This window comes from Bradyrhizobium sp. SZCCHNR1015 (genome assembly GCF_032489875.1).
Classification (GTDB): domain Bacteria; phylum Pseudomonadota; class Alphaproteobacteria; order Rhizobiales; family Xanthobacteraceae; genus Bradyrhizobium.
Genome location: NZ_JAUEYW010000024.1, coordinates 1 through 57,671, shown reverse-complemented (window position 1 = coordinate 57,671; position 57,671 = coordinate 1). Strand labels below are relative to the sequence as shown.

At 66.0% G+C, this 57,671-nt stretch carries 47 protein-coding genes (1 of these 47 running past the window's edge); 26 read left to right on the top strand and 21 right to left on the bottom strand.

From position 1 onward, the window contains the following. From QX128_RS31060 to QX128_RS31050, 3 genes are all read right to left on the bottom strand, one after another. Positions 1-169 carry the start of a DUF3429 domain-containing protein gene (locus tag QX128_RS31060; RefSeq protein WP_315805242.1) on the bottom strand. Its footprint begins 284 nt before the window's first position, so 169 of the gene's 453 nt are visible here — the first part of the coding sequence; its start codon is at positions 167-169; its stop codon lies beyond the left edge, outside the window. Positions 170-173: 4 nt separating this feature from the next. Then, positions 174-353: a DUF2256 domain-containing protein gene (locus tag QX128_RS31055; RefSeq protein WP_315805241.1), complete on the bottom strand. Its 180-nt coding sequence runs from the start codon at positions 351-353 to the stop codon at positions 174-176. 194 nt (positions 354-547) lie between these two features. Then, complete coding sequence (locus QX128_RS31050; RefSeq protein WP_316239432.1) at positions 548-2,023, bottom strand: amidase; 1,476 nt, start codon at positions 2,021-2,023, stop codon at positions 548-550. 273 nt (positions 2,024-2,296) lie between these two features. Between QX128_RS31050 and QX128_RS31045 the strand changes: the two genes are divergently transcribed. The 4 genes from QX128_RS31045 to QX128_RS31030 are packed head-to-tail and all read left to right on the top strand — an operon-like array spanning position 2,297 to position 8,177. Continuing rightward, positions 2,297-2,716 (top strand): hypothetical protein, encoded by a 420-nt coding sequence (locus tag QX128_RS31045; protein WP_316182826.1) that lies wholly within the window; start codon positions 2,297-2,299, stop codon positions 2,714-2,716. A 58-nt stretch (positions 2,717-2,774) separates the two neighbouring features. Then, on the top strand, positions 2,775-4,043 hold the full coding sequence (gene ihpA / locus QX128_RS31040; protein WP_316182827.1) for a divalent metal ion exporter subunit IhpA: 1,269 nt from the start codon (positions 2,775-2,777) through the stop codon (positions 4,041-4,043). Continuing rightward, complete coding sequence (ihpB, locus tag QX128_RS31035) at positions 4,040-5,017, top strand: divalent metal ion exporter adaptor subunit IhpB (RefSeq protein ID WP_316239431.1); 978 nt, start codon at positions 4,040-4,042, stop codon at positions 5,015-5,017. The genes ihpA and ihpB overlap by 4 nt, the downstream gene beginning before the upstream one ends. After that, positions 5,010-8,177: a CusA/CzcA family heavy metal efflux RND transporter gene (locus tag QX128_RS31030; protein WP_316239430.1), complete on the top strand. Its 3,168-nt coding sequence runs from the start codon at positions 5,010-5,012 to the stop codon at positions 8,175-8,177. The genes ihpB and QX128_RS31030 overlap by 8 nt, the downstream gene beginning before the upstream one ends. 61 nt (positions 8,178-8,238) lie before the next feature. On the opposite strand, the gene QX128_RS31025 is transcribed toward QX128_RS31030, so the two are convergent. Then, the gene (locus QX128_RS31025; protein WP_316182830.1) at positions 8,239-8,805 is read right to left on the bottom strand and encodes a hypothetical protein; all 567 of its coding nucleotides are present in this window, start codon (positions 8,803-8,805) and stop codon (positions 8,239-8,241) included. Between the two features lie 343 nt (positions 8,806-9,148). Between QX128_RS31025 and QX128_RS31020 the strand changes: the two genes are divergently transcribed. Both QX128_RS31020 and QX128_RS31015 read left to right on the top strand, forming a co-directional pair. After that, complete coding sequence (locus QX128_RS31020) at positions 9,149-9,544, top strand: GFA family protein (RefSeq protein WP_316239429.1); 396 nt, start codon at positions 9,149-9,151, stop codon at positions 9,542-9,544. 1,103 nt (positions 9,545-10,647) lie between these two features. Further along, complete coding sequence (locus tag QX128_RS31015; protein ID WP_316239428.1) at positions 10,648-11,904, top strand: aminopeptidase; 1,257 nt, start codon at positions 10,648-10,650, stop codon at positions 11,902-11,904. A 104-nt stretch (positions 11,905-12,008) separates the two neighbouring features. Here QX128_RS31015 and QX128_RS31010 read toward each other — a convergent pair whose 3' ends face one another. Continuing rightward, positions 12,009-12,473, bottom strand: coding sequence for a DUF4399 domain-containing protein (locus QX128_RS31010; RefSeq protein WP_315805232.1), 465 nt, complete (start codon positions 12,471-12,473; stop codon positions 12,009-12,011). 327 nt (positions 12,474-12,800) lie between these two features. Between QX128_RS31010 and QX128_RS31005 the strand changes: the two genes are divergently transcribed. Then, positions 12,801-13,253, top strand: a complete 453-nt coding sequence (locus QX128_RS31005; protein WP_315805231.1) for a cupin domain-containing protein — start codon at positions 12,801-12,803, stop codon at positions 13,251-13,253. Here QX128_RS31005 and QX128_RS31000 read toward each other — a convergent pair. Next, the gene (locus tag QX128_RS31000) at positions 13,250-14,068 is read right to left on the bottom strand and encodes an MBL fold metallo-hydrolase (protein ID WP_316239427.1); all 819 of its coding nucleotides are present in this window, start codon (positions 14,066-14,068) and stop codon (positions 13,250-13,252) included. The two genes, QX128_RS31005 and QX128_RS31000, sit on opposite strands and share 4 nt — an antisense overlap. Before the next feature lie 107 nt (positions 14,069-14,175). On the opposite strand from QX128_RS31000, the gene QX128_RS30995 reads away from it, so the two are divergent. Continuing rightward, positions 14,176-15,081, top strand: coding sequence for an alpha/beta hydrolase (locus QX128_RS30995; protein WP_316239426.1), 906 nt, complete (start codon positions 14,176-14,178; stop codon positions 15,079-15,081). A 5-nt stretch (positions 15,082-15,086) separates the two neighbouring features. Here the strand turns inward: QX128_RS30995 and QX128_RS30990 are convergent, their stop codons facing one another. The 3 genes from QX128_RS30990 to QX128_RS30980 all read right to left on the bottom strand — a co-directional run bounded on the left by QX128_RS30990 (position 15,087) and on the right by QX128_RS30980 (position 18,260). Continuing rightward, positions 15,087-16,613 (bottom strand): permease, encoded by a 1,527-nt coding sequence (locus tag QX128_RS30990; RefSeq protein ID WP_315805228.1) that lies wholly within the window; start codon positions 16,611-16,613, stop codon positions 15,087-15,089. Continuing rightward, positions 16,610-17,359 (bottom strand): ABC transporter ATP-binding protein, encoded by a 750-nt coding sequence (locus tag QX128_RS30985; RefSeq protein WP_316182836.1) that lies wholly within the window; start codon positions 17,357-17,359, stop codon positions 16,610-16,612. Before QX128_RS30985 ends, QX128_RS30990 begins: the two co-directional genes overlap by 4 nt. A 145-nt stretch (positions 17,360-17,504) precedes the next feature. Then, complete coding sequence (locus tag QX128_RS30980; protein ID WP_316239425.1) at positions 17,505-18,260, bottom strand: transglutaminase-like cysteine peptidase; 756 nt, start codon at positions 18,258-18,260, stop codon at positions 17,505-17,507. Positions 18,261-18,866: 606 nt separating this feature from the next. Here QX128_RS30980 and QX128_RS30975 point away from each other — a divergent pair. Together QX128_RS30975 and QX128_RS30970 are read left to right on the top strand one after the other, a co-directional pair. Next, positions 18,867-25,178, top strand: coding sequence for a VCBS domain-containing protein (locus QX128_RS30975; protein ID WP_316239424.1), 6,312 nt, complete (start codon positions 18,867-18,869; stop codon positions 25,176-25,178). Positions 25,179-25,225: 47 nt separating this feature from the next. Next, positions 25,226-27,451, top strand: coding sequence for an adenylate/guanylate cyclase domain-containing protein (locus QX128_RS30970; RefSeq protein ID WP_315805225.1), 2,226 nt, complete (start codon positions 25,226-25,228; stop codon positions 27,449-27,451). A 59-nt stretch (positions 27,452-27,510) separates the two neighbouring features. Here QX128_RS30970 and QX128_RS30965 read toward each other — a convergent pair whose 3' ends face one another. After that, positions 27,511-27,906 carry a hypothetical protein gene (locus QX128_RS30965; protein WP_315805224.1) on the bottom strand — a complete coding sequence of 132 codons (396 nt, stop codon included), beginning with the start codon at positions 27,904-27,906 and terminating at the stop codon, positions 27,511-27,513. Positions 27,907-27,987: 81 nt separating this feature from the next. Between QX128_RS30965 and QX128_RS30960 the strand changes: the two genes are divergently transcribed. Beyond that, positions 27,988-29,007, top strand: a complete 1,020-nt coding sequence (locus QX128_RS30960) for a hypothetical protein (protein WP_315805223.1) — start codon at positions 27,988-27,990, stop codon at positions 29,005-29,007. Between the two features lie 82 nt (positions 29,008-29,089). On the opposite strand, the gene QX128_RS30955 is transcribed toward QX128_RS30960, so the two are convergent. Continuing rightward, complete coding sequence (locus tag QX128_RS30955; RefSeq protein WP_316239423.1) at positions 29,090-30,685, bottom strand: ABC transporter substrate-binding protein; 1,596 nt, start codon at positions 30,683-30,685, stop codon at positions 29,090-29,092. 247 nt (positions 30,686-30,932) lie between these two features. Here QX128_RS30955 and QX128_RS30950 point away from each other — a divergent pair, with 247 nt between their 5' ends. The 10 genes from QX128_RS30950 to QX128_RS30905 all read left to right on the top strand — a co-directional run bounded on the left by QX128_RS30950 (position 30,933) and on the right by QX128_RS30905 (position 42,374). Continuing rightward, positions 30,933-32,552 (top strand): ABC transporter substrate-binding protein, encoded by a 1,620-nt coding sequence (locus QX128_RS30950; protein WP_316239422.1) that lies wholly within the window; start codon positions 30,933-30,935, stop codon positions 32,550-32,552. Positions 32,553-32,722: 170 nt separating this feature from the next. Continuing rightward, entirely contained in the window at positions 32,723-33,676 is a 954-nt protein-coding gene (locus QX128_RS30945) for an ABC transporter permease (RefSeq protein ID WP_315713711.1), read from the top strand. Positions 33,677-33,678: 2 nt separating this feature from the next. Beyond that, the gene (locus QX128_RS30940; RefSeq protein ID WP_316239421.1) at positions 33,679-34,578 is read left to right on the top strand and encodes an ABC transporter permease; all 900 of its coding nucleotides are present in this window, start codon (positions 33,679-33,681) and stop codon (positions 34,576-34,578) included. Positions 34,579-34,801: 223 nt separating this feature from the next. Then, complete coding sequence (locus QX128_RS30935; protein WP_316239420.1) at positions 34,802-35,851, top strand: oligopeptide/dipeptide ABC transporter ATP-binding protein; 1,050 nt, start codon at positions 34,802-34,804, stop codon at positions 35,849-35,851. 29 nt (positions 35,852-35,880) lie between these two features. After that, a complete protein-coding gene (locus tag QX128_RS30930; RefSeq protein ID WP_315805217.1) occupies positions 35,881-36,078 on the top strand; it encodes a hypothetical protein in 198 nt (65 codons plus the stop codon). Further along, the gene (locus tag QX128_RS30925) at positions 36,075-37,487 is read left to right on the top strand and encodes an amidase (protein ID WP_316239419.1); all 1,413 of its coding nucleotides are present in this window, start codon (positions 36,075-36,077) and stop codon (positions 37,485-37,487) included. The genes QX128_RS30930 and QX128_RS30925 overlap by 4 nt, the downstream gene beginning before the upstream one ends. Before the next feature lie 235 nt (positions 37,488-37,722). After that, complete coding sequence (locus tag QX128_RS30920; RefSeq protein ID WP_316239418.1) at positions 37,723-38,706, top strand: ABC transporter ATP-binding protein; 984 nt, start codon at positions 37,723-37,725, stop codon at positions 38,704-38,706. Between the two features lie 124 nt (positions 38,707-38,830). Then, positions 38,831-39,100: a GlsB/YeaQ/YmgE family stress response membrane protein gene (locus tag QX128_RS30915; RefSeq protein ID WP_316182845.1), complete on the top strand. Its 270-nt coding sequence runs from the start codon at positions 38,831-38,833 to the stop codon at positions 39,098-39,100. Between the two features lie 194 nt (positions 39,101-39,294). Beyond that, positions 39,295-41,037, top strand: a complete 1,743-nt coding sequence (locus tag QX128_RS30910) for a type I secretion system permease/ATPase (RefSeq protein WP_316239417.1) — start codon at positions 39,295-39,297, stop codon at positions 41,035-41,037. Beyond that, positions 41,034-42,374 (top strand): HlyD family type I secretion periplasmic adaptor subunit, encoded by a 1,341-nt coding sequence (locus QX128_RS30905; RefSeq protein ID WP_315805212.1) that lies wholly within the window; start codon positions 41,034-41,036, stop codon positions 42,372-42,374. Before QX128_RS30910 ends, QX128_RS30905 begins: the two co-directional genes overlap by 4 nt. A gap of 211 nt (positions 42,375-42,585) precedes the next feature. Here QX128_RS30905 and QX128_RS30900 read toward each other — a convergent pair whose 3' ends face one another. The 3 genes from QX128_RS30900 to QX128_RS30890 form a co-directional block, all read right to left on the bottom strand. Further along, entirely contained in the window at positions 42,586-43,068 is a 483-nt protein-coding gene (locus QX128_RS30900) for a CinA family protein (RefSeq protein ID WP_316239416.1), read from the bottom strand. An 87-nt stretch (positions 43,069-43,155) separates the two neighbouring features. Beyond that, positions 43,156-44,466, bottom strand: a complete 1,311-nt coding sequence (locus QX128_RS30895) for an MFS transporter (RefSeq protein WP_316216675.1) — start codon at positions 44,464-44,466, stop codon at positions 43,156-43,158. A gap of 119 nt (positions 44,467-44,585) precedes the next feature. Beyond that, a complete protein-coding gene (locus QX128_RS30890; RefSeq protein WP_316239415.1) occupies positions 44,586-45,506 on the bottom strand; it encodes a transcriptional regulator GcvA in 921 nt (306 codons plus the stop codon). Positions 45,507-45,620: 114 nt separating this feature from the next. On the opposite strand from QX128_RS30890, the gene QX128_RS30885 reads away from it, so the two are divergent. Further along, entirely contained in the window at positions 45,621-45,824 is a 204-nt protein-coding gene (locus QX128_RS30885; RefSeq protein ID WP_316239414.1) for a DUF1127 domain-containing protein, read from the top strand. Between the two features lie 77 nt (positions 45,825-45,901). After that, positions 45,902-46,522, top strand: coding sequence for a GNAT family N-acetyltransferase (locus tag QX128_RS30880; protein ID WP_316239413.1), 621 nt, complete (start codon positions 45,902-45,904; stop codon positions 46,520-46,522). A 260-nt stretch (positions 46,523-46,782) separates the two neighbouring features. On the opposite strand, the gene QX128_RS30875 is transcribed toward QX128_RS30880, so the two are convergent. Both QX128_RS30875 and QX128_RS30870 read right to left on the bottom strand, forming a co-directional pair. After that, entirely contained in the window at positions 46,783-47,484 is a 702-nt protein-coding gene (locus QX128_RS30875) for an SDR family NAD(P)-dependent oxidoreductase (RefSeq protein ID WP_316239412.1), read from the bottom strand. Positions 47,485-47,579: 95 nt separating this feature from the next. Further along, entirely contained in the window at positions 47,580-48,599 is a 1,020-nt protein-coding gene (locus tag QX128_RS30870) for a glutathione S-transferase family protein (RefSeq protein ID WP_316239411.1), read from the bottom strand. Positions 48,600-48,709: 110 nt separating this feature from the next. On the opposite strand from QX128_RS30870, the gene QX128_RS30865 reads away from it, so the two are divergent. Next, entirely contained in the window at positions 48,710-50,494 is a 1,785-nt protein-coding gene (locus QX128_RS30865; protein WP_316239410.1) for an acyl-CoA dehydrogenase family protein, read from the top strand. A gap of 41 nt (positions 50,495-50,535) precedes the next feature. Beyond that, positions 50,536-51,624, top strand: a complete 1,089-nt coding sequence (locus tag QX128_RS30860; protein WP_316239409.1) for a Zn-dependent alcohol dehydrogenase — start codon at positions 50,536-50,538, stop codon at positions 51,622-51,624. 182 nt (positions 51,625-51,806) lie between these two features. Here QX128_RS30860 and QX128_RS30855 read toward each other — a convergent pair whose 3' ends face one another. The 3 genes from QX128_RS30855 to mbfA form a co-directional block, all read right to left on the bottom strand. Beyond that, positions 51,807-53,276: an amidase gene (locus tag QX128_RS30855; RefSeq protein ID WP_316239408.1), complete on the bottom strand. Its 1,470-nt coding sequence runs from the start codon at positions 53,274-53,276 to the stop codon at positions 51,807-51,809. Between the two features lie 82 nt (positions 53,277-53,358). After that, complete coding sequence (locus QX128_RS30850; protein ID WP_315805201.1) at positions 53,359-53,889, bottom strand: cytochrome b; 531 nt, start codon at positions 53,887-53,889, stop codon at positions 53,359-53,361. A 77-nt stretch (positions 53,890-53,966) separates the two neighbouring features. After that, the gene (gene mbfA / locus QX128_RS30845; protein WP_315805200.1) at positions 53,967-54,938 is read right to left on the bottom strand and encodes an iron exporter MbfA; all 972 of its coding nucleotides are present in this window, start codon (positions 54,936-54,938) and stop codon (positions 53,967-53,969) included. A gap of 201 nt (positions 54,939-55,139) precedes the next feature. Here mbfA and QX128_RS30840 point away from each other — a divergent pair, with 201 nt between their 5' ends. After that, positions 55,140-55,862 (top strand): hypothetical protein, encoded by a 723-nt coding sequence (locus QX128_RS30840; RefSeq protein ID WP_316239407.1) that lies wholly within the window; start codon positions 55,140-55,142, stop codon positions 55,860-55,862. Between the two features lie 82 nt (positions 55,863-55,944). Here the strand turns inward: QX128_RS30840 and QX128_RS30835 are convergent, their stop codons facing one another. Next, complete coding sequence (locus QX128_RS30835) at positions 55,945-56,328, bottom strand: hypothetical protein (protein ID WP_316239406.1); 384 nt, start codon at positions 56,326-56,328, stop codon at positions 55,945-55,947. Positions 56,329-56,423: 95 nt separating this feature from the next. Further along, positions 56,424-57,494: an alpha/beta hydrolase gene (locus QX128_RS30830; protein ID WP_316239445.1), complete on the bottom strand. Its 1,071-nt coding sequence runs from the start codon at positions 57,492-57,494 to the stop codon at positions 56,424-56,426. Positions 57,495-57,671: the final 177 nt, after the last annotated feature.

Here is a 57,671-nt window from a genome sequence, read left to right as displayed (position 1 = left end):
GGATCGCGCCGAGAAAGCTCACGATGACCGCGCCATAGCCGATCTGCGCGCGCAGCGCGGCCTGCCGGATCGGATCGTCACCTGCGATCACCAATGCCGCGAGGCTCGCGAATGGAATCAGCCCGGCAAGGCCGAGAATGCGCATCGGAGCGGGGACGCCGGACATCATGATGCTAGCCTCCTCGGCTCCTGGGCATCGCAGCGGCCGTCCGGCCGCGGTCGGATCGGCAGCGGTCCGAGCAGTATTTCAGCTCGTCCCAATCGCGTGCCCATTTGCGCCGCCACGCAAATGGGCGGCCGCACGCAGCGCATAGTTTGGTCGGCAAGTCCGCCTTGCGCCGCATCTTCGGCATGGCGTCACCACGGGACCGGCGTGCCGCGCCGGGGCAGGGCCGCATCCGCTGCTGCCTTGCCGGAGCGCGTCGCGATCCGTTCGCCCATCATGTTCGTCCTCGCCGACCAGTGCGCGGCGCCGGCTCCGGCCGGCACCATCCACGCTGGGCAACGATCGACGGGCAACGACGGATCAGTGGCCCGTGGTCGCGGCTCAGGCTTTGGTCACATGCACGGCGGGTGTCGCACCGCCGTTCCACTTGCCGTCGATCGCGCGCTCGATCTGGGCTGCGAGCTGCAGCAGCAGGCCGTCGTCGGCCTGCTTGCCGATCGCCTGGATGCCGAGCGGCAGGCCGTGCTCGTTGGTCGCGAGCGGCAGCGAGATCGCGGGGATGCCGCAGAGATTGGCGAGCGGCGTGAACGCGAAGTTGCGCCACAGGTTCTCGAACCAGTCGAGCACGGACGGATTGTCGCTGATGGTCAGATATTCGGTGGTGCCGATCTTCGGCGTCGGCAGCGCGGTGATCGGGGTCAGGATGATGTCCCAGTCCTCGAAGAAGGCACCGAAGGCGCGCGACGTCGTGTTGAACACCGCCTGCATCGCCGCGCGCTCGGCGAAGCTCGTATCGCGACCCGCTTCCCAGATGCGGATGTTGATCGGCTCGATCAGCTCGGCCGGCGGCCGCTCGAGCTTGCGCTGCGCCAGCAGGTTGTTGATGACGATCGCGAAGTTGGAGATGTAGCAGGTCGTCTGCGCGGCGAACGCGGCGCGATAATCGACGTCCGGCAGCGCGTAGCCGACGTGATGGCCGAGGCCTTCCAGGAACTTGCCGACGCGCGCCAGCTCGGCCGCGATGTGCGGCGTGGCGCGGTAGTCGCCCCATTGATGCGACAGCGCGATTTTCAGCTTGCCGGGATCGCGCTTGATCAGCTCGACATACGGCTCCGGCGTGGTCCAGTACGGCATGAACTCACCCGGCGCGCCGCCGCGGCAATGGTCGACGAACGCCGCGGTGTCGCGCACGCTGCGCGACTGGCAGCCCTGGATCGAGACCAGCCCGGAGAGATCCGACAGATGCGGCGCGATCGAGAACACGCCGCGCGAGACCTTCAGGCCGATATTGCCGTTGACGCCGGCGGGAATCCGGATCGAGCCGCCGCCATCGGTCGCATGCGCGATCGGCACGACGCCGGCGGCGACCATCGCCGCGCTGCCGGCCGAGGAGCCGCAGGTCGTGTAGTCCGTGTTCCAGGGATTGCGCGTGACGTAGACGGCCGGGTTCTCCGCCGAGCTGCAGACGCCGAACTCCGGCGTCGTGGTGCGCCCCATCAGGTTGAGGCCGGCCTTGCGCATCTTCCCCGTGAGATGCGTGTCGGCGGCGGGGCGGTTGCCGCGCATGTAGAGCGAGCCCTGCTCCTGCAGCCGCCCGGCCATGGTCGGTCCGAGATCCTTCATCAGGAACGGCAGGCCGGCGAAGGCGCCGTCGGCATTGGCGCCCGCCTTGATGGGATCTTCGACGGCGTCGGCAAAGACCTCGACCACGCCCGACAGCGCGGGATCGACCTTGGCAATGCCTTCAGCCGCCTGCCGCGCCAGCTCCGCCGCCGTCAGTTCGCCATTGCGAACGCGCGCCGCCAGCGCCATGCCATCATGCCGGGCCCACTCGTCCCAGCTCATCGCCAACGTCATCTGTCTTCCGATCCTTCGCGCGGCGCATCGCGTGTTCGATGAGTTCGCGCCCTGCATGTTCCGCGACGCGAACCTTAGTTTGCGAAGGCGGCGAGTCAATCAAGCACGCTGCATGCCGCCAATACGGCGCGCTCATGCGCCACGGCTTGCCGGTGATCGCACGGGTCCACGCGCGTTCCGGAAATCGGCACTCGGGCGCTCCTTCGGCCGATCGCGGCGGATGCACGCTGTGCCGCGCCAGGCGCGCCGTTCCCGGTTCCTCTTGTTACATTGTTGCTGATCGACAACCGCGCCGGCCGCGTGCTATCCGCTGGCCGAACAGGGGGCGCGGTGCGCAGCATTGGCAAACGAGACATCACGAGTCGTCCGCGCATGCTGCGCCGGATCGTGGCTGCCTGCCTGATGCTCGCCTATGTTCTCGCCGGCGCGCTGCACGGCGCCTGTGACATCGACGTCGCCCATCCCTTCGCCGGCAAGCCGGAGATCGCGTCGCTGCTCGACCGGGCGGGCCACACCGATCAGCGCGGCGTCGCCGACCATCATTGCCATGGCTGCTTCTCGGTGGCCGTGCCGCAGCCGCAGTTTGCCGCCGTCCCGGCCGAGGTCGTGGCCGCGACCGGCTGGGCCGTTCCCCTGCTCAGTGCAGGCATCCTTCCCGAGTCCGAGTCTCCGCCGCCAAGACACCTGAGCTGACGCAACGTGCCGGACGGCCGACGCCGTCCATCCTTGCCCGTCCAGACAGGTTCATCTCATGCCATTCCCCGGGATGGCTGCGCGCGCCATCGGCGCCGCGGCCCTGCTCGTTCTGTCCGTGCACGCGTCAGCGGCGCAGACGCTGACCCTCCGCGCGGCGCTGTCGCGCGCGCTCGCCGCCAATCCGCGGCTGTCCGCCGCCGACCGCGACATCGGCATCGCCTCCGGCCAGCGGCTGCAGGCGGGCGCGCTGCTCAATCCCGAGCTGTCCTATGAGCAGGACAATTCATTCGGCTCGGGTCAATATCGCGGCACGCGGTCGGCCGAGACCACCTTGCAGATCAGCCAGGCGTTCGAATGGTTCGGCAAGCGTGACGCGCGCATCGCCGCCGGCCAGGCCGGCGTACGGGTCGCCGAGATCCAGCGCCAGGCGGTGCGGCTGGAAGTGCTGTCGGAGACCGCGATCGCCTTCGTCACCGTGCTCGCCACGCAGCGGCGCATCCAGATCCTCGACGATCAGGTCGCAGCGCTCGATCGCCTGACGCCGCTGCTGCGCCGTCGCGTCGAGGCGGGCGCGTCGTCGCCGGCGGAGACCGGCCGTGCCGAGGTCGCCTCGGCGCTGGTGCGGGCCGATCGCGAGCGCGTCAAGGCGACGCTGTCGAGCGCGCGCCGCGAGCTCGCCGTGCTGATCGGCGACAGCTCGGCGAAGCTTCCGGCCGTCACCGGCCGTTTCGATGCGACCGGCCAGCCGCCGGCGTTCCAAACCGTGATCGCGGCCGTCGATGCCAATCCGCAGCTCGTCCGCTGGACCGCGGTCTACGCCCAGCGTAATGCCGAGCTGCTGCTGGCCCGGCTCAAGCCCTATCCCGATGTCCGCGTCGGCGCCGGCTGGCGCCACTTCAACGACACCCAGGACGATGCGGTCAGGCTCAGCGTCTCCGTGCCGATCCCGGTGTTCGACCAGAACCAGGGCAACATCCTCTCGGCGCAGGAAAGCCTCGCCAAGACCGAAGCCGAGCGCAAGGCCAACCGCAACGCGCTGCTGGTGATCGCCGGCCGCGCCTACGATTCGCTGCAAGGCTCGCTGCGCGAATTGTCCGTGCTGCGCGAGATCGCAATACCGAAGGCGCAGGAGGCCGCCGACGAGATCGCGCAGGGCTACAGCGCCGGCCGCTTCTCCCTGCTCGAAGTGCTGGACGCACAGGCGAGCGTGGCACAGGCGCGGCTGCGCGAGCAGGAGGCGCTGCAGAACATCCATGTCGCCGTGGCGACGATCGAAGGCCTGGTCGGCCGTCCCTTCACCCTGGCACGGGAGACCGCGCGATGAGACCATTCACCATCATCCTGATTGCCGTCCTCGCCGCCGCGGCTGGCGCCGGCGCATCGCGGCTGCTGCTCGGGGCGGAGCCGCATGCCGACGCCACCGTCGGCCATGCCGAGAAGGCCGCGCCGAAGGACCATGTCGAGCAGGACGAGCATGGCGCCGACCGCATCCGCATCAACGACGTGAAGCTCGCCGCCGCCGGCGTCGCGCTCGCCGAAGCGGGCCCTGCGACCTTGTCGGATACGCTGTCGTTCAACGGCGTGCTCAGGGCCAATCAGGAAGCGCTGGTGCAGGTGACGCCGCGCTTTCCCGGCATCGTCCGCGCCATCAGGAAGCGTATCGGCGAAACCGTCGCCAAGGACGAGCTGCTCGCCGCGATCGAGAGCAATCAGAGCCTGACGGCGTATGACCTCAAGGCCCCGATCGGCGGCACCATCATCGACCGCCAGATCTCGCTCGGCGAATACGCCTCCGAGCAGAAGCCGGCCTTCGTGGTCGCGGATCTCTCCACGATCTGGGTCGACCTGTCGATCTACCGCCAGGACCTCAGGCGCGTCCGGCTCGACGACGAGGTGCTGATCGACCCCGATGACGGACGCGGCGTGATCCGCGGCCACGTGTCCTACATCGCGCCCGTCGGCGCCAGCGAAACGCAGACCGCGCTCGCCCGCGTCGTGCTGGCCAATCCCGACGGCCGGCTGCGTCCGGGCCTGTTCGTCACTGCGCGGCTGGTTCTGGCCAAGCGCAGCGTCGCCGTGGCGGTCCGCGCCAGCGCGATCCAGACCCTGGAGAACAAGACTGTCGTGTTCGTGCGCGAGGAGGGCGACAAGATCGAGGCGCGTCCCGTCGCGCTCGGCGAATCGGATCCGACCTATGTCGAAATCCGCGACGGTCTCTCTGCCGGCGAACACTACGTCGCCGAGAACAGCTTTGTGGTGAAAGCGGAGATGGGCAAGGGGGAGGCCGAGCATGATTGACGCGCTCCTCGCCTTCGCCGTGCGCCAGCGCTGGCTGGTGCTGCTCGTCGCGCTCGCCGCGGCCGGCTTCGGCGCCTGGAATTTCACCCGGCTGCCGATCGACGCCGTGCCAGATATCACCAACGTGCAGGTGCAGATCAACACCAAGGCGCCCGGCTACTCGCCGCTCGAGACCGAGCAGCGCATCACCTTCCCGGTCGAGACCGCGATGGGCGGCCTGCCGAAGTTGGACTACACCCGCTCGCTGTCGCGCTATGGGCTGAGCCAGGTCACCGTCGTGTTCCAGGACGGCACCGACATCTATTTCGCCCGCCAACTCGTCAACGAGCGCATCCAGCAGATCAAGGATCAACTGCCGCCGGGCGTCGAGGTGGCGATGGGACCGCTCTCGACCGGGCTCGGCGAGATCTTCATGTATGCGGTCGAAGCCAGGCCCGGCGCCAAGACGCCTGACGGCGCGGACTACTCGCCGACCGATCTGCGCACCATTCAGGACTGGATCATCCGGCCACAACTGCGCGGCGTGCCGGGCGTGATCGAGGTCAACACCATCGGCGGCTTCGAGCGCCAGTTCCACGTGCTGCCCGATCCCGGCCGCCTGATGGCCTACAAGATCAGCTTCCGCGACGTCATCGCCGCGCTGGCGTCCAACAACGCCAATGTCGGCGCCGGCTATATCGAGCGCAATGGCGAGCAATATCTGGTGCGTGCGCCGGGCCAGGTCGGCAGCGCCGCCGAGCTCAAGGACATCGTGATCGGCGCCCGCGGCGGCACGCCGGTGCGCATCGGCGACGTCGCCGAGGTCAGCGAAGGGCGCGACCTGCGCACGGGCGCCGCGACGCTCAACGGCGAGGAGACGATCCTGGGTACGGCGATGCTCCTGATCGGCGAGAACAGCCGCGCCGTGGCGCGTCGCGTCGCGGCCCGGCTTGACGACATCGCCAAATCGCTGCCCGAGGGCGTGGTCACGCGCACGCTCTACGACCGCACCCATCTGGTCGAAGCGACGATCCGCACCGTGGAGAAGAACCTGCTCGAAGGCGCCGCGCTGGTCGTCGTGGTGCTGTTCCTGCTGCTCGGCAACATCCGGGCCGCGCTGGTCACCGCCTGCATCATCCCGCTGTCGATGGCGATGACCATCACCGGCATGGTCGAGAGCAGGGTCAGCGCCAACCTGATGAGTCTTGGCGCGATCGATTTCGGCATCATCGTCGATGGTGCCGTCATCATCGTCGAGAACTGTCTGCGGCTGCTGGCCCAGGCGCAGCATCGCAAGGGCGGGCTGCTCACGACCGCCGAGCGGTTGCAGACCATCGTCAGCGGCGCGCGCGAGGTGATCGGCCCGAGCCTGTTCGGCACCGGCATCATCGCCGTGGTCTATCTGCCGGTGCTGACCCTGACCGGCGTCGAGGGCAAGATGTTCACGCCGATGGCGCTGACGGTGCTGATGGCGCTCGGCGCCGCCGTGCTGTTCTCGATCACCTTCGTGCCGGCGGCGGTCGCGATCTTCGTCACCGGCAAGGTCTCCGAGCAGGAGAATCTCGTCATGCGCGGTGCGCGACGGATCTACGCGCCGCTGCTGCGCGGCGTGATCGCGCACCGCCTGATGGTCGCGGCGGTCGCCGTGATGATCGTCGCGGCGAGCGGCTTTGCCGCGACGCGCATGGGCGGCGAGTTCATCCCGAGCCTCGACGAGGGCGATGTCGCGCTCGCGGCGTTGCGCATCCCGGGAACGAGCCTGACCCTCTCGGTCGACCTGCAGAAGGCGCTGGAGGCGCGGCTGCGGCTGATACCCGAAGTGAAGGACGTCTTCACCCGCATCGGCACGGCGGAGGTGGCGACCGATCCGATGGCGCCGTCGCAGGGTGACGGTTACATCATGCTGAAGCCGCGCGAGGAGTGGCCCGACCCTGCGAAGCCGAAGGCGCAGCTCGTCGCCGAGATCGAGGCGGCGGCCGACGAGATCCCCGGCAGCAACTACGAGATCTCGCAGCCGATCCAGTTGCGCTTCAACGAGCTGATCTCCGGCGTGCGCAGCGACGTCGGCATCAAGATCTTCGGCGACGACCTCGACATCCTGCAGGGGGCGGCTCGCCAGGTCGAAGCCGCGATCCGTGGCGTCAATGGCGCCACCGACGTCAAGACCGAGCAGGTCGCGGGGCTGCCGATCCTGACGGTCAGGATCGACCGCCAGGCGTTGTCGCGCTACGGCCTCAGCGTTGCCGAGGTGCAGAGCGTGGTGGAGATCGCGATCGGCGGCAAGGCTGCTGGGAAGCTGTTCGACGGCGACCGCCGCTTCGACATCGTCGTCCGGCTCCCCGAGCGTCTCCGCGGCAATCTCGATGCGATCCGCGCGATCCCGATTCCGCTGCCGGCGGGTGAGGAGGCGAATGTCGCGCCGCTGCGCACCGCCTTCTCCTCGGCGGCACAGCCGCGCTACGTGCCGCTGTCGTCGGTGGCCGCGGTCGCCTCGGCGCCGGGGCCGAACCAGGTCAGCCGCGAGAACGGCAAGCGGCGGATCGTCGTGTCAGCCAATGTTCGCGCCCGCGACCTCGGCTCGTTCGTGACCGACGCGCAGGCCGCGGTCGCCGAGAAGGTCAAGCTGCCGCCGGGCTATTGGATCGGCTGGGGCGGTCAGTTCGAGCAACTGGTGTCGGCGACCAAGCGTCTCACGATCGTGGTGCCGATCGCGCTGGCGCTGGTGTTCCTGCTGCTGTTCATGAGCATGGGCTCGTTTGCCGACGCCGCGCTGGTGTTCTCCGGCGTGCCATTGGCGCTGACCGGCGGCATCGCCGCGCTGCTGCTGCGCGGCCTGCCGCTGTCGATCTCGGCCGGCGTCGGCTTCATCGCGCTGTCCGGCGTCGCCGTGCTCAACGGCCTGGTCATCATCGCCTTCATCGAGCGGCTACGCCGGGAGGGACGCTCCGTCCGCGCGGCGGTGGAGGAGGGCGCGCTGGCGCGATTGCGGCCGGTGCTGATGACGGCACTGGTCGCCTCGCTCGGCTTCGTGCCGATGGCGATCGCGACCGGCGCCGGCGCCGAGGTCCAGCGCCCGCTCGCCACCGTCGTCATCGGCGGCATCATCTCGTCGACGATGCTGACGCTGCTGGTGCTGCCGGCGCTCTACGTGCTGTTCAGACGCGAGGCGCGGAGCGTGTAGGCGGAAGCGGCATGCAGCTCGCGACTTCGTCGCTGCATGCCGCGCGCGCTGGCGTCGAGACCTAGTTGAACGCCATCGGCGCCGCGCTGGCCATCCAGCCGTCGGTCCGTGCATTGCGGGCGAACCGCTGATATCTCGGCGCACGGGCTTCGCGCGTGACACGCGCCGCTGCGCCGAACATCGTGGAACCGCCAGTCGGGTTCACGATCGTGTAGCCGGCAATCGAGCGCGGATGCTCGCGGGTGACGTGACCGCCGGAATTGCCGTCATGCACATACCAGATGTTGCCCGCAACCTGCTGCTGCAGGATCATGACGTGGCCGGAGCGGACCGCAGCCATGCCCGGTGCGGGAGCCGCACGTGGAAAGCGACGCCAGTTGGATGCGAGATTCAACTCGGGAATGACCCGGCCGAACGTATAGAGCGACGCTTCGCAGCCACAGAAGGCATGCGGGCATCCCGACGGCCGGCCACCGACAACGCGGCCCTCGCCGGGGATCGAGGCCATGGCGTCCATGACGGAGTGATGGTGACGGTAAGAGTAGTGATGATGATGGTGACGAGGACGCGCCTCGGCTTGAACGGAGAGAGCCAGCAATGCGGCGACGACAATAACAACGCGGTACATTTGGAGGACTCCTGTACGCTGTGAAATCCCCCCTGCCGCGCGCCAATCAACCTCTAAACATGTCCTCAAAGTGACCGAATCCCCTGTGAGCCATGCATTTGCGCGACAGCGCTGTCCGGTCATCCCGGTTCCAATTCATCAGGAGTGATTGACTCTCGATGTCGAGGATGACTCACAAACAGTCGAGTGTTCCGCGTGGGAAGACCATGCTACCTACTAACAATGCGGCGACCGAGGCGGGCCTTCAGTCGTCCTGATAGCTGCAAGGATGCAGTCGGTATAAGTAACATCCTCCACGCGTGCGGCGCTCTTGGACATTCCAGCGCACTCATAGGAGATCGTCATGACCACGTTCCGCGGCAGTTGCCTCTGCGGCCGGGTCGGCTTCGAGGTCGATGGGCCGTTCGACAAATTCCTCAATTGCCATTGCTCGCGCTGTCGCAAGGCCAGCGGCGCGGCGCACTCCTGTGAGGTCGTCGTCAAGGCGGCGGCGCTGCGCTGGCTGGGCGGCGAGACGAACGTCACGCGGTTCGACCTGCCGCAGGCGCGCAGCTTCGCCACGGCCTTCTGCAGCACGTGCGGCAGTCCGGTGCCGCATCTGACGCGCAGCGGCCGAGAAGCGATCATTCCTGCCGGCGGCTTCGATGAGCCGCTCGGCACCGTTCCCGATCGCCACGCGCACTGGGCGTCACGCGCCGACTGGTACGTTGATGGTGGTGGGCTGCGCGTCGACGACTGACGCGATCGAGAACGCCGCCCGTCGGGCGACTCATGCCCTCGCGCTGAGATGAACAAGCTCGTTCCAGCCCCTGATCCGTTCGATCGCTGCTGCGTCTGGAGACTGATTTCACGAGCAGGTTCAGGCTGATTTGGGCTGTCCAGTCCCGGCAGAAAAAATATCCTGCTTGGCGTTTTCGGAAAATCATGATTGTTTGTCGCTGTCCCGCCTCATCGACGAGGGGCGTATCGCGGTCGTCACGACACGTGGAGGCGGGATGTGATGGGCGGGCCGGTTTGCAGCGTGGTCATTCGCGCGGACGAACAACATCGGCTCGCACGGTCAAGTCGCGTGGTCCTGATACTCCGATGCCAGTATCAAGCCTGCGTTGGCGCCAATGGCGCCGCGTGGGTGACGGTGACCAAAAAGCCCGGCGCACCGGGGAGAACGCGAAGCAGCCGTAAAGCCATCGCGCAGGGAGGGCCGGATCATCCGGCTGGACCTGTGGTACCTGCCGCCTGCATTTTTTTGAGCAGGCGGGCCACGGGCCTCAGTCGAGGTCCGGCCTTCCCTGCACCCTTTCGTTTGAAGAGGGTGAGACCACTGTATCACTCGGACGCCTGGGGCGCCGCGAGGCCATGGACGCACATCCCCATATGCCGCTCAAAATTGTTGATCACGACGCGCCACTGGCTCAGTGCCGACCCTCCCCCTCCAGGGCAGGGCTATCGCATATGGAGATACAGGGCCATCGCGACGAACGATTCTGCAGGTTAGTTACTCCGTCATGCCCGCCTTGCCCGGGCATCCACGTCGTTCTCAGCATGATGACGCGGAGAGAGGTAAGCGCAAAACCTCGATCGCCATATGTGATAGCCCTGCCCTCCGAGGGAGAGCGGCTCCGAGCCCGCGGCTCAGCTTTGGAAAGCGACGGGTGCGGACCCACAGGGCCGTTTTGAGGTGTCAGCCATGTCTCCGAACGCCTTCACGGCAGTTGTCAGCGCCATGCTCGGCGGCGACAAGGGCGGAGAGGCGATGCCGGAGTCGCCCCCGTTCGCCATTGACCGCCCGACCGTTTGGCCTATTTCTTCAACACTGCAAAGAAACGGAACTGGACCCTCCTGATGACCGCACATTTCAGCAACTTCGATGCCGCCATCGATCCCGTGAAGCTCGACCGCCTGGCTGAGGTCGCGGTGAAGGTCGGCTTGCAGCTTCGGCCCGGTCAGGATCTGCTGCTGACCGCGCCGTCGGTGGCGCTGCCGCTGGTGCGCAAGGTCGCCGAGCACGCCTACAAGGCCGGCGCGGGCATCGTGACCTCGTTCTTCTCCGACGAGGAGCTGACCTTGGCGCGCTACCGTTTCGGACATGACAACAGCTTTGATCGCGCCGCGGACTGGCTCTATCAGGGCATGGCCAAGGCGTTCTCGGAGAACACCGCGCGGCTCGCCATCGTCGGCGACAATCCGATGCTGCTGTCCGGCCAGGATCCGGCCAAGGTGGCGCGCGCCAGCAAGGCCAACTCCAAGGCCTATCAGCCGGCGCTGGAGAAGATCACGAATTTCGAGACCAACTGGAACATCATTGCCTATCCGAGCCTCTCCTGGGCCAAGCTGGTCTTCCCGGATGTCCCGGAAGAGGTCGCGGTGGCGAAGCTCGCGGACGCGATCTTCGCGGCGTCGCGCGTCGATCGCGAGGATGCGGTGTCGGCCTGGGAGCGGCACAACGCGGTGCTGCGCGAGCGCACCGAATGGCTCAACGGCCAGCGCTTCAGTGCGCTGCATTACACCGGACCCGGCATGGACCTGACGATCGGTCTCGCCGACGGCCATGAATGGGAGGGCGGCGCCTCGACCGCCAAGAACGGCATCACCTGCAATGCCAACATCCCGACCGAGGAAGTGTTCACGACGCCGCATTGCCGTCGCGTGTCGGGTCACGTCGTCAGCTCCAAGCCGCTGTCCTATCAGGGCACGCTGATCGACAACATCCAGGTGAAGTTCGAGGAGGGCCGCATCGTCGAGGCCAAGGCCTCGAAGGGCGAGGAAGTGCTGAACAAGGTGCTCGACACCGACGAGGGCGCGCGTCGGCTCGGCGAAGTCGCGCTGGTGCCGCACTCCTCGCCGATCTCCAAGAGCGGCCTGTTGTTCTACAACACGCTGTTCGACGAGAACGCCGCCTCGCACATCGCGCTCGGCCAGTGCTACTCGAAGTGCTTCGTCAACGGAACGTCGCTGTCGCCGCAGCAGATCGCCGCCCAGGGCGGCAACCAGAGCCTGATCCACATCGACTGGATGATCGGCGCGGCCGACACCGACATCGACGGCCTCCATGAAGACGGCCGCCGCGTGCCGGTGTTCCGCAAGGGCGAGTGGGCTTGAAGGACGAGTGGGCCTGACGCATGACGGGCCGGCGCCACGCGTGCACCGGCCCGAAGCGGGCCGCGAGCGATGCTCGCGGCGGGGTCGTCGTCGGTCGAACGGTCCTACTGCTTGGCGCTGCCGGTGGTGGCCTGCACGTCGATCGTGATCCGTTCCGACATGACCGGCTTGTTGTGCGGGATGTGGCTCCAGTCGCCGAGCACGAGCTGCAAGGTGTGCTTGCCCGGCGTGAGATTGACCGAGGCTTCGGTCTGGCCCTTCCCGAAATGCACGTGGCCGGCATCGACCGGGATCGCCTCGTTGAGCGCATCGCCCTCGAGCGCGGGCGCGTCGATCAGCAGATGGTGGTGGCCGGTGTTGGGAGCCTCGGTGCCGGACGGCGCGACGCCCATGCCGGACAGGCCGAAGCGGATCAGCACCGGCGAGGAGACGGTGTCGCCGTCCTTGAGGTTGATGAAGTAGGCCTTGGCATTCTCGGGGGCGGGCGTTTCGCCCGCCATGACGACGCCGGTGGTTGCAAGGGTGGCGGCAGACAGCGTGAGGGCGAAGGCGAGGCTCAGTCGGCGCATCCTGGGAAATCCTTATCTCTGCGAAGGCGGCAAATCTCTAAAGGTGACGGCACAACTCAGGATGGGCAGGGCGACCGGAGGGGCGCCTGTCCGCATCTTGCAGTGCGGCTAAACAGTAGATCAGCAGGTTTGGCGAGGCCGCGAACAAATTGCGGCGTTCGCGTGAAGTTTATAGCGCTGGCGTGGTTGTGATGCGACGGCTGGTCGCGGCGATTGGTTCAAATCTTAACGACTGCGGAAAGCAGCCATTAGGTGCAACCGGCTACGCTCGCAGGCTCATGCCGGCGTTCGCCCGGTCATTTCAGTCCCATGCATTTGAGGTCCAAGATGTCGCCGTCCTTGATCGAAACCGCCAATCTCACCGTCGACCTGGCGCCCGCTCCGATCGAGCCATCCTGGATCATCGAGGGCAATCCGACCGCGACCTCCTGCACCATCGCGCGCAGCAGCGACGGGCTGGGCTCGACCATCGTCTGGCATTGCACCGAGGGCAAGTTCAACTGGTATTACGATTTCGACGAGACCATCCTGATCCTCGAAGGCGCGATCACGCTGGAGAGCGATGGGCTCCCGGCGAAGCGCTATGGGCCGGGCGACGTGATCTTCTTCCGCGACGGCGCGCATGCCAAATGGCATGTCGAGGGCCACGTCAAGAAGCTGGCCTTCTGCCTGAAGACGCAGCCCTATGTGCTCGGCCTCGCGGTGCGCGTGATCAACAAGCTCAAGCGCATGTTCCTGACGCCGGAAGGCCGTCGCGGCACCAGCCTCGCGGGCGCCTAGACGCCGTCGAGGATGATCACCGTCGGCATCGACGGCAGCAGCTCGCGCGACATCTTCAACGTCCGCTCGCCGCGCCGGTCGATCTCGAACTGCTGGCCGATCTTGCGCATGAACTCGTCGAGCGGCGTCGCGAAGCGGTGCATCGGCAGCACCACCGAGGCGCGCAGACGCTTGGTGATCTCGGAGATGCCGTCGAGCGACATCGTGTAGGTGCCGTCGATCGGCACCATCACCACGTCGAGCCGGCCGATCGCGGCGAAATGCGTCTCGTCCAGCTTGACGTGCAGATGGCCGAGATGGCCGATGCACAGGCCGGCAACCTCGAAGATGAAGATCGAGTTGCCGTCCTTGATCATGTCGATGCCGATGGAATCTCCGAAATAGCGGCGGATGTCGGTGGTAATGTTGCGGATCAGCACGTCGCCGATCCGCTCGTAGATCTGGGCCGGCTTGCCGTCGTCGCCCCAGCCATGCAGCACGTGCGGGATGCGCGGATCGGGCGCCAGCGTGTAGTGCGTCGAATGCGCCCGGTTCATGGTGATGACGTCGGGCAGCCGCCCGACCTGATAGGCGCCGCTGTAGTCGGTGGCGATGCGGATGCCCATCGGCGTGTCGATGAAGTAGGTCGAGTGGCCGGCATAGGTGATTGTCACCTCGTTGCCGGCCGCCGCCGTCCGGCGCAGGCTGACCGGCACGGCGCGCGGCGGGCCGCCGGCCATCGCCAGGCACTCGCTGGTGCGCGGCCCCGATTGCGCCACCGCGGGCGATGCGAATGCGACCAGGACGGCAAGCAGCGAGACCAGCGAGCGCAGCATGGCAGTTCCCCTTCAACAGCGCGTGCGAGTGTAGCGAGGAATTGCGATCAGAACTATCCTCGGCGCAACGCCCGGCTCGAGAGCGCGGCGCGATGCGGGAGGATGGCATGACGGATCAGGTGTTGCAGCCGCTACGGGAGATCGACGCAGGCGTGCTCCGCATTGCCTATTTCGAGAGCGGGCCGGCCGACGGTCCCACCGTCATCCTGCTGCACGGCTATCCCTACGATATCCACGCCTATGTCGAGGTCGCGCCGCGGCTCGCGGCACAAGGCTGCCGCGTCGTCGTGCCCTATCTGCGCGGCTATGGACCCACTCGTTTCCGCGACGCATCGACGCCGCGCTCGGGCCAGCAGGCCGCGGTCGGCGCCGACCTGATCGCGCTGATGGATGCGCTGGCGATCCCGCGCGCGGTGTTCGCCGGCTATGATTGGGGTGGCCGCGCGGCTTGCGTCGGCGCGGCGCTGTGGCCCGAGCGCTGCACGGGCCTGGTCTCCGTGAACGGCTATCTGATCCAGGACATCGCGCGGGCGCTGGAGCCGGCGCCGGTGCCGCGCGAGTTCGCGTTCTGGTATCAATGGTACTTCCAGACCGAGCGCGGACGGGCCGGGCTCGCGGCCCACCGCGCCGAAATTGCACGGCTGCTGTGGCAGCAATGGTCACCGCACTGGCGCTTCGACGATGCGACCTTCGCGCGCGCGGCGGAGGCGTTCGACAATCCCGATCACGTCGATGTCGTGATCCACAGCTATCGGCATCGCTACGGGCTGGCCGAGGGGGACCCGCGCTATCAGGACATCGAGCAGCGGCTGGCGAGCCTGCCTGTCATCGCGGTGCCCACGATCACGCTCGATGGCGACGCCGACGGCGTGATCCCGGCGACGGACGGCCAGGCGCATGCTGCGAAGTTCAGCAACCGGATCGGCCATCGCGTGATCCCTCGGGCCGGCCACAATTTGCCGCAGGAAGAGCCGGCGGCGTTCGCCGCCGCCGTGATGGAGGTGCTGCGCTGAACGCTTCAGGTCCGTGCCGGGCTCAGCTTCCAGGCCGCGAGCAAGAGGCCCGCGGTCATCAGGCCGCAGACGATCGCAGCCTCGGGCAGCGCGAGCGCCAGCGCCGCGGTCGCCGCCCAGCCGATCGAGGAGAAGGCCTCGGCAAAGGTCGCCAGCCGCGACGAGGTCTGGCGGCGCCGGAACTGGCTGCGCCGCGCCTGGATCCGGAACCAGAGCTGGATGGCCGTGGAGGAGACGGTCGCAACCAGCACGGCCACCGCTGTGACCACCGCCTGCGCCGGCGCGACCCAGCCGAGCGCGAGCACGAGAGGCGCAAAGATCATCGCGATCGTGATCAGCACGACCTCGACCTTGGCGCGCACGATGCGCGTCCCCGGCAGCGGCGCCGTCGCCACCAGTTCGGGCGCGTCCTCGCCGGAGATGGTGAGCCAAGCGAGGCCGCCCGCGAGCTGGCCCGCCGCCATCACGACGACCGGTGTGATCAGGAACACCGCCTGCGAGCTGTCCGAGTAGCTGCGCCACAGCAGCAGCGCCGGGGGCACCAGATAGAGCAGTTGCATCAGCGTCTGCGAGATCAGCCAGGGATCGCGCCGCAGCAGCATGAACTCCTTGCGCCGCAGCGCCTGCTGCCGCGAGCCGCCGCGAAACGACCTGACGCGTGCGCCGGCGCGGCTGGAGACGCCCTGGGCCGCGGCGCTGATCGCGGTGTCGGCGAAACGCGGCGAGAACATGATCATGACGACGCCGAGCAGCAGCAGTCCGGTGGCCAGCAGAATCAGCAGCGCCTGGCCGTCGCCGAGCGCCGCTCGGGCCGGCAGCCAGACAAGACTGTCGGGATCGGGCGCGATGGCGGCCGCGGCATCCGAGGTGAGGACGGCGAAGCGCGACAGCGTGCCATAGGAGACGATCGCAGCGATCTGCAGCACGATGACGAAGCCGGCGCCGATCACGGCCGCCAGGATCTGGGCGACCAGCCGCGTTCGCGCCGGGCCGATCAGGCGGAACAGGACGATCGTGATGGCGATGGCGATAGCCGCCGCCGACAGGCCGACGGCTGCGACCACGACGAACGCCGCGAGCCAGCGCGCGCCACCCTCGATCAGCAGCACGTCGACGAAGGGGGTCGCGAGCAGCAGCGCCATGCTGGTCACGGAGAGCGCGATCGCCGCGATCCGGACGGAGAAGATCTCGGCCAGCCGCACCGGCGACGACATGATGAGATCGAGGTCGGCTCGGGCGTAGAACACGCGGGTGACGGATTCGATCGCCTGCGACAGCATCAAGGCCCAGGACAGCATGATGGTCGCGGTGATGACGATCAGCGCGGTCTTGTCGAGCGGCGGCGCGAGATCGGCGTAGCGGCCGACCACGACCCAGGCCGGCAGATGCATGAGGGCGCCGAACAGCACGAGACCGATGATGGCGGCCCGCGTGCGGCGCCGCCGGCCGGCCGTGATCATGCCGAGCCATTCCCGCCAGGCGAGCCGGAGCTCGTGACGGGCGAACCAGGCGAGCGTCGCCGCCCGCGTCATGCCGCGGACTCGACGTCGACCAGCGCGATGAACAGCTCCTCCAGGCTGGTGTCGGTGCGCCCGTTCTGCTGGCGGAGCTCGGCGAGCGTGCCCTCGGCGACGACGCGTCCGGCGGCGATGACGCCAATCCGGTCGGCCATGCGCTCGGCGACTTCGAGAATGTGCGTGGTCATGATCACCGTGCCGCCGCGGCGGACGCGCTCGGCCAGCAGGCCCTTGACGTGCCGCGCCGACACCGCGTCCAGGCCGGTCAGCGGCTCGTCCAGGATGATCAGCCGCGGGTCGTGGATCAGCGCGCCGGCGAGCGCCACCTTCTGGCGCATACCCTTGGAAAAGCCTTCGCAGCGCTCGTGCAGATGCGGCTCCAGCCCGAGCGAGACCAGAAGCTCGGTTGCCGCCTCACCTGATCTCGCGGGATCGATGCCCCACAGTCCGGCGACGAATTCGAGATATTCGAGCGGCGTGAGCTTGTCGTAGATCATGGGCTCGTCGGAGACCCAGGCCATCACCTGCTTGGCCGCGATCGGGTCGCGCAGCGCGTCGATGCCGAAGATCTCGATCCGCCCGGCATCCGGCCGCAGCAGGCCCGCGACCATGCGCAGCGTGGTCGTCTTGCCGGCGCCGTTCGGGCCGACCAGTGCGTAGAATTCACCCGAGCGCACCACGAGGTCGAGCGCATCGACCGCCGGCCGCTCGAAACATTTCGTCAGTCCTCGCACGGCGAGGGCGGGGCTGCCTGGGATCATGACGGCACTATCGCCTCGTTCGGTTGGCGTCTGCAATGTGGATGCAACTCGTTGCGGCGTGGTGAACGGACCCGCGGTGCCGACCGGTTCCGCGCTCCCGCCGTGGTCCTGCGCCATTGGAGAGCTGCACCGCTGCGGGCGATGGTCAATGGTTCACGGAACCCGTGCTCTCAGGCGACAGCACCCGGGCCTCTGCCATCAGCGGCAAGGCCTGATACCGGGAGATGCCGGTCTCGTCGATCACGAACAGCGGCCGAACCTGCCGCGCGTCGCTGTCCTGGACCATTGCCATGCGCTGATTGTCGAGCATGAGCCAGCGCCCGTCTAGGCGCGCGGCCGCGATGGCGTGATCTTCGCCGCGGACGACGTCGTGCAGGATCACGATCCGCAGATCGTCGGCGGCAATGCCGGCCATCTGAAGCGCGACGAACTTGGCGATCGCGTAGTCCTCACAGTCGCCGGCCCGGTGCTCGAACGTCACAAGAGGAGAGGCCCAGACATCCATCTGGCCATATTGAGCGAGGTCGCTGGCGGGGCGGATGGCCAGGTTGATCGCGCGATTGATCTGGCCGAGCCGTGCCCGCCCCTCGCGGAGACGGCCCTGATCGATGATCGTGAGCAGGCTGAGGGCGGCGGGGGAAACGCAGCGCTCGCGGTCGCCATCGCACAGCGCAAGCTGCACGCGCTCGTCCTCGAGCTTGCGCGCGAGCGCCAGCCACTTGTCGCGCAACGCGCCGGCGTCGAGGACGACCCGCGGCAGGGCGAAAGGCTCCGCATCATCGATGGCGGCGAGCCCCAATGGCCGCGCGGCAGGACCGGCGCTCGCCGGACTGCCGATCCACATGGCGGCGCTGGCGGCCGCGGCCGCCAGCGATGCGCGCATCAGCGCGAGAAAATTCATGTGACGCCCCGTGCCCGGATCTCGGTCGGCGCGATGCAGCGCCTGACGGAACCGGATGCTTGTTGGCGGTCAGCATGGATGTGGAGGCTTGGCCTCTGCTTAAAACCGGCACGCGGGCGATCAAATCGCAGGATTTACGCTGAACGTTGTGTTGCTCCGATGCGACAAATCCTAGCGAAAGCTGAGCGATGGTCGCGAAGATCGGAAGGGTTCGCGGTGAAGTTGTGCTTTGAACTCGGCCGCCGCTCCCGCCAAATTGATGCAATTCGTCGATTCTTGTTCTCCCACCCACAGTCCTGCACTTGAAATCCGTTGTCAGGGGTAAGCCGGTGCGGATGTCGGTGTCGGCAAAGGTATTGGCTGGTCTATGAATACTTGGAATTACTTCTATTTTCTGGAGAGACATGAATTTTGACTTGGCCGATTCCGCCCGGAGCCAGCTGTAAAGAGGGCAGAAACTCGACAACATCGTAGCGATCCCGCGGAAGCCGCCGTTTTTGGCCACCTGAAGCACAAGCTGAAGGTGGTTCCGCCAGACACTTGCCAGTGATATGCACGCCTTGAACACTCATTCTTATGTATTCATTAACCATAGTCGGTGGCCCCGTGAATTACGCTGGCAATTCTGACGCCGCGCTTTTCTCCGACGGCCGAGGCGCCTCCTCGCACGGTCACGTGCGGCTGGAGGCGCCGCACGCCCATGCGCCGACGGACGCGATCGTCGTTCCGGACGCGCATTTTCTGTTCAACGCCGATTTCAAGCGGTCCGGCCTCGATCTGATCCTCTCGTCCGATGGGCGCGAGATGGTGCTGCCCGACTATTTCAAGGGCGAGAAACGGGCGCCCCTGGCGTCACCCTATGGTGCGCATCTGACCGGCGACCTCGTCAATGCGCTCTCCGGCGCGGTGCAGGTCAGCCAGGCCGGGGCGGCTGCGAGCGTGAGCAAGGTCATCGGCCATGTGACCAAGCTGCAGGGCACCGCGACGGTCATCCGCAACGGCGTTTCGATTCTCCTGCACAACGGCGACAACGTCGAGAAGGGCGACGTCGTCCAGTCCGGATCGGATTCGACGCTCGGCATCACCTTCATCGACGGCACCGTGTTCGGCCTGTCGTCCAATGCGCGGATGGTGCTGAATGAGATGGTGTACGACCCCAATGGGTCGAACAATTCCTCGCTGATCAGCCTCGTCGCCGGCACGATCTCGTTCGTGGCCGGCGAGACCGCCAAGCACGGCGACATGAAGGTCGACACGCCCGTGGCGACCATGGGCATTCGCGGCACGGCGGTGCTGGTCGAGATCGATTTCACAGTGCCGGGGCAGGGCAGTCTGCCCGATGCCAAGTTCCAGGTGCTGGTCGAGCCCGATGGCCACACCGGCTCCTACGTCCTGTTCGACAAGACGACGCTGCAGCCGATCGCTGTGGTGAATCAGGCCGGACAGCAGATCCAGATCAGCAACGGAATCGTGAATCAGAGCGCTGTCCCGCTCACGCCGGACATCCAGAAGCTCATCAACGACGTCTTCTCGATCAAGTTCACCGACAACACCAATCCGAAGTCGAACACCCACTTCACCGATATCGGGGTGCCGCAGACGCTGACGCCGCTGACCTTGCCCAACGGCACCAGCGCAACGCCGGTGGTTCGCGTGGTCGACGACACCGGCCCGACGACCGGGACTGGCCAGACCGGCGAGCAGCCGTCGCACATCCCAGGTCCGCCGGACGTCAGGATTCTCGATGCCGGCGGCCGGCTGACGACGGCCTTCGGATTGATGGAGCGTGCCGGTCAGACCGGGAACGGCACCGATCTCGACACCGTTCTCAGCCGCATCAATTTCGTCGACATCAACGGCATCGACCGGCCGACGGTGTCGGTGAGCTTCAAGTCCTATGCCTACAAGAGTGCGCAGCAGACTGATGTCACGGGCTCGTTGAACGCCCTGCAACTGCAGGACGTCATGGCGACGGCCGTGAAGATCGCGGTCACGCCCGATCCGAACAACAAGAACTATGGCACGGCGACGCTGACCTACAGCGTTCCCGACAACTACTTCGACTTTCTCGCGGCAGGCGAGACGCTCACGCTGACCTACCTCGTACGCGTCGACAACAATTTCGCGCCGTCCAATGAATTCACCGTGGTGCCGATCACGATCACGGTGACGGGCACCAATGACAAGCCCGAGATCGTCGCAACCGTGCAGACGATCGCGTTCGAGGGCGGCACCAGCGTGCCCGGCGGGCCGCTGACCTCGGACGATCCGACCTCGGGCACGCTGACCTTCAAGGATGTCGACCTCACCGACAGCCATGCCGTCTCGGCCAAGCTGACCGGCGCGGTTCTGGAAGGCGGCGGCAGCATTCCGCCGGCCCCACTGGCGCTGTTCGAACAGGCGCTGACGGCATCACTGGCCTCCGACAGCACCGGGAGCGGCACCGGCAAGATCAATTGGAGCTTCGCCAGCCTGCCGGTCTATGTCGCGGATTTCATCCCCGCAGGCCAGACGCTGACGCTCACCTACACGGTGACCGTGACGGACTCGCAAGGCGCGACATCGACGCAGACGGTCACGGTCACGATCACCGGCACCGACGATCCGGCGGTGGTCTGGATTGCCACGACGCAGCCTGGCGAGAGCAGCGGCGGGCAGGTTCATCTGTGGAGCGACGGCGCGAACTGGGCAACCGGTCTGGCTCCGACCGCCGATGATGACGTCATCATTATCACCGATCAGCTGCACGGCCTGACGCCGGCCTTCCCGGTGAGGATCGATGACGGCGCCTACGCCTCCGCCAAATCGGTCACGCTGAATGACTTTGGCGGCGGCGCCGTCCCCGAACTCGACAATCACGGCTTGCTGACGATCGGCGGCGCGCTGACGGCCAAGGCCGACTCTCGCATCGTTAACTTCTCGGGCGCCACGATTACGGTGAATGGTTCGGCGCAGATGCTGGACCGGAGCGAGCTGCACAATGCCGGCGCTGTGGTGCTGGATGGCGGCGGCGTATTCGGGGCTGCGGCCAGCATCATCAACACCGGGACGGTCGAGCTGTCGGCTGGCACGCTGACTGTGCATGGCAACGTCGCGAATGCCGATCAGGACAGCTCCGGCTTGATCAGGGTCGACCTGGGCGCCACCCTGACACTCGACGGCGGCAGCATCGACGGCGGCACCATCCTGATCGATGGCGTGCCGATCGTTCAGAATATCGGCACGCTGGACGAAGGTGGGCAGACGCCACCGCAAGCCAACGGCCTGCTCGCCCTGAAAGACGGGGCCGAGATCAGCAATGGCGAACTGACCAATTTCGGTACGATCGATGTGTCTGGTGCCGGAAATGCCATCTCGAATGAGATCGTCACGAACGCCGGCGTGATCGACATCAAGCCGGATGGCGCGCTCGCGCTCGACGACGACACCAGCGTCGACAATACCGACGGTACGATCACGGTCGAAGACGGCGCGACGCTGACCCTCTCGCAGGCGCGCATCAGCGGCGGCACGCTGACCAATGAGTCCGGTGGAACCGTCGCCCTGACCGGCGCAGCCGCGCTGATCGGCGGCACGCTCGACAATTCCGGCATCGTCGCCGTGTCCGGCAGCGGCAATACGTTCGAAGACGAGACGATCACGAATGCGAGCGCCGCCGCGATCACTATTGCGGTGAGCAGCGCGTTGTCTCTGTCCGGCACGAGCATCGCCGGCGGCGCTATCAGCAACGACGGGACGGTCTCCGTCGATGGCGACAGCACGATCGACGGCAGCGCCGTCGCGGGCGGCGCGCTATTGATCGGCGAGACCGGTCCGCTCGCGGAGATGACGGCCATCCTCACCGTCCAGGGTGGCGCGTCGTTGACCGGCGTCGACGTCACGATCGGCGACGGGTCGAGGCTCGAGGTCGCCGCAGAGGAGAGCGCCAACCTGGTCGGCGTCACCGTCGACAATTTCGGCACGGTCCAGGTGGACGAAGCCGCGCTGCTGCTGATCGAGCACAGCACGATCACCGGCGGCGATCTCATCAACCACGGCATCGTGCATGTCGAGACCGAGGCGGCGACCACCTTCGACAATGTCACCATCGATAACACCGATGGTCAGATCATCATCGATGAGGACGGTGTGGTTCCGGTGGCATCGACCCTGGTGCTCGATGGGAGCACGACTCTCACCGGCGGCACGTTGGAAATCCGGATCGCCGGCACGCTGGAGATTGCCGGCCATGACGTGGTGACCTTGGCGGGCATGGAGGTCGCCAACGTCGGCAAAATGACCGTCGATCTCGGCGCGATCCTCGATCTCGCCGGCACCACGGTGAGCGGTGATGGCAAGCTCTATATCTATGGGGCGATCACGGCGAGCGGCACGAGTGGACTCAGCGGAACGATCTACAACGACGGCACGATCGAGATCACGGCCGGGACGTTCGAGATCAACGGCGATGTCACCGGCTCGGGACTGATCAAGGTCGATGCCGGCGCGACGCTGACCGTCGATCGCCACGTCGACCAGGTCATCGACTTCAGCAGCGAAGGCAGCAGCGAGATCGTCATCGACGGCGCCAGCTTCTCCGCCAAACTCGCCGGCCTCGGAGCAGACGACAAGATCGATCTCCAGACGATCAAATGGAGTGACGCGACGACGGCGTCCTATGATGCCGAAACGGGCGTGCTCACCGTGATCGACGGTGAAGGGCACAGCATCGCTCTGACCCTCGTCGGCGATTTCAGCGACTTGCATTTCGCCGGCAGCAAAGACGCCAATGGCGGGACGTTGATCACGGTGACGGCCAAGGACGACGTGCCGGTGGTTACAGATCCCGGCAAGCCGGGTGCGTTGACCGAAACGGGGGCTCAGACGGGCTCGTCTGATCTGCAAAGCGTCACCGGGACCATTCATTTCAGCGACGTTGACCTTACCGATCGCCCGACAGCGTCGATCCTGCCTCATGCGCAGAGCGTGACATGGGTCGCGGCCGATGGGCACACCGACTTGTCCAGCCAGCTCACGCCGGAGCAGATCGCCGCGTTCGAGCAGGCGCTGCAACTGAGCCAGGGCGGCAATGCCAACAATGGCAAGGTCGGCTGGACCTATGCCATCGCCGACGGCAAGCTCGATTTTCTTGGCGCCGGGCAGACCATCAAGGTCACCACCACGGTGACGCTCGACGATCATCATGAAGGCGGGACCGCGACGTCGACGATCGTCGTCACCATCACGGGCGCCAACGATCTGCCGGTCGTGACGAGCGATGCGCAGGCGGCCGTCATCGCGGAGCGCACGGCCAAGTCAGGATCGGACCTGCCCGACACCGCGAGCGGCACCATCACTTTCACGGACGCTGATATCACCGACACGCATGTCCTGAAGGTGATCGGCGACGTCGCGACCTCGGGTAACGACGGCGGCCTGCCGTCGGACATGTCCGTGCTCAAGAGCTGGCTGTCGCTCGGCGCGCTCACCGAATCCGGCAAGGGTGCGGGGTCGCAGGCCTGGAGCTTCGCTGCTGGCGACAAGGCGTTCGACTACCTCGGCGTCGGCCAGCATGTGACGCTGACCTACATGGTTGCCATCGATGACGGCCATGGCGGCGTGGCCGAGGTGCCCGTCACCATCACCGTCAATGGTGCCGAGGATGCGCCCGTCATCACCGGTGAGACGAACCCGCCGGTCCAGACTGTCATCTTGGCAGAGCAGGCGAGGGTGCTGGCGAGCTCCGCCAAAACGAATACGGAGGGCATGCCCACCGAGACGTTCGATCACGTGTCGGAAGGCGCGATCTCCGACAATGGACGCGGCCACGGCAGCTTCTACAGCCAGGCGCTGCACGCGACGTTCACGGCCTCCGGCAATGCGGGAATCGTGCACGGCTCGTCGCCGGTATCCGCGGCGCCCTACATGGTCGACGGGGCGGACAAGACCAACTATCTCAGCATCGGCAGCCAAGCCCAGGAGACGATCACCTTCGACAGCGTCAAGAACAGCTTCGGGCTGTATTGGGGGTCGGTCGACAGCTACAACAGCATCTCGTTCTACAACGGCAACAAGCTGGTGGCGTCCTACTCGGGCAGCGACGTCGCGCCGCTGCTCGCCAATGGCGGGCAGGCGTCGCTGGCCTCGAACGGCTATGTCGAGTTTCTCGGGCTGTCGCCGTTCAACAAGGTGGTGCTCGCCAGCAGCCAGAATGCGTTCGAGCTCGACAACGTCTCGGCGGGCACCATCGCCGATCAGCCGGTGAAATCGGCGAGCGACATGTCCGGCACCTTGACGGTGCTCGACAAGGATGTCGGCGACACGCTGACCGCTTCGGTGCACGACAATGGCGTGATCAAATACAATGGCTCTCTCAGCCTGCCCTCGAATGCCCATGTCCAGGCGCTGGCCGATGCCCACGCGATCACCTTCGACAGCGCGACATCCGATGGCGGTGCCGATGTCCTGCACTGGACGTATCATCCGGCCGACGTGAACCTGGATTTCCTCAATCCCGGCGACACGCTGACCGTGACCTATCAGGCGGAGGTCAGCGACGGCCACGGCGGCACTGCGAGCAAGGCACTGACCGTCACGTTGGCCGGCAACAGCGCCTCGACGATCAACGGCACCGATCAGAACGACAATTTCGTCAATGTCGGCGGCGGTGTCACGATCTTCGGCAAGGGCGGTAACGACACCTTCGTCTTCAATCCGCATTTCGGCAGCGCCACGATCGGCGATTTCGATCTCAACAAGGACATCGTCGAGCTCGATCATTCGCTGTTCGCCAGCGTGGACGCGATGGTGGCCGCCGCGCAGTCGGCCAACAACGGCCACGACACCGTCATCACCGATGCGGCGCATGATACGCTCACGCTCAAGGGCGTGACGCTGGATCAATTCAAGGCGCATCACGACGGCTTTCACCTGGTCTGAGTCCGCGGCGTTCGGGCTGCAGGCCACGGTGTGATATCGGTTGCTGCATGAAGCGATTGAGAGCAGTTCCCCGGTGGTTTGCACGCAGGTTTGGCTATGCGCGCCTGATCTGCCTGCTGCTGCTGGTCGCGTTCGCGGCGCTGCGCGTCGCTGATCCGGCCCTGGTGCAGGAGTTGCGTCTTCGCACCTTCGATAATTTCCAGGCGCTCAGTCCGCGGCCCAAGACGGTTCGCCCGGTCACCATTGTCGACATCGACGAGAAGAGCCTCGCTGATCCCAAGCTCGGCCAGTGGCCATGGCCGCGGACGCGCATCGCCGAGATCATCGAGAAACTGACCCAGCTCGGCGCCCTTGTCATCGCCTTCGACGTCGTGTTTGCCGAGCCCGACCGGCTCAATCCGGCTATCGCGGCGGATACCTTCCCCGGTCTGGATGAGGTGACACGTGAGAAGCTGAAGGCGTTGCCGTCAAACGATCAGGTGTTCGCCGAGACCTTGCGAAGATCGCGCATCGTGCTCGGTGAGACGGCCAGCCTCGAGAAGCGCACCGATCTGGACAAGACACTGCCCGTGACCGGCTTTGCGATGCTGGGTGACCCGATCCCGTTCATGGAGCCGTTTCCTGGGCTGCTGCGCAACGTGCCGGTGATCGAGCATGCGGCGGCGGGGCGTGGCCTGTTTACGATCCCGCCCGAGCGCGACGGCATCATCCGCCGGGTGCCGATGATCATGCGGGCACAGGACGTCACGATGCTGGCGCTGAGCTTCGAGATGCTGCGGGTTCTGACCGCCACGGACACGGTGTTCGTCAAGGCTGAGGAGGGCGGCATCACCAGCCTTGGCCTGCGTGGGTTTCAGATTCCGACCGACGGCAACGGCAAGATCTGGGTGCACTACGCCAATCATGATCCATCCATCTATGTCTCTGCCATCGACGTGCTCGAGGGCCGCGTGTCACCGGAGAAGATTGCGCGGAAGCTGATCCTGATAGGCCCGTCCGCCATCGGGTTGAACGACATCAAGACCACTCCGGTGTACTCGGCCATGCCGGGCGTCGAGGTACACGCCCAGGTGCTGGAGTCGGTGCTGACAGGCTCAATTCTGACACGGCCTTATTGGGGCGTTGTGGTCGAGTTCCTTGGGGCCGTCCTGCTCGGTTTTCTCGTCATTGTGTTCGCGCCGCAGCTCGGCGCCATCACCCTGGTGATGGTTGGGGGACTGTTCGCGAGCGCGCTGCTCGGCCTCTCCTGGTACTTCTACACCCAGCACCGGCTGATGATCGACTTCACCTATCCGATGCTGTCGACAACCGCGGTCTACCTGACGCTGATCTTCGCCAATTTCGTCCGCGAGCAGGAGCAGCGCCGGCAGATGCGCTCCGTGTTCGGGCAATATCTGTCGCCCGTTCTGGTCGAGCAGTTGGCGGACTCGCCGCCCAAGCTCGGCGGCGAGGAGCGCGAGATCACAGTCATGTTCTCGGACGTGCGCGGTTTCACCACGATCTCGGAGAGCTACAAGCACGATCCGCAAGGCTTGACCCAGCTCATGAACCGGTTCCTGACGCCGCTCACCGACGCCATCATCGCCCGCAAGGGCTATGTCGACAAATATATGGGTGACGCCATCATGGCGTTCTGGAACGCGCCGCTCGCCGACAAGGACCATCAGATCAACGCCTGCGAAGCCGCGCTCGACATGCTCGACCGGATCGATCGGGTGAACGGCGAGCGCGAGCAGGAGGCCGCGCATGGCGGCCACGTCTACATTCCGCTCAAGGTCGGCATCGGCCTCAACACCGGCATCGGCGTGGTCGGCAACATGGGCTCCGATCTGAAGTTCAACTATTCGGCGCTCGGCGACAGCGTCAACCTCGCCTCCCGCCTCGAAGGACAATCCAAGGAATACGGCTTCCCGATCATCGTCGGCTCGGCGACGGCCATGGCAGTCAAGGACAGGCTCGCCATCCTCGAGCTTGACTTCATCATGGTGAAGGGCAAGACCGAGCCGGAGGTGATCTATGCCATCACCGGCCGCGAGGACGTGATGCATTCCGAGCGCTTCCAGCTGCTGCGCAACCTCACCATCGAGATGCTGGCCGCCTATCGCAACTGCGACTGGGACGAGGCGCTGGCTGCAATCGAACGAGGGCGGAGGAAGGACGAGGCGAAGGAGCTGGCTAAGCTCTACGATCTCTACGAGGCGCGCATCCGCCACTATCGGGTCGATCCGCCGCCCGAGGATTGGAACGGCGCCTACGCGCTGTTGACGAAGTAGCAATCCGTCGAAGGATGGACCCGGCCGCGCTGACGGGCATGGCGCGGCGACGATGGTAATCAATTGCAGATCACATAGGCCGAATAGGGCGGGCAACGCGTGCTGCGTTTCTCAGTGCCGGGAGCGTGGCGGGCGGGACGCGACGGCGGAAGGCTCCGTTTGATACGCGGTGGCTTGCCTCCCTCGTGCGCCAGCGGCGATGGCGCGACGACGTTGCCAGGCTTCGTGGAGGATGTCTGCGCGTCCACCACCGCGATGTTGCCGGCAAGCGCGAGCGTGACGACAACGAGTTTGACTGAACGAAAGCGCCTCCGGCGCTGCAGGATCGGCACGGCGTCGGCGCGATCCAGCAGATGTCGAGCGCTTGGCGTTTGTTGCGCGGCTGCAACAGCGGGATAGGAAAGATTCGGGAGCATGTGCGTCGGATTGTACTCGTTATAGACGTGCAATACCATAATGAACCACTTAAGGTGGCAAAATGCTGCAAATGGGGGGCATTGATGCAGTCTTTCGAGGATACAAGTGCGGCTGCTCCAATGAAGGAGAAGCCGGCATGGGGGCCAGTCAAGCGTTTCGCTCCGCCATATCGTTTCACTCGGCCACACTGGGGCAGCCTCATCGCGGCGGCAGCGTGTGTGCTTGGGGCCAGCGGGGTGTCCGCTGCGGATCTTCCGGTCAAGGCGCCGCCGGCGCCGGTTTCGCTGTGGGAGTTCGAGGTCGGCGCTCGCTATTTCTACAGTTCGGGCCGTACCCGTTACACGCTGGGTGATCCTTTCGTCGCAGGCCAGATCAATTCCCAGCTGACCTACAAGAATCTCAACAGCCATGCCGGCGAAGGCTTCGCCAGGGTCGATCACAATGTCGGCTTCTTCGCCAAGGGCTTTGCTGGCGGCGGAAACATCTTCAGCGGCACGCTCAACGACGAAGACTATCCGCCGGCAGTCATTCCATACTCAAACACGGTCAGCGACGTGAACAGCGGCAGGCTGTGGTACGGCACGATCGACGCCGGCTACAATTTCTGGAGAGGGCCTGCGTTCAAGGTCGGCGCCTTCATCGGCTACAACCATTTCTATGAGACCGTTAACGCGTACGGATGTACTCAGGTCGCGACCAACCCGTTCATCTGTGGTCTCGCTCCGGTTGCCGGAGGCGTGCTGGTGCTCAGCAAGACCGAGAACTGGGACTCGCTTCGTGTGGGGTTGAACGGCGTCTTCCATCTGGGTCAGAACTGGAACGTCACCCTCGATGGCGCCGTTCTGCCCTATGTCCGGCTGAGCGGATTCGATAATCATTGGCTGCGGCCCGACATCAATCCGCTTCCGCAGTCCGGAAACGGCTGGGGCTATCAGCTCGAAGGTATCGTGTCTTACGACGTGACGAGAAACTTCAGCGTCGGTCTCGGGGGGCGCTATTGGTACGCTCGGACGACATCCGGGACCACGCAATTCCCGGGCGTCCCGGGATCGCCCACGACATTCAGCTACGAGCGGTACGGCGGCTTTCTCCAAGCATCATACAAATTTGACTCGGGCGCGTTCGTCGTCGGCAAATGACATATTGGCTGTTGTGCTGAAGAAGAAGCCCGGCAGACGGCCGGGCTTCTTTGCGAGTGCGACGGCAACCGGCGCCGAACCGCTACTCCACGCCGATCGTGGTCAGGTCCTGGAACCAGTGCTGGGCCTGCACGAACTTCTTCACTTTGGGCGACAGCGCGTGCGGGTTGGTGTCATGGACGACCCACACCAGCGCGGCATCGTCGACGACCAGCGCATGCGCCTGTGCGATCAGCTCGTCCTGCTTCGCCGGATCGAAGGTCTGCTTCGCCTCGCTGATCAGCGCATCGACCTTCGGGTTCTTGTAGCCGCCCCAGTTGACGCCGGTGGGCGCGATCTGGTCGGAGGCGAAGAAGCGCACGATCGCGTAGAGCGGATCGGAGGTCACATAGGCGATGTTGTTGGCGGTGATGCCGGCGTTCATCTCGTCGGCGGCGCCCTTGCGCCAATGCGTGTACAGCGTCTCCAGCTCGACGACCTTGAAGTCGATGTCGATGCCGATCTCCTTGAAGCTCTGCTGCAGATATTCGTTCATCGGCAGCGACAGCATCTGGCCCGTGCCGCCCTGTGCGATGATGAAGGTCGTCTTCAGCGGTTTGTCCTTGGAGTAGCCGGCATCCTCGACCAGCTTCTTTGCTGCGGCGAGATCATATTTCAGGTCGAAGGTGGGCTTGCCGAACCACGGGCTCGACGGGTCGACCTGGCCCTTGGCGGGCTTCGCCAGGCCGTTCATCAGACCGACCACCTCGTCGCGATTGATCGCGAGGTTGAGCGCCTTGCGCAGCCGGATGTCGGTCCAGGGCGATCCCGGCAGCACGCTGAGATGATAGTTCCAGACGTGCGGCGTGACGTTGTCGACCAGCTTCATGCCGGCGGCCTTGAGCTGCGGCACGGCGTCGGGCGCCGGCGTTTCGATCAGATCGACCTGGCCGGCCAGCAGCGCGTTGGTGCGGGTCAGCGCCTCCGGCATCGGTACCAGCACGAGCTTGTCCGTCTTCGGGATGCGGTCCTTGTTCCAATATTCGGAATTCTTCGAAAGCTCCGCGAGCTCCCGCGGTACCAGCTTGGTCAGCTTGAACGGACCGGTGCCCGAGGGCTGGCTGGCGAACTTGTCCCAGTCCTTGCCGAGCTTCTCGTATTGCGCCGGGCTCGAAATCAGGAACCACAGCATCTGATAGGGGAAGAACGAGTCGACCGTCTTGGTCGTGATCTCCACTGTGGAGTCGTCGATCTTGGCGTAGCTCGCCACCGACGGAAGCCGCGTCTTCACCTGCGCGCTCTGCCGCTTGTCGAACTGGGGTGCCTTATCGTTGAGCACCTTGTCCAGATTCCAGATCACCGCGTCGGCATTGAAGTCGCTGCCGTCGTGGAACTTGACGCCCTTGCGCAGGGTGAAGCGCCACTTCGTCTTGTCGGCGTCGTCGACCTTCCATTCGCTGGCGAGGCCCGGAACGAGCCTGCCCGGTTTGTCGGCGACGCTCATGTCCCAGGCCACTAGCGGATCATAGATCGTGTAGCCGGTAAACTGATAGGCGCCGGCGCCGCGATCGGGCTGGCCCGTCGTCAGCGGAATGTCCGCCATCGAGATGCCGTAACGCAGGACAGTTTCGGCGCGCGCGGCAACCATGGAGAGGCCGAGGGCAAGCGCCGTGGCGAGCAGGGACAATCTAGTACGCATCAGGATGAAGCTCCGTGGGGACCCGGATCAAATTCAATGCCAAAATCCTGCAATCCGGGTGCCAAAGCTCAAAACGGATCATTTGAGTACAAACGTTGTGACCTCGCGTCGCAGGGCGACGGTCCGGCGCAGCGCTGGCATAGCCGTTGCATAATGCTGCACAGAATTTAGCCGGCTGATCGGAGATAAGATCGTGCTCTCGCGTATTGCGACTTCAATCGACAAACATGCAGCCGTTGCGGCCGCGATGATGACGACCGTAGCGGTCCTCGCGCTACCGGCAACGGCCGGCGCGGAATCGGTGCTGCGCATCGGCATGACTGCCGCAGATATTCCGCGCACGCTCGGCCAGCCCGATCAGGGCTTCGAGGGCAACCGCTTCACCGGCCTCACGATGTACGACGCGCTGACGATGTGGGACCTGTCGTCGGCGGAGAAGCCGAGCGTCGTCATTCCCGGCCTCGCCAGCGAGTGGAAGGTCGACGAGTCCGACAAGACCAAGTGGACGTTCAAGCTGCGTCCCGGCGTCACCTTCCATGACGGCGCGCCGTTCAATGCCGACGCCGTGGTGTGGAACGTCGAGAAGGTGCTGAAGCAGGACGCGCCGCAGTTCGATCCGAGCCAGGTCGGCGTCACCGCCTCGCGCATGCCGACGTTGGCGTCGGCGCGCAAGATCGATGATCTCACCGTCGAGCTGACGACCAAGGAGCCGGACAGCTTCCTGCCGATCAACCTCACCAATCTGTTCATGGCGAGCCCGACGAAGTGGCAGAAGCTCTATGAGTCCGCGACCGGCGCCGACGACAAGGCGAAGTCGCAAGCCGCCTGGGCCGCCTTCGCCAAGGACGCCTCAGGCACCGGTCCGTGGAAGATGGCGAAGTTCACGCCACGCGAGCGGCTGGAGCTCGTCAGGAACGAGGCCTACTGGGACAAGGCACGCATTCCCAAGTCCGACAAGATGATCCTGCTGCCGATGCCGGAGGCGAACGCGCGCACCGCGGCGCTGCTGTCCGGCCAGGTCGACTGGGTCGAGGCGCCGGCGCCTGATGCGCTGCCCGAGATCAAGCAGCGCGGCTTCAAGCTCTACGCCAATGAGCAGCCGCATGTCTGGCCGTGGCAGTTCTCGCGCATCGAAGGCTCGCCGTGGAACGACATCCGCGTCCGCAAAGCCGCCAATCTCTGCGTCGATCGCGAGGGTCTGCGCGACGGGCTGCTTGCCGGCCTGATGGTGCCGGCGACCGGCACGTTCGAGAAGGGCCATCCCTGGCGCGGCAACGTCACCTTCGAGATCAAATACGACAAGGCGGCCGCGCAGAAGCTGATGCAGGAGGCGGGCTTCGGGCCGAGCAAGAAGCTCGAGGTCAAGATCCAGACCTCGGCGTCGGGCTCGGGCCAGATGCAGCCGCTGCCGATGAACGAATACCTGCAGCAGGCGCTGGCGGAGTGCTATTTCGACGTCAAGCTCGACGTCATCGAGTGGAATACGCTGTTCACCAACTGGCGGCGCGGCGCTAAGGATCCGTCCGCCAACGGCGCCAACGCCACCAACGTGACCTATGCTGCGATGGATCCGTTCTTCGCGCTGGTGCGCTTCCTGCAGTCGTCGATGGCGCCTCCCGTCTCCAACAATTGGGGCTTCATCAACAATCCGAAGTTCGATGAGCTGGTGAAGAAGGCGCGCCAGACCTTCGATCCGGCCGAGCGCGACAAGGCGCTGGCGGAGCTGCATGCGGCTTCGGTCGATGACGCCGCGTTCCTCTACGTGGCGCATGACGTCGGTCCGCGCGCGATGAGCCCGAAGGTGAAAGGCGTGGTTCAGCCGAAGAGCTGGTTCATCGACTTCTCGCCGATCTCGGTGGAGCCGTAAGCATCCACCATCTACACTTCGTCATGGCCGGGCTTGACCCGGCCATCCATGCTTGACCCGCGGAGGGAGCGGTGTGGATGCCCGGGCCTTCGCCGCGCCGAAGCGGCTTCGGCCGCGCAGGCGGGTCAAGCCCGGGCATGACGCTCGATAGACTTTCAGTAAGGTGACTCGTGCTTTCTTATGCTGCCCGGCGGATGGTCTATGCGATCCCGATCATCATCGGCGTCGCGCTCGTCTGCTTCATGCTTGTTCACATCACGCCCGGTGATCCGCTCGTCGCGGTGCTGCCGGCCGACGCGTCGCAGGAGCTCGCGCAGCAGCTGCGCGTCGCCTACGGCTTCGACAAGCCGCTGCCGGTGCAGTTCGGGCTGTGGCTGTGGCGCGCCGTCAATGGCGATCTCGGCAGCTCGATCGCGACCGGCCGGCCGGTGCTGGCCGAGGTGCTCCGCGCGGTCTCCAACACCGTGACGCTTGCGATCGCCGCGGCCATCATCGGCTTCTCGCTCGGCCTGTTCTTCGGCCTCGTCGCCGGCTATTTCCGCGACAGCTGGATCGACAAGGTCGCGACCTCGATCGCGATCGCCGGCGTGTCGCTGCCGCATTACTGGCTCGGCATGGTGCTCGTCATCATCTTCTCGGTCGAGCTGAACTGGCTGCCCGCGGTCGGCGCGGGTCCGTCCGGCTCGGGCGCATGGTCGTGGGACTGGGCCCATATCCGCTTCCTGGTTCTGCCCGCGATCACAACGTCGGTGATTCCGATGGGCATCATCACCCGCACCGTGCGCGCGCTGACCGGCGACATCCTGAGCCAGGATTTCGTCGAGGCGCTGCGTGCGAAGGGCCTGCGCGAAACCCAGGTGTTCCGCCACGTGCTGAAGAATGCCGCGCCGACCGCGCTGGCAGTCATGGGCCTGCAGCTGGGCTACATGCTGGGCGGCTCGATCCTGATCGAGACGGTGTTCTCCTGGCCCGGCTCGGGCCTGCTGTTGAACTCGGCGATCTTCCAGCGCGACCTTCCGCTGCTGCAGGGCACCATCCTGGTGCTGGCGATGTTCTTCGTCATCCTCAATCTCGTGGTCGACATCGCGCAGGCCGCGATCGATCCGCGCATCAAGCGAGGCTAACGATGAGCGTCGGTTCGAGCGCGATGAACGACTCCTCGCTGCAGGCCGCGCCAGTGGCCAATGCGCGCGGCTATTGGGCCACCGTCGGCCGCCGCATCGTCAGGGACAAGGTCAGCATGGTCTGCGTCGCGATCCTGCTGCTGATCTTCCTCTCGGCGCTATCGGCGCCATATCTCCACCTCGCCGATCCCTATCAGGGCTCGATGATCCGGCGCCTGCGCCACATCGGCACGCCGAACTATCCGCTCGGCACCGACGAGCTGGGACGCGACATGCTGGCGCGGCTGATCTATGGCGGCCGGCTGTCGCTGCTGATCGGCATGTCGCCGGTCATTCTCGCGTTCGGCATCGGCACCATGCTGGGCCTCGTCGCCGGCTATGTCGGCGGCTGGGTCAACACCGCGATCATGCGCACCATCGACGTGTTCTACGCGTTCCCCTCGGTGCTGCTGGCGATCGCGATCTCCGGCGCGCTCGGCGCCGGCATCACCAACTCCATTGTCTCCTTGACCATCGTGTTCGTGCCGCAGATCACCCGCGTCGCCGAGAGCGTCACCACGGGCGTGCGAAACCGCGACTTTGTCGAGGCTGCGCGGGCCTCCGGCGCGAATGCCTTCACGATCATGCGCGCGCATATGCTCGGCAATGTGCTCGGGCCGATCTTCGTCTACGCGACCGGCCTGATTTCGGTGTCGATGATCCTCGCCGCCGGTCTCTCCTTCCTCGGCCTCGGCACCAAGCCGCCGGAGCCGGAATGGGGCCTGATGCTGAACACCTTGCGTACCGCGATCTACGTCAACCCCTGGGTGGCGGCGCTGCCCGGCGTGATGATCTTCGCGGTCTCGATCTGCTTCAATCTGCTGAGCGACGGCCTGCGCAGTGCGATGGATATCCGGAGCTGATGGGCATGGCCATTTTAAACAACGGTCGAAACGCATCGGCTGTGCACCTCTCCCCGCCTGCGGGGAGAGGTCGGATCGCATCGCAAGATGCGATCCGGGTGAGGGGGTACAGGTCTCACCACATACACCTCCCGTGCGGCTGCCCCTCACCCCAACCCTCTCCCCGTAAGAACGGGGAGAGGGAGCGCAGCGGCATCTGCCGCACCTACCTGGGTCTATCGCTATGAGTGAAGCAACAGCTGTCATGGGTCTTGCCCCGATCGAGGATCTCGGCGGCAAGGCGCAGCCATTGCTGCGCGTTGATGGGCTCACGAAGCACTTCCCGGTGCGCGGCGGGCTGTTCGGCGCGCGCAAGACGGTGCGCGCGGTCGATGATGTCTCGTTCGCGATCGGCAAGGGCGAGACGGTCGGCATCGTCGGCGAGTCCGGCTGTGGCAAGTCGACGACGGCGCGGCTCCTGATGCATCTGATGGACCGCGATGCCGGCGAGATCATCTTCGACGGCCGGCAGGTCGGCCAAGAGATGTCCCTGCGCGAGCTGCGCCGCGGCATGCAGATGGTGTTCCAGGACTCCTATGCTTCGCTCAATCCGCGACTGACGATCGAGGAGTCGATCGCGTTCGGGCCGAAGGTGCACGGTATGGCGGATGGCGCGGCGCGCGCGCTTGCCCGCGATCTGCTCGGCAAGGTCGGGCTGCGGCCCGAAACCTTCGCCAACCGCTATCCGCACGAGATCTCCGGCGGCCAGCGCCAGCGTGTCAACATCGCGCGCGCGCTGGCTCTCTCGCCACGGCTCGTCATCCTCGACGAGGCGGTGTCGGCGCTCGACAAGTCGGTCGAGGCGCAGGTGCTGAACCTGCTGATGGACTTGAAACGCGAGTTCGGCTTGACCTATCTGTTCATCAGCCACGACCTCAACGTCATCAACTACATCTCCGACCGCGTGCTGGTGATGTATCTCGGCGAGGTCGTCGAGCTCGGCCCGGTCGGGCAGGTCTGGGCCAAGCCGGCGCATCCCTATACACGGGCGCTGCTGGCGGCGATGCCGTCCTCCGATCCCGACAGGCGCACGGAGGTGCCGCCGCTGTCCGGGGATCCGCCCAATCCGATCGATCCGCCCGCCGGCTGCCGCTTCCACACCCGCTGTCCATTTGCCGAGGCGCCATGCGCGAATGTCGCGCCAAGGTTGACGGAGCTGGATACAATGGGCCATCAGGCCGCCTGCCACATGGCGATCCCCGGCTCGGGACACAGCGGGGCGCCGGCCGCCTGACGAGCGGACACCAGCAGCGAGAAGCGTCAATGACCAGACCCACGCCCCAGCAAGTCCAAGCCATCGCGGAGGCCTCCGGCCTGCCCGTCGACAAGGAGGTTGCGACCCGGATCGCCGACTCGATCGGACCGGCCTTCGACAACTTCGCGGCCGTTGCCGGCACCCTGCCGTTCGACCTGGAGCCGGCGAGCTACGTCGTGGCGCAGACGCTGAAGGTGGGCCGATGAGCACCGAACCTGCCTTGATGACCCTGATGGACGTCGCGAAGGCGATCGCGGACAGGAAGCTCTCTTCGGTCGAGGTGACGCGCTCCTGTCTGCGTCGCATTGCGCAGTGGCAGCCGAAGCTGAACGCCTTCATGGCGATCGAGTCCGAGCCGGCGCTGAAGGCCGCCGCCGAGGCCGATGCCGCGCTTGCCAAGGACGGCCCCAAGGGGCCGCTGCACGGCGTTCCGCTCGCGCACAAGGACATGTATTACGAGGCCGGCCACATCTCGACCTGCGGCTCGCTGATCCGGCGCGACTTCGTCGCAACGACGACCTCGACCGCGCTGCAGCGGCTGAAGGATGCCGGTTCGATCCGGCTCGGCACCTTGCAGATGGCCGAATTCGCCTACGGCCCGACCGGGCACAACGCGCATTATGGTCCGGTGCACAATCCCTGGAAGCTCGGCTACGTCACCGGCGGCTCGTCGTCCGGCTCCGGCTCGGCGGTCGGCGCGCGCCTGACCTTCGCGGCGCTCGGCTCCGACACCGGCGGCTCGATCCGCATGCCCGCGAATTTCTGCGGCGTCACCGGCCTGAAGGTGACCTGGGGCCGCGTCAGCCGCGCCGGTGCGATGCCGCTGTCGCAATCGCTCGACACGGTCGGGCCGCTGGCGCAGACGGCGGAGGATTGTGCGCTGATTCTCGGGCTGATGGCTGGTCCCGATCCCGAGGATCCCACCGCCAGCGCGGCGCCCGTGTCGGACTATGTCGCCGCCACCCAGGCCTCGATCAAGGGTCTCAGGATCGGCGTGCCCAAGGCGTTCTATGTCGACGACCTCGATCCTGAGGTGGCGCGCTGTCTCGATGCGACGATCGCGGTGCTGAAGACCGAGGGCGCCGATGTGGTTCAGGTCGAGCTGCCGGATCAGCGCCAGCTCACCGCAGCCTGCCAGCTCGTGCTCGCGGTCGAAGCGGCGGCCTTCCATAAGCGCTGGATGATCGAGCGTCCGCAGGACTATGGCCCGCAGGTGCTGATGCGGCTGCAGAACGCTCTGGCCGTCTCCGGCGTCGCCTATCTCGAAGCGTTGCGCTGGCGCGGTGCGGCCCTGGCGGCGCATGTCGCGGCAACCTCCGGCGTCGATGCCGTGATCGCGCCGGTGTCGCCGCTGGTGACGCCGTCGATCGCCGACAGCGATGTCGGCGGCGCGCCCGGCGCGGAAGCCGTGATCCAGCGCATCACCCGCTTCACGCGCCCGGTGAACTATCTCGGCCTGCCGTCGCTGGCGATCCCGACCGGCTTCACGTCGACGGGACTTCCGGTCGGCATGCAATTGATCGGCCGCTCCTTCGATGAAGCCACCATCCTGACCATCGGCGCCGCGTTCCAGCGCGCGACGGATTTCCACGCCAGGGTGCCGACGCTGCCATGAAGCGTAGCGCTCGCTCCTCACATTCGGTGTCGTCCCGGCCAAGCCTGACGTCGCGCAGCGACGGCAGGCGCAGAGCCGGGATCCATAGCCACCGGCCGTCGTTTTGCGATGGCTCGGAGTGGCGATGGTGCCGCAATTGTGGATCGGGAGTATGGGTCCCGGGTCGGCGCGCGACGGCGCGTTGCGCCGCCGTGCTTGCCCGGGACGACACCGAGTTTGTCAGGATCAGATTGCCATGACCAACCTCGTCGAGATCGACAACCTCACCATCCGCTTCACCGGCGAGCGCACCGTGCATGCGGTGAACGATGTCAGCCTGTCGCTCGGCGATGGCGAGGTGCTCGGGCTGCTCGGCGAGTCCGGCTCGGGCAAGAGCGTGACGATGCGGGCGCTGATGCGGTTGTTGCCGAAGAAGCGCACGCAGATCGCAGGCCACGTCAAGGTGCTGGGCCGGGACGTGCTGGCGATGAGCGATGACGAGCTGTCGCAGTTTCGCGGCCGCTCGGTGTCGATGATCTTCCAGGAGCCGGGGCTGGCGCTCGATCCGGTCTATACGATCGGCCGGCAGATCGCCGAGACCGTGATGCGCCACGAGGGCAAGAGCTACGTGGAAGCCTCCGCGCGGGCGCTGGAGATGCTCGATGTCGTCCGCATTCCCTCGGCCAAGCGGCGGCTGGAGTCCTACCCGCACGAGATGTCCGGCGGCATGCGGCAGCGCGCGATGATCGCGCTGGCGCTTGCGTGCCGGCCGAAGGTGCTGCTCGCCGACGAGCCCACCACCGCGCTCGACGCCACTGTCCAGATCCAGATCCTGCTGCTGCTGCGCGAGCTGCAGCGCGAGTTCGGCATGTCCGTCATCTTCGTCACCCACGACATCGGCGTCGCCATCGAGATCTGCGACCGCGTTGCCGTGATGTATGCCGGAGAGATCGTCGAGCAGGGCAGCTTGCGCGACATCGTCCGCCAGCCCGTGCACCCCTATGCCCGGGGCCTGCTGGCTTCGACCATTCACGGCGCAAAACGCGGCGAGCGGCTGCAGACCATCCCGGGCACGCCGCCCTCGCTCGACCAGGCGCCGCGGAGCTGCTCGTTCGCACCGCGCTGCGGCCTGGCGCAGCCGCGCTGCGCGGAGGCGCCGCCGCCGAACGTCGCGCTCGGCCCGCAGCGGCTGGCGCGCTGCATCCTCGCGGAAGCTTCGGCAGGTGTGGCGGCAACGTAACGGTTGGCCCGAAACGCTCCATTCCCAGGCCGGAACTGTGCATCGCGTGTCGAAGCGTCGCGGTCGCCTCGCTAAGGTGCGGCAATGCGCGCCCTCGATCGGCCGCGCCGGTTGAGGACATGCCATGCACGTATCGAACGAAGGTATCTTGGTCATCCTGTTTGTCGGTCTGATCGCTGGCTGGCTGGCTGGCAAGATCGTCCGCGGCACCGGCTTCGGCCTGGTCGGCGACATCGTGATCGGGGTGCTCGGCGCCTTGGTCGCGAGCCTGATCTTCCCGCGGCTCGGAATCCGGATCGGGACCGGCCTCGTCTCAGAAATCGTCTATTCCGCGCTCGGCGCCATCATTCTCCTGCTGGTGGTGCGGCTGGTGCGGACCGGCGGGCGGCTCTAGGGCTCGCGATCCTGCGCGGCTGAACGTTTGCACCGGGCTATGCGACATACCCGAACACATCACTAATTTACGCTAAAGTGAGCATCGTTGGACGCTCACCGCGGGAATCAGTATATTTCGCCTTGTTTACCGTCAGTTTGTGCCTTTGATCGGCGGTCATGCAGCTCATTTGATCAATTGAAGAGATGGTGGTGATGGCGGCCGCACCTCACGTGAGGCAATCCGAGCTCAGCGATGCCTTGCGCGGTTGCCGCAGCGCCTTCATCGGCGTCGGGGTGATGAGCTGCATCATCAACCTGCTGTATCTCACCGGCTCGATCTTCATGCTCGAGGTCTACGACCGGGTGCTGCCGAGCCGGTCCGTGCCGACGCTGATCGGCCTCATCATCATCGCCGCCGGGCTGTACGCCGCCCAGGGCGCACTCGACATGATCCGCAGCCGCATTCTCGGCCGGATCGGCACCGCGCTCGACGAGAGCCTGAACGCGCGGGTGTTCGACACCGTGGTGCGGCTGCCGCTGTCGGCGGGCGGCCGCAACGAGGGGCTGCAGCCGCTGCGCGACCTCGACAACATCAGGAGCTTCCTCGGCAGCCAGGGGCCGGGCGCGTTCTTCGACCTGCCGTGGCTGCCGCTGTATCTGGCGATCTGCTTCGCCTTCCACGTCATGCTCGGCGTCACCGCGCTTGCAGGGGCCATCATCCTCGTCACCTTGACGCTGATCACCGAATTCCTCACCCGCACGCCGGCCAAGGAGGCGATGGGGCTCGCCGCGCGCCGCAACGATCTGGTCACCGCAAGCCGCCGCAACGCCGAGGTCCTGGTCGCGATGGGCATGACTGGGCGCATGCTGTCGCGCTGGAGCGAGACCAACGAGAAATATCTCGCCGGCAACCAGCGCGCCAGCGATGTCGCCGGCGGCCTCGGTGCCATCGCCAAGGTGCTGCGCATGATGCTGCAGTCGGCGGTGCTCGCGGTCGGCGCCTATCTCGTCATCCACCAGGAGGCGACCGCCGGCATCATCATCGCGGGCTCGATCCTGAGCGCGCGGGCGCTGGCGCCGGTCGACCTCGCGATCGCGCATTGGAAGAGCTTCGTCGCCGCGCGCCAGAGCTGGCACCGTCTCAGCCATCTGTTGCAGACGATGCCGCAGCGACCGGCGCCGACCCTGCTGCAGCCGCCGGTCGGCAAGCTCTCGGTCGAGGGCATCTCGATCGTGGCCCCGGGCGACCAGAAGGCGATCGTGCAGGACGTCAGCTTCGCGCTGTCGGCCGGCAACGGCCTCGGCATCATCGGTCCGAGCGCGTCGGGCAAGTCCTCTCTGGTCCGCGCGCTGGTCGGTGTCTGGCGTCCGGTGCGCGGCCATGTCCGGCTGGATGGCGCCGCGCTCGACCAATGGTCGACGGATGAGCTCGGCCGCCATGTCGGCTATTTGCCGCAAGACGTCGAGCTGTTCGCCGGCACCGTGGCGCAGAACATCTGCCGCTTCGACCCGAATGCCTCGGCCGACGGCATCATCGCCGCCGCCAAGGAGGCCGGCGTGCATGACATGATCATCAAGATGCGCGAGGGCTACGACACAGAGATCGGCGAGCAGGGCGCGGCGCTCTCCGCAGGGCAGGCGCAGCGTGTGGCGCTGGCGCGCGCGCTCTATGGCAACCCGTTCCTGATCGTGCTCGACGAGCCCAACTCCAATCTCGACACCGAGGGCGACGAGGCGCTGTCGCGCGCCGTGCGCTCGGCGCGGGCGCGCGGCGCCATCGTCATCGTCGTCGCGCACCGGCCCATCGGCATCGAGGCGGTCGATCAGGTGCTGGTGATGAAGGACGGCCGGGCCCAGGCGTTCGGTCCGAAGGAGACGGTGCTGGCGCAGGTGCTGCAGCCGCGTGCGCCGTCGCCGATCAAGATCGTCTCGGAAGCCGGAGTGGCGAAGCCATGAGCAGTCAGGTCATTGCCGGTCCCCTTCCTGGCGGCCGCAAGACAGAAAGTGTGCGCGAGTCGATCCGCCGCCACCTGCTGATCGGCATGGGCGTCGTCGTCGCGGTCGCCGGCGGGTTCGGCGGCTGGGCCGCAACGCAGCAGATCTCCGGCGCGCTGATCGCGCCCGGCCAGATCGTGGTCGAATCCAACGTCAAGAAGGTGCAGCATCCGACCGGCGGCGTGGTCGGCGAGCTCCGGGCGCGCGACGGCGACGTCGTCAAGTCCGGCGACATCGTCGTCAGGCTCGACGACACCGTGACCAAGGCAAGTCTCGCCATCGTCACCAAAAATCTCGATGCGCTGCAGGCGCGCGCCGCGCGGCTGGAGGCTGAGCAGCGCGGCTGGGCCAAGATCCTGTTTCCGCCGCAGTTGCTGCAGCGCATGAGCGATCCCGAGGTCAAGAGCCTGACGGCGAGCGAGACCAAGCTGTTCGAGGTCCGTGTCAACGGCCGCATCGGCCAGAAGGCGCAGTTGCGCGAGCGCGTCACCCAGCTGAACGAGGAGATCGAGGGGCTCTCGGCGCAGGTCAGTGCCAAGGACCAGGAGATCGCGCTGGTGCAGAAGGAGCTCGACGGCGTGCGCCAGCTCTATGAGCAGCATCTGGTGCAGCTGTCGCGCCTGACCACCTTGGAGCGCGACGCCGCCCGCCTCAACGGCGAGCGTGCGCAGTTCATCGCGGCGCGGGCGCAGGCCAAGGGCAAGATCAGCGAGACCGAGCTGCAGATCATCCAGGTCGATAAGGACATGGTCAGCGAGGTGTCCAAGGATCTGCGCGAGACCACCGACAAGATCGGCGAGTTCGTCGAGCGCAAGGTGACCGCCGAGGATCAGCTCCGCCGCGTCGACATCCGCGCGCCGCAGGACGGCATGGTGCTGCAGTCCTCCGTGCATACCGTGGGCGGCGTCATCACCGCCGGCGATACCATCATGCTGATCGTGCCGCAGAGCGACGATCTCCAGGTCGAGGCCAAGGTCAACCCGCAGGACATCGACAAGCTGCAGGTCGGTCAGAAGACCTTGCTGCGGCTGTCCGCCTTCAACCAGCGCACGACGCCGGAGCTGAACGGCGTCGTCAGCCGCGTCTCGCCCGACGTCACCACCGACCAGCGCACCGGCCAGAGCTACTACACCATCCGCGTGTCGATGCCGCCGGAGGAGATCGCACGGCTCGGCGACGTCAAGCTGATCCCGGGCATGCCGGTGGAAGCCTTCGTCCAGACCGGCGACCGCACCGTGATCTCCTACCTGATGAAGCCACTGCACGACCAGCTGATGCGCGCGTTCCGGGAGAAGTGAGGTCGTCGGCCGGTCGCTGAGTGGCCACTGGCGGCGCCCCAATTTCGGTGTCATCCCCGCGAATGCGTGGATCCATAGCCACAGGGGGAAGTCGGTTTGCGCAGCCGGCGCAACACGCAGCCTGCCCCAAGACAGATCACGCGGTATGGGTCCCGGGTCGGCGCCCGCCGCCGCTTCGCGTCGCCGGGCTTGCCCGGGACGACAGCGGAGGCTATTCGCCAAGCTTCTCCAGCAACAACTCCAGCGCGCTCTTCGCGAACAAACGCATATTGGCGAAGCGGTCGTTGCTGCCGCTTTCCAGTGTCACCACCGCCGACGCTGGCCCGGCCACGGCAAAACACGCATGGCCCGCCGCATCACCGTAGCGATTGCCGGCAGGACCCGCGGCGCCGGTCTCCGACACTCCCCAATCAGTGGCAAAGCGCGTCCTGATCTGCCGCGCCAACAGCTCCGCATACGGCTCGGACGCCGAGCGGATCCCTTTCATCGCGTCGTCCGGAATGTCCATCAGCACCCGACGCGCGTCGCGGGTATAGACCACGGCGCCGCCGAGGAAATAGGCCGAGGCGCCGGGCACCGCGAGCAGCGACGCCGCGATCAGGCCGCCGGCGGAGGATTCCGCCACCGCGATCGTCTGCTTGCGTGCGACCAGCCGCGCCGCGACCTGACCGGCGATGGCAATCAGTTCATCCATGGCAAACCTCGCTCCGGCTCCCGCCGCACCGTCAAAAAAATGGGCGGCATCCGATGATGCCGCCCGCGACGTGAACAGACAACCCGATCAGGCGGCCACGGGTTCGCGCGCCGCGACCGCCTGGCGGCCGCCGCGATAGACCGTCATTGCCGCGATGATGCCGAGCACGGCGGCGCACATCAGCCAGTAGCCGGGCGAGGCCTTGTCGCCGGTCTTGTTGATGAGCCAGGTCGAGACCGCAGGCGTCGCGGTGCCGAACAGCCCAGCGGCCAGCGCAAAGGCGATCGAGAAGCAGGTGGTGCGGACATGCGCAGGCACGATCTCGACCAGGCAGCCCAGCATGGTGCCGCTATAGACGCCGAAATAGAACGAGAACAGCATTTCGACAGTGAGCAGCTTGCCGAAGCTCGGCGCCGCCGCGAGCCAGTGCAACGCCGGGTAGGCGGTGAGGAATGCCAGCGCCGCGATGGTCACGAGCACCGGCTTGCGTCCGATCCGATCCGACACCGCGCCGCCGACCGGATTCCAGAGAAAGTTGGTCACGGCGACCAGCAAAGTGACGAGCAGTGAATCCGACGCCGACAGCTTCAGCTGCTTGCCGAAGCCGGGACCGTAGACGGTGATGAAGTAGAACATCGTCGTGGTCAGCACGGCGATCATCATGCCGAGGATCACGATGCGCCAGTTCTCCAGCGCCGAGGCGAATACTTCGCGCGCGGTCGGGTGCTTCTTCATCGCGAGGAAGGCCGGCGTCTCCTCCAGCGTGCGGCGCAGGAAGAAGATCAGCGGAATGATCAGGCAGCCGATGAAGAAGGGAATGCGCCAGCCCCAGGCGGCCACCACGTCCGCCGGCATGGCCTGGTTGAGCACGTAGCCGATGACCGAGGCGACGAAGATCGCGACCTGCTGGCTCGACGACTGGAACGAGGTGTAGAGGCCGCGATTGCCGGGCGTGGAGATCTCGGACAGATAGACCGACACGCCGCCGAGCTCGACACCGGCCGAGAAGCCCTGCAACAGCCGGCCGAGCAGCACGATGATCGGGGCCGCGATGCCGATCGTCGCATAGGTCGGGCAGAACGCGATGACGATCGTGCCGATCGCCATGATGCCGAGCGTCACGATCAGGCCCTGGCGCCGGCCGATCTTGTCGACATAGGCGCCGAGCACGATGGCGCCGACCGGTCGCATCAGGGCGCCGAGCCAGAACACGCCATAGGCATTGAGCAGCGATGCAGTCTCGTTCTCCGATGGGAAGAACGCCTTGGCGATGATCGGCGCGTAGAAGCCGAACAGGAAGAAGTCGAACTGCTCGAGGAAATTGCCGCTGGTCGCGCGCAGGATCGCGCCGATGCGCGAATGGATCGTAGCCGGCTGCGGGATTGACGTTGAGGACACGCGGGGAGACTCCTACCGTCGAGAGGCTCGTGCGGAGGATTTCTACGCCGGCCGATGGGAAAGGTGCGACAATCTGCCACGTCGAGCCCTGGCGGCCAATAGCTTTGCGCCGAAGGAGCCTAGGCTTGAACAGAATTGGCGGCGGCCGATTTCTGCTGCATTGCACCCTTCAGCCATTGCCGGAACGCCTTCAGCTTCGGCGGATCGGTCCGGCCCTCCGGCGTCACCAGATAGAAGCCGGCATCGCTCGGCAGGGTCATCTTGAACGGCACCACCAGCCGGCCCTTGGCGATGTCGTCCTGGACGTAGGCCGTCCGCCCGATCGCAACGCCGAGCCCGTCGATCGCGGCCTGGACGGTCATCAGCGACAGGTCGAAGCTCAGCCGGCCCTGCCTCGACATCTCGACCGGCAGACCCGCCGCGGTCAGCCAGAGCCTCCAATCGTCGTCATAACCTCCGCTGGCCTGCAGCAGCGTGTGATGCGCGAGGTCCTCCGGACAGCGCAGCGGCTTGTCGCCCTGCAGCAGCGCCGGACTGCAGACCGGAAACAACTCGTCGGCCATCAGCCATTCCGCCCGCACGCCCGGCCAGTGGCCGCGGCCATAGCGGATCGCGGCGTCGACGTCGTCCTTGCGAAAATCGACCAAGCCGGTCGAGGTCGTGATGCGCACGTCGATGCCGGGATGGGCCTCCTGAAAGGCCGTCAGCCGCGGCAGCAGCCATTTCGCCGCCAGCGAGGCGATGGTGGAGACCGTCAGCACCTTGGCGTTGTCCTTGCGGACCAGCCGTTCCGTTGCCAGCCGGAGATCGTCGAAGGCGGCCCGCACCAGCGGAAGATAGTCGCGGGCCTGCGGCGTCAGCGCGAGGCTGCGGTTCTGGCGGACGAACAGGCGGATGCCGAGCTCGTCTTCCAAGCGCTTGATCTGATGGCTGATCGCGGTCTGCGTCACGTTCAGCTCGGAGGCCGCGCGGGTGAAGCTCAGATGCCGCGCCGCAGCCTCGAACGCCCGCAATCCATTCAGCGACGGCAGCCGGGCCATTCACGGCCTCCCAGGTTCATGACGTTATTTCATCCGAAACGGTAGTAAATGTCGTTTGTGGATGAAGCGCAAGCGCTCGATATTGCAGCCTCAAGGAATTTTCAGGAGGCTTTCATGTCCGTCTACGTCTCCTCGTCAATGACGAAACATCATGGCCTGGGGTTCTGGTCCGGCGTCGTGGAGCTGCTTGCGGCCTGGCGCTTCCGCTACCGGACCCGGCACGAGCTCGCGCAGTGGTCGGAGCGCGACCTGCACGATCTCGGCCTGTCCCGCAGCGATATCGCCGCCGAGATCGATAAGCCTTTCTGGCGGGGTTGATCCCCCTCACTCATCCCGCCGCGCCGGCGCCGCTCCGCAAAGGAGGGCGCCGGCAAGCTTCCCCGTTGGAGCCGCGCATGCCGACGCCCGCCATTGCCGATCTCGCTGCCGGCTCCAACACCATTCACACGCGGCGCGGTGAGGAGGTGCGCCTGCGCTTCGTCACACCTGACGACGCCGAGGCGCTGCAGAGCTATGTCCGGTCCTTGAGCCAACGCTCGCGCCACAAGCGTTTCCTCGGCGCGCTCAACGAGCTGCCAAAGGCGGTGCTCGAGGATTTCGTCGCGCTCGGCCGCAACGACCGGTACAGCCTGATCGCGACGATGGACCATGACGGCGTCGAAGGCATCGTGGCCGAGGCGCGCTATGCGCTGGACCGCGCCACTGGTCGCGTCGAGTTCGGCCTCTCGGTGCTCGACCGCTGGCACGGCCACGGCATCGGCCCGGCCCTGATCGCAAATCTCCAGCGGCGCGCCCGCGCGCTCGGCGGCGCCACGCTGTCAGGCGACGCGCTGCGTACCAACGACGTGATGATCGCGCTCGCCCGCAAGGCCGGTTTCACGATCCAGCCGCATGCGGATGACTGGACGCTGGTGAGGTTCGAGAAGGGGCTGAGCGGCGTGGTGGCGGATTCACCGAGTGCAGATTTTCAACTTATCGGTCGCGGGCTGCAAGCCGTGATGTTCGACAACAAATAGCGGTCGTCATGTCCCGCGAAGGCGGGGCATCCCGTACGCCGCGGCGTTACAGTGTCATCGGCTATCAGTTGCGATTGCTAAATCGCTCGATCCAGCCGGGCGATGACAGTCGTTGTGAGGCGCCGACCTATCCACGTCATTGCGAGCGAAGCGAAGCAATCCAGAGTCCTTGCTCGGCCCTGGATTGCTTCGCTTCGCTCGCAATGACGAGGTGAGAGAGCGGTGCTCGAAACAGCTACAGCTCCGAGCGACATCAGCTCTCAAAACGTCTCCACCCACGGCCGCAGCTCCATCTCCCAGCTCCAGGCGCTGCGTGGCTGCTGCAGCACGCTCCAATAACTCGCGGCGATGGCATCCGGATCGAGCATCGAATTCGGTCGCTCCGCCGGCTCCTGGCGTTCCGCGCTCCTGATCGCGCCGTCGATGACGAAATGCGCGACGTGGATGCCCTGCGGCGACAGTTCGCGTGCCATGCTCTGGGCGAGGCCGCGCAGCGCGAACTTGCCCATCGCGAACGGCGCCGACTGGGCGTAGCCCTTCACGCTGGCGGAGGCGCCGGTGAACAGGATCGCGCCGTGCTTGTTCGGCAGCATGCGCTGTGCCGCCTGCTGCGCCACCAGGAAGCCGCCGAAGGCGCTGACGGCAATCGACTGCTGCACGTCGGCCGGTACGAGATCGGTGAGGGCTCCGCGCGCCCGCGCGCTGGCATTGTAGACCACGAGATCGGGCGCGCCGATCTCGCGCTCGACGATGCCGAACAGCCGCTCGACCTCCTCCGGATTGGTCGCATCGCAGGGGTAGGCGCGGGCGCCGGTTTCGTTGCAGAGCGCGCCGAGCTTCTCGATCTTGCGGGCGGCCAGCGCCACACGGATCTTCTCGCGCGCGAACAGCCGCGCCAGCGAGGCCGAGAGCCCTTCGCCGGCACCGACGATGAGGGCGATCTTGTAGGCAGGGATGTCCATGGGCATGTCCTTGGGCCAAAGCGTCCGCAGACATCAAGCTAGTGCACCGGCGGCCGACTTCCTACGGCTCGTCCCCACATTTTTGCCGCGCGTCCTCAGGTGGGACGCGGCTGCAATCCGGCGAGGCAGCCGATCTCCTCCAGCACGACATCGAGACGGCTGCGATCGTGCAGGAAGGCGTATTTGCCGCGGAGCATCGCCAGCGAGCGCGCGTGATATTTCTGCGGCTTCTGCATCCAGGTGAAGTCGCCGAACCGGACGCGGAAGGTGCTGCGGTTCTCGGCCAGTGCCTGCTCGTTGGCGAGGGTCCACGGCATGAACAGCGCGCCGACCTGGCGGGTCAGGATCGGCATCAAGGTCAGTGACAGTTCCGGCCACAGCTCGAACTCGCCTTCGGCGCGCGGCCATAGCATGCGGTGGATCCAGGCCAGCACATGCGGCGCGCGGCCTTCGATCAGGGCGCCGGCAGTCGGATCGGTCCACAGCTCGTAGAACTGGCCCCACAGTCCGAAATCGCCGTAGGCCGGACGGTGGCCGAACAGATACGGCCTGACCGAGAGATGCCGTTCGAGCAGGTCGAGCATTTCGGCAAAGCTCTGCTCGATCTGCGGCGCGTTGATCTCATTGGAGCCGACATACCACAGCCGCTCGACCATGCGCGCGCGGATCTTCTCGGCCAATTCGCCAAACTCGGCCGCGTCCGCTCTGGGGGCGCGGATGCGGGCGATGCGTCCGGCCGACGCACGCTGGTCGAGATCGCGCGCCCAGCGATAATGGAACATCCACTTGTTGCCCCACTCGTCGCCGAACTCCTCGATCAAGGCCGAGATGAAGCTCGTCAGCGCGTCGCCCGGATGAATCGTCGGTTGCGGAAAGTCGAGCTCCAGCGCGTCGATGATCGGCGTCGAGTCCTGCATCGGCACCTCGTCGGGGGCGACCACCAGCGGAATGATCGGCAGCTTGGCGTGCCGCGCGAACTCCGCCTCGCTTTCCGCATTGCGCAATATCCAGTGATGCGGGATGCCCTTGTAACGCAGATACGATCGCACCTTGACCGAATAGGGCGACATCTCCGCCCCGAAGATGCGATAAACCTCCGTCGGCTGATTGGTCATGGATCTGCTCCCGGTTCGGCGCGCGCCGCTGCCTGTTGTGTATCCGATCAGCCGCAACCTGTCGAAGAGTCCATCAGAGACTTGCGGAAACGAACGAGGGCTTAACGATCATGCATCAGTTCCTGAAGCGCGATGACGTGATGACCGGCGGCGCGAGGCCGGAGCTGCTGGCGCCAGATACCACCGGGCTCAACTTCTATCGCGCCGATCCGGCGCTCACCGACCTCCTGCGCATCCATCTGCCCGAGGCGCTGTTTCGCCACCTTCAGCCGCATCTCGACCGGCTCGGCGAGCTCGCCGGCTCCTATCTCGACGAATGTGCCCGCTTGGCTGACCGCCACGGCCCTGTGCTGCACCAGCGCGACCGCTTCGGTCGCGACGTGCAGCGGGTCGAGTACCATCCGGCCTATCGCGAGCTCGAGCGCGCCGCCTTTGGCGAGTTCGGCATCCACGCGATGTCGATCCGCAAGGGCATTCTCGGCTGGCCGACCAAGTATCCCGTCACGGCCAAGCACGCCTTCACCTTCCTGTTCAACCAGGCGGAGTTCGGTCTGGGCTGTCCGATCAACGTCACCGACGGCTGCGCCAAGCTGCTGGCGAGCTTCGGCAGCGACGGGCTCAAGGCCAAGTACCTCGATGGCCTGACCCAGACCGACATGAGAAAGCTGACCCAGGGTGGCCAGTTCATGACCGAGAAGGAAGGCGGCTCCGATGTCGGCACGTTGACGACGGTCGCCGTGCCGGAGGGCGACCATTGGCGGCTGCATGGCGAGAAATGGTTCTGCTCCAATGCCGATGCGAAAGTGGTGATGCTGCTGGCGCGGCCGCAAGGTGCCGAAGCGGGAACGCGCGGCGTCGGCCTGTTCCTGATGCCGCGCTTCCTCGATGACGGCAGCCAGAACCACTATCGGATCGTGCGCCTGAAGGACAAGCTCGGAACGCGCTCGATGGCCTCGGGCGAGATCAAGCTGGAGGGCGCCGTCGCCTATGCGGTCGGGAGGCTCGATCGCGGCTTCGTGCAGATGGCCGAGATGGTCAACTCGTCGCGGCTCTCCAACGGCGTCAAGTCGACCGCGCTGATGCGGCGCGCCTGGCACGATGCCATCACCGTCGCGCGCAATCGCGTGGTGTTCGGAAAGCCAATCGTCGATCTGCCGCTCGGGCGGCGGCAATTGCTCAAGATCCTGCTCCCGACCGAGCAGGCGCTGTCGCTGAGCTTCCTCACCGCCGACGCGCTCGACCGCGCCGAAGCGGGCAGCCAGGATGCCGCGGCGCTGCTGCGAATCCTGACGCCGACCCTGAAGTTTCGCGCCACGCGCGACGCGCGGAAGGTCTGCGGCGATGCGTTGGAGATGCGCGGCGGCATCGGCTATGTCGAGGAGTTCGTCACCGCGCGGCTGCTGCGCGACGCCCATCTCGGCTCTATCTGGGAAGGCACCGGCAACATCGTCGCGCTCGATGCGTTGAAGCGCGCCGTGGGCCGGCACGGTGCGGAGGCCGCGCTGGCCGCCGACCTGCATGCGCGGCTCGACGACAGTGCCGCCGTGCCGCAGGCCTGGCGCGACCGGCTGCATCGACTCGTGGATCGTGCCGTGGGCTTTGCGCGCGAGATCGCGGGACGCGCCGACAATGAGTCGGAAGCGCGCCGCGCCACCAGCCTGCTGTATCACGTGGCGAGCGCCGTCTCGACGACCTGGGAAAGCGCACGCATCCACGCGATGCGCGGCGACGCGCGGCGGTTGCTATTGGCGAAGCTCGTCGTCGATCATCGTCTGACGCCGTCCGATCCGTTCCGGCTCGCGGAAAACGAAACGGACGACGCGATGGCGACGTTGCTGCTCGGCGATCGCGTCGCAGGCATGGACGAGGTTGGCGAACTGCTGTCAGCGGCGTAGGCTTGCCGCGACCAACAACAAACAAGATCGGGAGAACGCCAATGAAAGCCGCCGTGCTGATGGAGGTCAACAAGCCGCTCGTCATCGAGGACGTCAGCGTGCCCAAGCCGGGGCCGCGGGAAGTGCTGATCCGCACGGCGGTGGCCGGTCTCTGTCATTCCGACCTCCACTTCATCGAGGGCCTGTATCCGCATCCGCTGCCCGCGGTGCTCGGCCATGAATCCGCTGGGATCGTCGAGCAGGTCGGCTCCGACGTCACCTATGTGAAGCCGGGCGATCACGTCGTCACCTGCCTCTCGGTGTTCTGCGGCACCTGCGACAACTGCACGACGGGCCGCCCGGTGCTGTGCACCGATGCCACGGTGAAGATGCCGCCCGGCGCCTCCAACCGGCTGTCATGGGCGAGAGCTGAGAAGCTGCATCAGTTCCTCAATTTGTCGTCCTTTGCCGAGCAGATGCTGGTGCACGAGAATGCGATCGTGAAGATCCGCCCGGACATGCCGCTCGATCTCGCCGCGCTGATCGGCTGCGGCGTCATCACCGGCTATGGCGCCGTCGTCAACACGGCGCGGGTAACGGCCGGCGAGACGGTGGCCGTGATCGGTTGCGGCGGCGTCGGCATGGCCGCGATCAACGGGGCGGAGATCGCGGGCGCGGGCCGCATCATCGCCATCGACACCAATCCGGCCAAGCTGCAGCTTGCGACGAAACTGGGCGCGACCGACATCATCAATCCCACTGAGGGCGACGTCGTGGCCCAGGTGCGCGAGCTCACCAAGGGCGGCGTGCATCACGCCTTCGAGGTGCTCGGGCGCAAGGAGACCGCCGAGCAGGCGTTCGCGATGCTGGCGCCGGGCGGCACCGCGACCATCGTCGGCATGATCCCGTTCGGCCAGAAGATCGAGCTGCACGGCTTCGACTTCCTGCGCGAGCGCCGCATCCAGGGCTCGTCGATGGGCTCCAACCATTTCCGCGTCGACATGCCCCGACTCGTCGAGTTCTACTTGCGCGGCAAGCTGCACCTGGAGGACTGGATCTCCGCCAAGCTGAAGCTGTCGGAGATCAACGAGGGCTTTGCCAACATGAAGGCCGGCAAGACCTTGCGCAGCGTGATCATGTTCGACGCATGAGGTGAGGGGTCGGGTGTGAGGCAGGTGGTCCGGCGGATCTGCCTATTCGTTACCCGTCATGCCCGGGCTTGACCCGGGCATCCAGCCTCTCTGGGAGATGGATGGCCGGGTCAAGCCCGGCCATGACGATGGAGGCCGATGGCGGCATTTGGTGAGGTGTCGTTGAAGAAGTCGACCCCCAACTAACTCGCGAACCGCGGCGGCGGCACGAAGCCGCCGAACTCGCGCTCGATCAGGTCGGCGAGCTTGAGCGGCGTGCGGTCTTCGAGAAACGGGCCGACGATCTGCACTCCGACCGGAAGGCCGTCGGCAAGTCCAAGCGGGATCGCGGTGGCCGGCAGCCCGGGCAAGGTGGCGATGCCCGGCCAGGCGAGCTGATCGGTGTAGCAATGCTCGACACCGTCGATGCTGATGCGGCGTTGCTCCTGATCGGGCGAATGGTCGTGCGGATAGGCCGGAGTTGGCATGATCGGGCAGATCACGGCGTCGAACTGCTCGAACAGCGTTCGCCATTGCGCGCGCAGCCGCGCCCGCGCCCCGCCGGCCTGTACCCAGTCGCGATGGCTGAGCGCGATGCCGCGCAGCCGCTCGGCCGCGAGGCTCGCTGCCTCCTTCGGCAATTGCGCGGCCGCGTGGCTGGCGCCGGCGTGGACCTCCGCCGGCATGGTGGCGCCGATGAAGCCGAGCAGCAGGCGCATGTAGAGCCGGCTCGATGCGGCGAAGTCCGGCAGCAGCGGGCTCTCTGTCGCGACGTTGACGCCGGCCCGTGCCAGGTCGGCCGTCAGCCGCTCGATCGCGCCGCGCACGGCGCTGTCGGTCGGCAGCAGCGGATCGCTCGCGACCACCAGCACGCGGAAATCCTGCAGGCGACCGTGACGCGCCGGCGGCAGGTCGAGGCGATACGCCTTGCCGGCCTCGAGCGGGTCGGGGCCTGCGATCACATCGAGCAGCAGCGACAGATCGGCGGCCGAACGGGCCATCGGGCCGACGACGGCGAGGTCGGCCTCGCCGGGCAGCGGCTGAAATGGCGGCGGCGTGTGGCCGCGCGAGGCCACCAGGCCGTAGCTCGGCTTGTGCGCGGTGACGCCGCAGTGAAACGCGGGGACCCGCAGCGAGCCGCCGATATCGGACCCGAGCGACAGCGAGCCGTAGCCGGCGGCCAGGGCCGCGGCCGATCCGCCTGACGAACCGCCTGGCGTGCGGCCGAGATCGTAGGGATTGTTGGTGATGCCGTAGATGTCGTTGTAGCTCTGCCAGTCGCCGAGCCCGAGCGGCACGTTGGTCTTGCCGAGCACGATGCCGCCGGCATCCTTCACGCGCGTCACCGTCAGCGCATCCTCGGCCGCGATGAAATCCCTGTGCTGCGGAAAACCCCAGGTCGTCGGCAGGCCGGCGACGTTGTAGGATTCCTTCACCGTGAGCGGAAGGCCGAGCAAAGGCCGCCGTTCGCCGCGCGCCAGCGCCGCGTCGGCGACGTCAGCGGCAGCGAGCGCGCGCTCGAAATCGCGCACGCAGACGGCGTTGATCTCGGAGTCATGACGTTCGATGCGATCGATGGCGAGCCTGGTCAGCTCCACCGACGAGATCTGACGGTCTGCCAATGCCTTCGCCGTGTCGACGGCGGTTGCGAACGTCCATTGCGGTGCGGCCAATGTCGATCCTCCCGGTGCGATGTTTGCCGGGAGTCTAACCGATGCGGATGGCGATCACTTGACCAAAATTGCGGACTATCCTCTAGCCCGGCAGCATCCGCTGCATGACGCGGTCGCGATAGATGAAGACGTGCGCGATTGCGGCGGCGACGTGAGCGACGATCAGGATCAGCAGCAGCCATTCGGATGCCTGGTGCAGCCCGTCGATGGCGCGGTTACCGGCCGGGTTGCGCGCCGCCAGCATCGGCAACGGAAGCAGGTAGAAGAACGACACGCTCCAGCCGCGGAAGGAGGCGAACAGCCAGCCGGTGATGGTGCTCGCCATCACCATCACATAGAGCATCCAGTGCACGACCTCCGAGCTCAGCCGCTGCCAGGGCGGCAGCGAACTCTCCGGCGCGACCGGATGGGTGAGCCGCCAGACGAAGCGCACGGCGATCAATGCCAGAATGGTGAGGCCGAACGAAATGTGCAGGATCATCGGCGCGCCGGGGGGCGTGTTGGCATGCAGGTCCGGCATCAGCCAGCCGATCGGATACTGGATGGCGAGCAGCGCCACCACCAGCCAGTGCAGGATCTTCGCGGGCGTGCCGTAATGCAAGCGTGGCGTCATGACGATTTTCCGTTGTGATCGGTCCGGCGCCATCAGCCTCGCGGCTGGACGTTTTGCAAGACGCCGGGGTGCGGAGGCTAGGCCGCTCCTATGAGAATTCCGACGCCGAGCACGATGATGCCGCCGAGCACGATCTGGAACACCGCCTGCAGGAACGGCGTGTCCATGTAGCGCGCGCGGATATAGGCGATCGCCCACAGCTCGAAGAACACCACGAGGCTCGCGATCGCGGTCGCGATCCAGAACGCGTTGGTCCAGGAGTCCGGGACGAGATAGGGCATCGTGTGCCCCAGTCCGCCGAGCGTCGTCATCGCGCCGCAGACGGCGCCGCGCAGCCACGGCGAGCCGCGTCCCGTCAGTGAGCCGTCGTCGGACAGCGCCTCGGCAAAGCCCATGCTGATGCCGGCGCCGATCGAGGCGGCAAGGCCGACCAGGAAGGTCTGGAAGTTCTGATGCGTGGCGAAGGCGGCGGCGAACAGCGGCGCCAAGGTCGACACCGAGCCGTCCATCAGGCCGGCGAGACCGGGCTGGACATATTGCAGCACGAACACGCGCCGCCGCGTCTCATCCTCCTTGTGCCGGACGTCCGGACTGAGGATCTTGTCGGTCAGTTTCGCCGCAACCTTCTCGTGGCCCTTCTCGGCCTCGGCGAGATCGCCGAGCAGCCGGCGCACGCCGACATCCTTGGCCTGCTCGGCGGCCTTGGCGTAGAAGCGCTCGGCCTCGAACTCCATCGTGCCGACCTCGCGGCGGATGGCGTCGAGCGACAGGTTCTTGGTCAGCCAGATCGGCCGGCGCTGCAGGAAGCCCTTGACGTTCTCGCGCCGGATCGGCGGCAGGTTCTTGCCGAAGCGCTCCTCATAGAGCTCGAGCAGCATGTGGCGGTGGCCCTTCTCCTCCTCGGCCATCTGCTCGAACAGCTTGGCCGAATCCGGATAACGTTCCGCCAGATCCTCCGCGAAGCTCATATAGATGCGGCCGTCTTCCTCTTCGGCCGAGATCGCGATTGCCAGGATCTCGCGCTCGGTGAGGTCGGCGAAGTTCTTCATTCCAAGGTCCCCGGATCTCTCGCTCTCAACATTCGGCTGTTTAGAACGTTTCTAAAGTCTATATGGATTTGCCGCACCGCGGTCAAACTCCGGCCGCCGATTGGTCGCGAACGCTTTCGTGACCCCGCATTCAAGCTCCAGTCATGGAACTGCGAGGATAGTCCGTCGTTCGCGTTCCGCTCAGCCACCTAAGGAGTTCCAATGGACAGCGTCAAATACCGGCTCAACGATCCAGGGTTGGCGCCGCGCCGCACCCGGATGGATATCCCGGGCTGGGCAGGCGAACGCCAGCCGCGCGCGAATGGCTCGCATGAGCAGGTCTGGCATTGCGTACCATTCTCGGAAGGTGCGCAATATGGCATCGAGCTATTTTATCCCTACGACTTCGAGCTGCAGGTCACCACGCGCGACGGCAAGCTGGAGCTGTCCGGCGACTGGGGCGAGCCGCCGAGCCCGAGCCTGCAATGGCCGCCATTCCGCAATTTCGGCGATGCCTTCTACACCTACCAGATCCTGCTCGATCTCAAGGTGCCCAAGGGCTTTGCGATCCGGACCGAGCCGCATCCGCGCTTCTACACCGATCGCACCGATACCTGCCCGATCGCGGTGCCGGCATTGGTGCGCAATTTCTGGCCGATGCTGTTCTTCTGCGTCTTCAAGGCGCCCGCGGAAGGGCGGACGCACATCTTCCGTCCGGGCGAGCCGTTCGCGCAGGTGATCGTGATTCCGGAGGAGGCGAATTTCACCGTCGAGCCGATGGGGCCAGAGGAAGCCGCCGAGCGCGAATTGCAGTCACGGCGCATCCATGCCAGCCGGCCTGTTCTGGCCAAGGAGACCGAATGGGTGTCCAGCACCGATACCGTGTTCGACGGAACCTATCGCCATCTGCATCGTGCTGCGAAGGAGAAGGCGCGCAAGTCGTGATGGCCGGATGAAAAGAGAAGGGTAGAATGAGAAGGGCGCCGACCTTCCGGCCGGCGCCCTCCAGACCACTATCGCAGTGCGATCAATAGCGATCGTAGTACCAGTGGTGATGGTGATGATGGTGGTGGTGATGATGGTAGTAGCGGCGCGGCACCACGTAGACGCGCGGCCCATAGCCGTAGCCATAGCCATAGCCGCGCCAGTAGCCATGGTGGTGATGGTGATGATGATGATGGTGATGGTGATGGTACCACTGCGCGAGCTGCACCTTCGGCTCGGCCGCCGGCGGTCCCTGCTCGTCGAGCGCCTGCAGCACCCTGGCGGCATCGGGGATCGGCTCGAGCAGGTCGGCGTAGGAATTGGCCTTCAGGACATCGGTCGGGGCCGGAGCCGCCGACGCCTGCACCGTGCCGAGCGCGCCGACAGCGGCGACGGCGCCCAACAAGCCTGCGATCTTCTTATCCATAAATCATCTCCTGATGCGCATTGCCCGGATGCGGAAACGTCAACCCCGAATGTTCGTTCCTCGATTCGCCTGATAGTTCGAAACGGCGTCCGAAATCAGGCTGTCAGTCTGTTCAGGAACGTTAACAGGAGCTCATTGACTCGTTCATGTTGCTCCTGCTGCACCCAATGACCGGCACGATCGATCAGCTCGCACAGCATCATGTTGGTGCACACTCGGGATTGCATCGCTTCGAACACGCCGGGCCGTTGGTAGATGCCCCAGTCTTGCAGGCCGGAGATGAATGCAGACGGAACGTCGATGGTGCGATCCGACCACGTCTGCAATTCCGCTTCGAACAGGCCTGACGTGCCGCAGCGATACCATTGCAGCGCGCCCTGGAAGCCGGTCCGTTCATATTCGGCGGTATAGACCGCGAGCTCGCTGTCAGGCAGCCAGCGATTGGCCGCGATCGCCGCCGCGTCAGGCATCTCCTCGGCGGCGGTCTCGGCCATCGTCTTGCCGAGGTCCATTACGTAGTAGGTCGGCAGCTTGGCGAGCTCGGTCGCGTCCCAGGCCTGCAGGGGGTAAGGGACGTTGCCTGCCCAGTCCGCACTCTTGTGATGATAATAGGCGCGCAGGAAATCATGCAGCCCCTGCGGTGGATGATGCATGTCCGTATTGGCCTGCTGCGTCGCGTAATACCATTGATAGTGCTTGCGCGGCCGCGGCAGCGCCGCCAGTTCGCGATGCACGGGATCCTCCTGCGGCGCGAGGGCGTGGCTGGCGATGTCGAACGGCGCTGCGGGTGGCCCCGGGAACGGCGCGCTCATCATCGCGACCGACCGGAAGACATCGGGGCGGATCACCGCGCACCACGCCGCGACGGGGCTGCCGAAGTCGTGGCCGATGACGGAAGCGACATGGCGATGGCCGAAGGCATAGATCACGCCGAGCGCATCACGGACCAGATTGGTGAATCGAAACGGCGCGAGATCACCGTCATAGTCGGCGCTCCACCCGGTGGTGCGGCCATAGCCGCGCTGGTCCGGCGCCAGCACGTGATAGCCGGCCGCCGCCAGCGCCGGCATCACCTTGCGCCAGCTATAGGCCAGTTCGGGAAAGCCGTGCAGCAGCAGTACACAGGGACGGCCGGGCGTCTCGAACCCGGCTTCCAGCACGTGCATGCGCAGGCCGTTGATGCCGTCGACGAAGCGCGAGCGGATGGTGGGCGGAAGGGGGAGCGGGGGAAGGGATGTCGACATTCGAACGTCTCCTCGTCATGGACGGGCTTGACCCACGGCTGTCCGGTTCAGCTTCCGCATATTGCGAGGCTCAACTGTTGTGGGTTTTTGGCAAGTTGG

Coding starts and splice junctions, on each gene's coding strand:
- QX128_RS31055 (WP_315805241.1), bottom strand. CDS start 353: ATGCCGAAGATGCGGCGCAAGGCGGACTTGCCGACCAAACTATGCGCT.
- QX128_RS31050 (WP_316239432.1), bottom strand. CDS start 2,023: ATGACGTTGGCGATGAGCTGGGACGAGTGGGCCCGGCATGATGGCATG.
- ihpA (WP_316182827.1), top strand. CDS start 2,775: ATGCCATTCCCCGGGATGGCTGCGCGCGCCATCGGCGCCGCGGCCCTG.
- ihpB (WP_316239431.1), top strand. CDS start 4,040: ATGAGACCATTCACCATCATCCTGATTGCCGTCCTCGCCGCCGCGGCT.
- QX128_RS31030 (WP_316239430.1), top strand. CDS start 5,010: ATGATTGACGCGCTCCTCGCCTTCGCCGTGCGCCAGCGCTGGCTGGTG.
- QX128_RS31025 (WP_316182830.1), bottom strand. CDS start 8,805: ATGTACCGCGTTGTTATTGTCGTCGCCGCATTGCTGGCTCTCTCCGTT.
- QX128_RS31020 (WP_316239429.1), top strand. CDS start 9,149: ATGACCACGTTCCGCGGCAGTTGCCTCTGCGGCCGGGTCGGCTTCGAG.
- QX128_RS31015 (WP_316239428.1), top strand. CDS start 10,648: ATGACCGCACATTTCAGCAACTTCGATGCCGCCATCGATCCCGTGAAG.
- QX128_RS31010 (WP_315805232.1), bottom strand. CDS start 12,473: ATGCGCCGACTGAGCCTCGCCTTCGCCCTCACGCTGTCTGCCGCCACC.
- QX128_RS31005 (WP_315805231.1), top strand. CDS start 12,801: ATGTCGCCGTCCTTGATCGAAACCGCCAATCTCACCGTCGACCTGGCG.
- QX128_RS31000 (WP_316239427.1), bottom strand. CDS start 14,068: ATGCTGCGCTCGCTGGTCTCGCTGCTTGCCGTCCTGGTCGCATTCGCA.
- QX128_RS30995 (WP_316239426.1), top strand. CDS start 14,176: ATGACGGATCAGGTGTTGCAGCCGCTACGGGAGATCGACGCAGGCGTG.
- QX128_RS30990 (WP_315805228.1), bottom strand. CDS start 16,613: ATGACGCGGGCGGCGACGCTCGCCTGGTTCGCCCGTCACGAGCTCCGG.
- QX128_RS30985 (WP_316182836.1), bottom strand. CDS start 17,359: ATGATCCCAGGCAGCCCCGCCCTCGCCGTGCGAGGACTGACGAAATGT.
- QX128_RS30980 (WP_316239425.1), bottom strand. CDS start 18,260: ATGAATTTTCTCGCGCTGATGCGCGCATCGCTGGCGGCCGCGGCCGCC.
- QX128_RS30970 (WP_315805225.1), top strand. CDS start 25,226: ATGAAGCGATTGAGAGCAGTTCCCCGGTGGTTTGCACGCAGGTTTGGC.
- QX128_RS30965 (WP_315805224.1), bottom strand. CDS start 27,906: ATGGTATTGCACGTCTATAACGAGTACAATCCGACGCACATGCTCCCG.
- QX128_RS30960 (WP_315805223.1), top strand. CDS start 27,988: ATGAAGGAGAAGCCGGCATGGGGGCCAGTCAAGCGTTTCGCTCCGCCA.
- QX128_RS30955 (WP_316239423.1), bottom strand. CDS start 30,685: ATGCGTACTAGATTGTCCCTGCTCGCCACGGCGCTTGCCCTCGGCCTC.
- QX128_RS30950 (WP_316239422.1), top strand. CDS start 30,933: ATGATGACGACCGTAGCGGTCCTCGCGCTACCGGCAACGGCCGGCGCG.
- QX128_RS30940 (WP_316239421.1), top strand. CDS start 33,679: ATGAGCGTCGGTTCGAGCGCGATGAACGACTCCTCGCTGCAGGCCGCG.
- QX128_RS30935 (WP_316239420.1), top strand. CDS start 34,802: ATGAGTGAAGCAACAGCTGTCATGGGTCTTGCCCCGATCGAGGATCTC.
- QX128_RS30930 (WP_315805217.1), top strand. CDS start 35,881: ATGACCAGACCCACGCCCCAGCAAGTCCAAGCCATCGCGGAGGCCTCC.
- QX128_RS30925 (WP_316239419.1), top strand. CDS start 36,075: ATGAGCACCGAACCTGCCTTGATGACCCTGATGGACGTCGCGAAGGCG.
- QX128_RS30920 (WP_316239418.1), top strand. CDS start 37,723: ATGACCAACCTCGTCGAGATCGACAACCTCACCATCCGCTTCACCGGC.
- QX128_RS30915 (WP_316182845.1), top strand. CDS start 38,831: ATGCACGTATCGAACGAAGGTATCTTGGTCATCCTGTTTGTCGGTCTG.
- QX128_RS30910 (WP_316239417.1), top strand. CDS start 39,295: ATGGCGGCCGCACCTCACGTGAGGCAATCCGAGCTCAGCGATGCCTTG.
- QX128_RS30905 (WP_315805212.1), top strand. CDS start 41,034: ATGAGCAGTCAGGTCATTGCCGGTCCCCTTCCTGGCGGCCGCAAGACA.
- QX128_RS30900 (WP_316239416.1), bottom strand. CDS start 43,068: ATGGATGAACTGATTGCCATCGCCGGTCAGGTCGCGGCGCGGCTGGTC.
- QX128_RS30890 (WP_316239415.1), bottom strand. CDS start 45,506: ATGGCCCGGCTGCCGTCGCTGAATGGATTGCGGGCGTTCGAGGCTGCG.
- QX128_RS30885 (WP_316239414.1), top strand. CDS start 45,621: ATGTCCGTCTACGTCTCCTCGTCAATGACGAAACATCATGGCCTGGGG.
- QX128_RS30880 (WP_316239413.1), top strand. CDS start 45,902: ATGCCGACGCCCGCCATTGCCGATCTCGCTGCCGGCTCCAACACCATT.
- QX128_RS30875 (WP_316239412.1), bottom strand. CDS start 47,484: ATGGACATCCCTGCCTACAAGATCGCCCTCATCGTCGGTGCCGGCGAA.
- QX128_RS30870 (WP_316239411.1), bottom strand. CDS start 48,599: ATGACCAATCAGCCGACGGAGGTTTATCGCATCTTCGGGGCGGAGATG.
- QX128_RS30865 (WP_316239410.1), top strand. CDS start 48,710: ATGCATCAGTTCCTGAAGCGCGATGACGTGATGACCGGCGGCGCGAGG.
- QX128_RS30860 (WP_316239409.1), top strand. CDS start 50,536: ATGAAAGCCGCCGTGCTGATGGAGGTCAACAAGCCGCTCGTCATCGAG.
- QX128_RS30850 (WP_315805201.1), bottom strand. CDS start 53,889: ATGACGCCACGCTTGCATTACGGCACGCCCGCGAAGATCCTGCACTGG.
- mbfA (WP_315805200.1), bottom strand. CDS start 54,938: ATGAAGAACTTCGCCGACCTCACCGAGCGCGAGATCCTGGCAATCGCG.
- QX128_RS30840 (WP_316239407.1), top strand. CDS start 55,140: ATGGACAGCGTCAAATACCGGCTCAACGATCCAGGGTTGGCGCCGCGC.
- QX128_RS30835 (WP_316239406.1), bottom strand. CDS start 56,328: ATGGATAAGAAGATCGCAGGCTTGTTGGGCGCCGTCGCCGCTGTCGGC.
- QX128_RS30830 (WP_316239445.1), bottom strand. CDS start 57,494: ATGCACGTGCTGGAAGCCGGGTTCGAGACGCCCGGCCGTCCCTGTGTA.